Source organism: Actinophytocola sp. NPDC049390, assembly GCF_044466355.1.
In the GTDB taxonomy this organism is placed as follows: domain Bacteria; phylum Actinomycetota; class Actinomycetes; order Mycobacteriales; family Pseudonocardiaceae; genus Actinophytocola.
On record NZ_JBITMQ010000007.1, the window covers coordinates 5,081 to 60,983 of the forward strand.

The 55,903-nt window shown below is 70.9% G+C and carries 58 protein-coding genes and 2 riboswitches; of the genes, 27 read left to right on the plus strand and 31 right to left on the minus strand.

Features of this window, described 5'->3' with window-relative positions; translation table 11 throughout:
* Positions 1 to 117 precede the first annotated feature (117 nt).
* The 3 genes from ACIBVP_RS20395 to ACIBVP_RS20405 are packed head-to-tail and all read right to left on the minus strand — an operon-like array spanning position 118 to position 2,573.
* Positions 118 to 1,071, minus strand: coding sequence for an N-acetylglucosamine kinase (locus ACIBVP_RS20395; protein WP_396107746.1), 954 nt, complete (start codon positions 1,069 to 1,071; stop codon positions 118 to 120).
* Positions 1,068 to 1,523 carry a winged helix-turn-helix transcriptional regulator gene (locus ACIBVP_RS20400; RefSeq protein WP_396107747.1) on the minus strand — a complete coding sequence of 152 codons (456 nt, stop codon included), beginning with the start codon at positions 1,521 to 1,523 and terminating at the stop codon, positions 1,068 to 1,070. The genes ACIBVP_RS20395 and ACIBVP_RS20400 overlap by 4 nt, the downstream gene beginning before the upstream one ends.
* Positions 1,524 to 1,544: 21 nt before the next feature.
* Positions 1,545 to 2,573: an SIS domain-containing protein gene (locus tag ACIBVP_RS20405; protein WP_396107748.1), complete on the minus strand. Its 1,029-nt coding sequence runs from the start codon at positions 2,571 to 2,573 to the stop codon at positions 1,545 to 1,547.
* Positions 2,574 to 2,733: 160 nt separating this feature from the next.
* On the opposite strand from ACIBVP_RS20405, the gene ACIBVP_RS20410 reads away from it, so the two are divergent.
* Entirely contained in the window at positions 2,734 to 3,489 is a 756-nt protein-coding gene (locus ACIBVP_RS20410) for a GntR family transcriptional regulator (RefSeq protein WP_396107749.1), read from the plus strand.
* Positions 3,486 to 4,982 (plus strand): MFS transporter, encoded by a 1,497-nt coding sequence (locus ACIBVP_RS20415; RefSeq protein WP_396107750.1) that lies wholly within the window; start codon positions 3,486 to 3,488, stop codon positions 4,980 to 4,982. The genes ACIBVP_RS20410 and ACIBVP_RS20415 overlap by 4 nt, the downstream gene beginning before the upstream one ends.
* Here ACIBVP_RS20415 and ACIBVP_RS20420 read toward each other — a convergent pair.
* Positions 4,966 to 5,919 (minus strand): threonine/serine dehydratase, encoded by a 954-nt coding sequence (locus tag ACIBVP_RS20420; protein ID WP_396107751.1) that lies wholly within the window; start codon positions 5,917 to 5,919, stop codon positions 4,966 to 4,968. The genes ACIBVP_RS20415 and ACIBVP_RS20420 overlap by 17 nt on opposite strands.
* A gap of 121 nt (positions 5,920 to 6,040) precedes the next feature.
* On the opposite strand from ACIBVP_RS20420, the gene ACIBVP_RS20425 reads away from it, so the two are divergent.
* Together ACIBVP_RS20425 and ACIBVP_RS20430 are read left to right on the plus strand one after the other, a co-directional pair.
* Positions 6,041 to 6,778: a hypothetical protein gene (locus tag ACIBVP_RS20425; RefSeq protein ID WP_396107752.1), complete on the plus strand. Its 738-nt coding sequence runs from the start codon at positions 6,041 to 6,043 to the stop codon at positions 6,776 to 6,778.
* Between the two features lie 214 nt (positions 6,779 to 6,992).
* Positions 6,993 to 8,129: a S1 family peptidase gene (locus ACIBVP_RS20430; RefSeq protein WP_396108152.1), complete on the plus strand. Its 1,137-nt coding sequence runs from the start codon at positions 6,993 to 6,995 to the stop codon at positions 8,127 to 8,129.
* A gap of 74 nt (positions 8,130 to 8,203) precedes the next feature.
* On the opposite strand, the gene thiE is transcribed toward ACIBVP_RS20430, so the two are convergent.
* On the minus strand, positions 8,204 to 8,857 hold the full coding sequence (gene thiE / locus ACIBVP_RS20435; RefSeq protein ID WP_396107753.1) for a thiamine phosphate synthase: 654 nt from the start codon (positions 8,855 to 8,857) through the stop codon (positions 8,204 to 8,206).
* A 21-nt stretch (positions 8,858 to 8,878) separates the two neighbouring features.
* A riboswitch (TPP riboswitch) is annotated at positions 8,879 to 8,987 on the plus strand.
* Between thiE and thiO the strand changes: the two genes are divergently transcribed.
* The 3 genes from thiO (at position 8,984) to ACIBVP_RS20450 (ending at position 11,025) form a co-directional block, all read left to right on the plus strand.
* Positions 8,984 to 10,063, plus strand: a complete 1,080-nt coding sequence (thiO, locus tag ACIBVP_RS20440) for a glycine oxidase ThiO (RefSeq protein ID WP_396107754.1) — start codon at positions 8,984 to 8,986, stop codon at positions 10,061 to 10,063. It overlaps the preceding riboswitch by 4 nt.
* A gap of 4 nt (positions 10,064 to 10,067) precedes the next feature.
* A complete protein-coding gene (gene thiS / locus ACIBVP_RS20445; protein WP_396107755.1) occupies positions 10,068 to 10,268 on the plus strand; it encodes a sulfur carrier protein ThiS in 201 nt (66 codons plus the stop codon).
* A gap of 1 nt (position 10,269) precedes the next feature.
* The gene (locus ACIBVP_RS20450) at positions 10,270 to 11,025 is read left to right on the plus strand and encodes a thiazole synthase (RefSeq protein ID WP_396107756.1); all 756 of its coding nucleotides are present in this window, start codon (positions 10,270 to 10,272) and stop codon (positions 11,023 to 11,025) included.
* Between the two features lie 140 nt (positions 11,026 to 11,165).
* Here the strand turns inward: ACIBVP_RS20450 and ACIBVP_RS20455 are convergent, their stop codons facing one another.
* The 3 genes from ACIBVP_RS20455 to thiC all read right to left on the minus strand — a co-directional run bounded on the left by ACIBVP_RS20455 (position 11,166) and on the right by thiC (position 14,468).
* Positions 11,166 to 11,972 (minus strand): ion transporter, encoded by an 807-nt coding sequence (locus tag ACIBVP_RS20455; protein ID WP_396107757.1) that lies wholly within the window; start codon positions 11,970 to 11,972, stop codon positions 11,166 to 11,168.
* A gap of 1 nt (position 11,973) precedes the next feature.
* Entirely contained in the window at positions 11,974 to 12,813 is an 840-nt protein-coding gene (gene thiD, locus ACIBVP_RS20460; protein WP_396107759.1) for a bifunctional hydroxymethylpyrimidine kinase/phosphomethylpyrimidine kinase, read from the minus strand.
* Positions 12,810 to 14,468: a phosphomethylpyrimidine synthase ThiC gene (gene thiC, locus ACIBVP_RS20465; RefSeq protein WP_396107760.1), complete on the minus strand. Its 1,659-nt coding sequence runs from the start codon at positions 14,466 to 14,468 to the stop codon at positions 12,810 to 12,812. The genes thiD and thiC overlap by 4 nt, the downstream gene beginning before the upstream one ends.
* Positions 14,460 to 14,589: riboswitch (TPP riboswitch) on the minus strand. (Overlaps the previous gene by 9 nt.)
* A gap of 84 nt (positions 14,590 to 14,673) precedes the next feature.
* Here thiC and ACIBVP_RS20470 point away from each other — a divergent pair.
* Positions 14,674 to 15,228, plus strand: coding sequence for a hypothetical protein (locus ACIBVP_RS20470; protein WP_396107761.1), 555 nt, complete (start codon positions 14,674 to 14,676; stop codon positions 15,226 to 15,228).
* Here the strand turns inward: ACIBVP_RS20470 and ACIBVP_RS20475 are convergent.
* The 4 genes from ACIBVP_RS20475 to ACIBVP_RS20490 all read right to left on the minus strand — a co-directional run bounded on the left by ACIBVP_RS20475 (position 15,217) and on the right by ACIBVP_RS20490 (position 18,405).
* Entirely contained in the window at positions 15,217 to 15,720 is a 504-nt protein-coding gene (locus tag ACIBVP_RS20475) for a LysE family translocator (protein ID WP_396107763.1), read from the minus strand. The two genes, ACIBVP_RS20470 and ACIBVP_RS20475, sit on opposite strands and share 12 nt — an antisense overlap.
* Positions 15,721 to 15,950: 230 nt before the next feature.
* Complete coding sequence (locus ACIBVP_RS20480) at positions 15,951 to 16,862, minus strand: S1C family serine protease (protein WP_396107764.1); 912 nt, start codon at positions 16,860 to 16,862, stop codon at positions 15,951 to 15,953.
* 73 nt (positions 16,863 to 16,935) lie between these two features.
* Positions 16,936 to 17,832, minus strand: a complete 897-nt coding sequence (locus tag ACIBVP_RS20485; RefSeq protein ID WP_396107765.1) for a threonine/serine dehydratase — start codon at positions 17,830 to 17,832, stop codon at positions 16,936 to 16,938.
* A gap of 3 nt (positions 17,833 to 17,835) precedes the next feature.
* Positions 17,836 to 18,405, minus strand: a complete 570-nt coding sequence (locus ACIBVP_RS20490; RefSeq protein WP_396107766.1) for a peptide deformylase — start codon at positions 18,403 to 18,405, stop codon at positions 17,836 to 17,838.
* A gap of 123 nt (positions 18,406 to 18,528) precedes the next feature.
* On the opposite strand from ACIBVP_RS20490, the gene ACIBVP_RS20495 reads away from it, so the two are divergent.
* A complete protein-coding gene (locus ACIBVP_RS20495; protein ID WP_396107767.1) occupies positions 18,529 to 18,834 on the plus strand; it encodes a DUF3263 domain-containing protein in 306 nt (101 codons plus the stop codon).
* On the plus strand, positions 18,831 to 19,460 hold the full coding sequence (locus ACIBVP_RS20500; RefSeq protein ID WP_396107768.1) for a LytR C-terminal domain-containing protein: 630 nt from the start codon (positions 18,831 to 18,833) through the stop codon (positions 19,458 to 19,460). The genes ACIBVP_RS20495 and ACIBVP_RS20500 overlap by 4 nt, the downstream gene beginning before the upstream one ends.
* Positions 19,461 to 19,602: 142 nt before the next feature.
* Here the strand turns inward: ACIBVP_RS20500 and ACIBVP_RS20505 are convergent, their stop codons facing one another.
* From ACIBVP_RS20505 to glp, 5 genes are all read right to left on the minus strand, one after another.
* Positions 19,603 to 21,819: an AAA family ATPase gene (locus ACIBVP_RS20505; RefSeq protein ID WP_396107769.1), complete on the minus strand. Its 2,217-nt coding sequence runs from the start codon at positions 21,817 to 21,819 to the stop codon at positions 19,603 to 19,605.
* Between the two features lie 10 nt (positions 21,820 to 21,829).
* A complete protein-coding gene (gene pssA, locus ACIBVP_RS20510; protein ID WP_396108153.1) occupies positions 21,830 to 22,774 on the minus strand; it encodes a CDP-diacylglycerol--serine O-phosphatidyltransferase in 945 nt (314 codons plus the stop codon).
* 74 nt (positions 22,775 to 22,848) lie between these two features.
* Entirely contained in the window at positions 22,849 to 23,562 is a 714-nt protein-coding gene (locus tag ACIBVP_RS20515; RefSeq protein WP_396107770.1) for a phosphatidylserine decarboxylase, read from the minus strand.
* 214 nt (positions 23,563 to 23,776) lie between these two features.
* The gene (locus tag ACIBVP_RS20520; protein WP_396107771.1) at positions 23,777 to 24,064 is read right to left on the minus strand and encodes a GlsB/YeaQ/YmgE family stress response membrane protein; all 288 of its coding nucleotides are present in this window, start codon (positions 24,062 to 24,064) and stop codon (positions 23,777 to 23,779) included.
* Between the two features lie 9 nt (positions 24,065 to 24,073).
* A complete protein-coding gene (glp, locus tag ACIBVP_RS20525) occupies positions 24,074 to 25,318 on the minus strand; it encodes a gephyrin-like molybdotransferase Glp (RefSeq protein ID WP_396107772.1) in 1,245 nt (414 codons plus the stop codon).
* Between the two features lie 66 nt (positions 25,319 to 25,384).
* Between glp and ACIBVP_RS20530 the strand changes: the two genes are divergently transcribed.
* The 4 genes from ACIBVP_RS20530 to ACIBVP_RS20545 all read left to right on the plus strand — a co-directional run bounded on the left by ACIBVP_RS20530 (position 25,385) and on the right by ACIBVP_RS20545 (position 29,991).
* A complete protein-coding gene (locus tag ACIBVP_RS20530; protein ID WP_396108154.1) occupies positions 25,385 to 26,032 on the plus strand; it encodes an AIM24 family protein in 648 nt (215 codons plus the stop codon).
* A gap of 77 nt (positions 26,033 to 26,109) precedes the next feature.
* On the plus strand, positions 26,110 to 27,369 hold the full coding sequence (locus ACIBVP_RS20535) for a protein kinase (RefSeq protein WP_396107773.1): 1,260 nt from the start codon (positions 26,110 to 26,112) through the stop codon (positions 27,367 to 27,369).
* 173 nt (positions 27,370 to 27,542) lie between these two features.
* Positions 27,543 to 29,168: a chaperonin GroEL gene (groL, locus tag ACIBVP_RS20540; RefSeq protein ID WP_396107774.1), complete on the plus strand. Its 1,626-nt coding sequence runs from the start codon at positions 27,543 to 27,545 to the stop codon at positions 29,166 to 29,168.
* Positions 29,169 to 29,331: 163 nt separating this feature from the next.
* A complete protein-coding gene (locus ACIBVP_RS20545) occupies positions 29,332 to 29,991 on the plus strand; it encodes a glycoside hydrolase family 25 protein (protein WP_396107775.1) in 660 nt (219 codons plus the stop codon).
* A 159-nt stretch (positions 29,992 to 30,150) separates the two neighbouring features.
* On the opposite strand, the gene ACIBVP_RS20550 is transcribed toward ACIBVP_RS20545, so the two are convergent.
* The 8 genes from ACIBVP_RS20550 to ACIBVP_RS20585 all read right to left on the minus strand — a co-directional run bounded on the left by ACIBVP_RS20550 (position 30,151) and on the right by ACIBVP_RS20585 (position 37,022).
* Positions 30,151 to 30,852, minus strand: coding sequence for an Abi-alpha family protein (locus ACIBVP_RS20550; protein ID WP_396107776.1), 702 nt, complete (start codon positions 30,850 to 30,852; stop codon positions 30,151 to 30,153).
* Between the two features lies 1 nt (position 30,853).
* The gene (locus ACIBVP_RS20555) at positions 30,854 to 32,149 is read right to left on the minus strand and encodes a hypothetical protein (RefSeq protein WP_396107777.1); all 1,296 of its coding nucleotides are present in this window, start codon (positions 32,147 to 32,149) and stop codon (positions 30,854 to 30,856) included.
* Positions 32,150 to 32,195: 46 nt separating this feature from the next.
* On the minus strand, positions 32,196 to 34,880 hold the full coding sequence (locus tag ACIBVP_RS20560; RefSeq protein WP_396107778.1) for a CHAT domain-containing protein: 2,685 nt from the start codon (positions 34,878 to 34,880) through the stop codon (positions 32,196 to 32,198).
* 143 nt (positions 34,881 to 35,023) lie between these two features.
* Positions 35,024 to 35,176, minus strand: coding sequence for a hypothetical protein (locus ACIBVP_RS20565; RefSeq protein WP_396107780.1), 153 nt, complete (start codon positions 35,174 to 35,176; stop codon positions 35,024 to 35,026).
* A gap of 110 nt (positions 35,177 to 35,286) precedes the next feature.
* Positions 35,287 to 35,751: a carboxypeptidase regulatory-like domain-containing protein gene (locus ACIBVP_RS20570; RefSeq protein WP_396107781.1), complete on the minus strand. Its 465-nt coding sequence runs from the start codon at positions 35,749 to 35,751 to the stop codon at positions 35,287 to 35,289.
* Complete coding sequence (locus tag ACIBVP_RS20575) at positions 35,748 to 36,350, minus strand: RNA polymerase sigma factor (protein WP_396107782.1); 603 nt, start codon at positions 36,348 to 36,350, stop codon at positions 35,748 to 35,750. Before ACIBVP_RS20575 ends, ACIBVP_RS20570 begins: the two co-directional genes overlap by 4 nt.
* A 141-nt stretch (positions 36,351 to 36,491) precedes the next feature.
* Positions 36,492 to 36,818: a hypothetical protein gene (locus ACIBVP_RS20580; RefSeq protein ID WP_396107783.1), complete on the minus strand. Its 327-nt coding sequence runs from the start codon at positions 36,816 to 36,818 to the stop codon at positions 36,492 to 36,494.
* 9 nt (positions 36,819 to 36,827) lie between these two features.
* Complete coding sequence (locus tag ACIBVP_RS20585) at positions 36,828 to 37,022, minus strand: PspC domain-containing protein (protein ID WP_396107784.1); 195 nt, start codon at positions 37,020 to 37,022, stop codon at positions 36,828 to 36,830.
* A gap of 79 nt (positions 37,023 to 37,101) precedes the next feature.
* Between ACIBVP_RS20585 and ACIBVP_RS20590 the strand changes: the two genes are divergently transcribed.
* The 3 genes from ACIBVP_RS20590 to ACIBVP_RS20600 all read left to right on the plus strand — a co-directional run bounded on the left by ACIBVP_RS20590 (position 37,102) and on the right by ACIBVP_RS20600 (position 40,690).
* Complete coding sequence (locus ACIBVP_RS20590) at positions 37,102 to 37,977, plus strand: AAA family ATPase (protein ID WP_396107785.1); 876 nt, start codon at positions 37,102 to 37,104, stop codon at positions 37,975 to 37,977.
* Positions 37,978 to 38,469: 492 nt separating this feature from the next.
* Entirely contained in the window at positions 38,470 to 39,579 is a 1,110-nt protein-coding gene (locus ACIBVP_RS20595; RefSeq protein WP_396107786.1) for a VWA domain-containing protein, read from the plus strand.
* Positions 39,572 to 40,690 (plus strand): XdhC family protein, encoded by a 1,119-nt coding sequence (locus ACIBVP_RS20600; protein WP_396107787.1) that lies wholly within the window; start codon positions 39,572 to 39,574, stop codon positions 40,688 to 40,690. The genes ACIBVP_RS20595 and ACIBVP_RS20600 overlap by 8 nt, the downstream gene beginning before the upstream one ends.
* A gap of 82 nt (positions 40,691 to 40,772) precedes the next feature.
* On the opposite strand, the gene ACIBVP_RS20605 is transcribed toward ACIBVP_RS20600, so the two are convergent.
* Positions 40,773 to 41,288 carry a hypothetical protein gene (locus tag ACIBVP_RS20605; RefSeq protein ID WP_396107788.1) on the minus strand — a complete coding sequence of 172 codons (516 nt, stop codon included), beginning with the start codon at positions 41,286 to 41,288 and terminating at the stop codon, positions 40,773 to 40,775.
* A 10-nt stretch (positions 41,289 to 41,298) separates the two neighbouring features.
* Positions 41,299 to 42,240 carry an EamA family transporter RarD gene (rarD, locus tag ACIBVP_RS20610; protein WP_396107789.1) on the minus strand — a complete coding sequence of 314 codons (942 nt, stop codon included), beginning with the start codon at positions 42,238 to 42,240 and terminating at the stop codon, positions 41,299 to 41,301.
* A gap of 188 nt (positions 42,241 to 42,428) precedes the next feature.
* On the opposite strand from rarD, the gene ACIBVP_RS20615 reads away from it, so the two are divergent.
* From ACIBVP_RS20615 to ACIBVP_RS20630, 4 genes are all read left to right on the plus strand, one after another.
* Complete coding sequence (locus ACIBVP_RS20615; RefSeq protein ID WP_396107790.1) at positions 42,429 to 42,953, plus strand: (2Fe-2S)-binding protein; 525 nt, start codon at positions 42,429 to 42,431, stop codon at positions 42,951 to 42,953.
* Complete coding sequence (locus ACIBVP_RS20620) at positions 42,950 to 45,394, plus strand: xanthine dehydrogenase family protein molybdopterin-binding subunit (RefSeq protein WP_396107791.1); 2,445 nt, start codon at positions 42,950 to 42,952, stop codon at positions 45,392 to 45,394. The genes ACIBVP_RS20615 and ACIBVP_RS20620 overlap by 4 nt, the downstream gene beginning before the upstream one ends.
* Positions 45,391 to 46,245 carry an FAD binding domain-containing protein gene (locus ACIBVP_RS20625; RefSeq protein WP_396107792.1) on the plus strand — a complete coding sequence of 285 codons (855 nt, stop codon included), beginning with the start codon at positions 45,391 to 45,393 and terminating at the stop codon, positions 46,243 to 46,245. Before ACIBVP_RS20620 ends, ACIBVP_RS20625 begins: the two co-directional genes overlap by 4 nt.
* A gap of 62 nt (positions 46,246 to 46,307) precedes the next feature.
* A complete protein-coding gene (locus ACIBVP_RS20630) occupies positions 46,308 to 47,117 on the plus strand; it encodes an SRPBCC family protein (RefSeq protein WP_396107793.1) in 810 nt (269 codons plus the stop codon).
* A 13-nt stretch (positions 47,118 to 47,130) separates the two neighbouring features.
* Here the strand turns inward: ACIBVP_RS20630 and ACIBVP_RS20635 are convergent, their stop codons facing one another.
* A complete protein-coding gene (locus tag ACIBVP_RS20635; RefSeq protein ID WP_396107794.1) occupies positions 47,131 to 47,676 on the minus strand; it encodes a ClpP family protease in 546 nt (181 codons plus the stop codon).
* Positions 47,677 to 47,750: 74 nt separating this feature from the next.
* On the opposite strand from ACIBVP_RS20635, the gene ACIBVP_RS20640 reads away from it, so the two are divergent.
* Positions 47,751 to 48,884, plus strand: a complete 1,134-nt coding sequence (locus ACIBVP_RS20640; RefSeq protein ID WP_396108155.1) for a CapA family protein — start codon at positions 47,751 to 47,753, stop codon at positions 48,882 to 48,884.
* A gap of 19 nt (positions 48,885 to 48,903) precedes the next feature.
* The gene (locus ACIBVP_RS20645) at positions 48,904 to 49,713 is read left to right on the plus strand and encodes a serine hydrolase domain-containing protein (RefSeq protein WP_396107796.1); all 810 of its coding nucleotides are present in this window, start codon (positions 48,904 to 48,906) and stop codon (positions 49,711 to 49,713) included.
* Here ACIBVP_RS20645 and ACIBVP_RS20650 read toward each other — a convergent pair.
* Complete coding sequence (locus tag ACIBVP_RS20650; protein ID WP_396107797.1) at positions 49,685 to 49,927, minus strand: DUF397 domain-containing protein; 243 nt, start codon at positions 49,925 to 49,927, stop codon at positions 49,685 to 49,687. The genes ACIBVP_RS20645 and ACIBVP_RS20650 overlap by 29 nt on opposite strands.
* Entirely contained in the window at positions 49,839 to 50,708 is an 870-nt protein-coding gene (locus ACIBVP_RS20655) for a helix-turn-helix domain-containing protein (protein WP_396107798.1), read from the minus strand. Before ACIBVP_RS20655 ends, ACIBVP_RS20650 begins: the two co-directional genes overlap by 89 nt.
* Before the next feature lie 100 nt (positions 50,709 to 50,808).
* Between ACIBVP_RS20655 and ACIBVP_RS20660 the strand changes: the two genes are divergently transcribed.
* Entirely contained in the window at positions 50,809 to 51,246 is a 438-nt protein-coding gene (locus tag ACIBVP_RS20660) for a PPOX class F420-dependent oxidoreductase (RefSeq protein WP_396107799.1), read from the plus strand.
* Between the two features lie 133 nt (positions 51,247 to 51,379).
* Positions 51,380 to 52,266, plus strand: a protein-coding gene (locus ACIBVP_RS20665) for an IS5 family transposase (RefSeq protein ID WP_396108156.1) whose coding sequence is annotated in 2 segments (ribosomal slippage) — positions 51,380 to 51,770 and positions 51,770 to 52,266 — 888 coding nt in all. Because the reading frame shifts where the segments join, the coding sequence is not laid out codon by codon here.
* Positions 52,267 to 52,281: 15 nt separating this feature from the next.
* On the opposite strand, the gene ACIBVP_RS20670 is transcribed toward ACIBVP_RS20665, so the two are convergent.
* Positions 52,282 to 53,943, minus strand: a complete 1,662-nt coding sequence (locus ACIBVP_RS20670) for a DNA repair helicase XPB (RefSeq protein WP_396107800.1) — start codon at positions 53,941 to 53,943, stop codon at positions 52,282 to 52,284.
* An 88-nt stretch (positions 53,944 to 54,031) separates the two neighbouring features.
* Between ACIBVP_RS20670 and ACIBVP_RS20675 the strand changes: the two genes are divergently transcribed.
* Together ACIBVP_RS20675 and ACIBVP_RS20680 are read left to right on the plus strand one after the other, a co-directional pair.
* Positions 54,032 to 54,907 (plus strand): hypothetical protein, encoded by an 876-nt coding sequence (locus ACIBVP_RS20675; protein ID WP_396107801.1) that lies wholly within the window; start codon positions 54,032 to 54,034, stop codon positions 54,905 to 54,907.
* A 156-nt stretch (positions 54,908 to 55,063) separates the two neighbouring features.
* Complete coding sequence (locus tag ACIBVP_RS20680) at positions 55,064 to 55,864, plus strand: hypothetical protein (protein ID WP_396107802.1); 801 nt, start codon at positions 55,064 to 55,066, stop codon at positions 55,862 to 55,864.
* Positions 55,865 to 55,903: the final 39 nt, after the last annotated feature.

Here is a 55,903-nt window from a genome sequence, read left to right on the forward strand (position 1 = left end):
GACCCCCACCGCCCTCTCACCCGGGAATCCCCCTAAACATCCTCTAGTTTGCGCGTTTTCGCCCCCCCCCCCCCCCCCCCCCCCCCCACAACTCGGTGTGTTCGCGCGCGCGACTCGCTATGTCTGGGGGCGCGACTCGCGGGGGGTGGGGTGGGGGGTGGTTGGGCCCCACGCTTCCAGGGCTGCCAGCCACGCCGCGCCTGCCGCGCCGTCGCTGGCGTACCGGACCTCCGCCTCGGCTGACAGGCGTTCCCGTAGCGCTACGCCTACCGGGCTTGACGGGCCGATCACGCTGCCCGCCAGCACGACCGGGGTCGTCTCGTCCGGGGTGCGGGCCATCGCCGCCTGCTCGGCCAGCAGCCGGGCCGCGTCCGCGACGATGTCCGCCGCGGCCGGGTCGGCCGCCGCCAGGTCGCTCACCAGCGACGCGAACCGGGCCAGCCGGATCGGCGGCTCCGCGTTCGCCGACGTGATCAACCTGCTCAGGGCGAGCCGCCGGTCGCCGACGTCGCCCACCGTCTCCTTCAGCACCGCCTCCGCCAGCAGGCCGAGCGGCGCCGTGCTCTGCAGCACCGACAGCGTCGACCGGACCGCCTGCCTGCCGATCCAGAACGCCGAGCCCTCGTCGCCGAGCAGCCAGCCCCAGCCGCCGCGCCAGGACTCCTTGCGCCTGCCGACGATCCGCGCCGCGACCGAGCCCGTGCCACCGATGAGCACGGTCCCGTCCGGTGCCGACGTCGCCGACGCGAACGCGACCTCCGCGTCCGACACGACGTCGATCCGGCACGTCACGCCCACCTCGCGCAGCGCGGCCTCGAAGATCGCCAGGATCGCGGGGTCGGAGAACTTGCTCTCCCCGGCCAGCCCGAGCAGGCAGCTCACCACGTCCGCGCCCGTGGGCACGGCCGCCGCCACCGCCTCCGCCACGCGGCCGGCCGCCACCTCGGGTGGGTGCGAGTTCGGGTTGCCGCCGCCCGACGCGCCGCGCCCGGCCACGCGCCCGTCGGCGTGCACGGCCAGCGCACGGCTCGACGTGCCACCGATGTCCACGCCGACCGCCACGTCCGTCATGAGATCAACCCCGGTCCCGGTTCCATGGTCACGCGTTCGGCCGTCATCGGGCCGCCGCAGTCCGCGCAGTTCACGGTCGCCGTCGTGGCGGTGCCGCAGTCGTGGTGGCGTAGCAGCCGCGGCGGGCCCTCCGGGTCGGCGAGCCAGTGGTCGCCCCAGCGGATGATCGCCGCCAGCACGGGGAAGAAGTCCTGGCCCATGGTGGTCAGCGGGTACTCGTACCTGGCGGGCCGGTCCTGGTAGCGGACGCGTGCCAGCAGCCCGGCGCCGGTGAGCCGGTCGAGCCGCTCGGTCAGCGTGTTCCGCGCGATGCCGAGCTCGGCCTGGAAGCGGTCGAACCTGCGGACGCCGTTGAACGCCTCACGCAGCACCAGCAGTGTCCACTGATCCCCCAGCAGGTCCATGGTTCTCGCGATAGAACACTGCCACCGGGCGAACGACGTCCTTCGCACACAGGAAGTCTAGGGTAACGGCTACAGCGTGCGAGTGACCTTGTTCAGACCGCGAGGGTTGTCGGGGTCGCCGCCGCGCGCCAGCGCCAACGCGAGCGCGAGGCGCTGCAGCGGCAGGATCTCCAGGATCGGCGCGACCTCCTCGAACGTGTCCGGCACCGCGATCCGCAGATCGGCCGCCACGTCCGGTGCCGAGGAGCCGACCGCGAGCACGGACGCGCCGCGGTCGCGCACGGTGCCGACCACGTCACGCATCGCGGTGGCGCCGAGCCCCTTGCTGGTGACCGCGACCACGCCGGTGCGGTCGTCGATCGCCGCGACCGGGCCGTGCAGCAGGTCCGCGCCGCTGTAGGAGCGGGCGCCGAGGTAGCTGGTCTCCGCGAGTTTCAGCGCGGCCTCCGCCGCGGTCGCCGAGGAGTAACCGCGGCCGGTCGTCACCACCCGTTCGATGTCGCGGAACCGGTCGACCGCGTCGTCGATCGGGGCGGCGAGGGCGGTCGCGGACAGCTCCCCGATGTCCGCGACCGCCGCACCCGTACCCCCTCGGATGGCATCCACCAGCAGGTACAGCGACAGCAGGGTCGCCGTGTACGTCTTCGTGGCCGCGACGGCCAGTTCCTCGCCCGCCCTGATGTCGACCGAGAGCTCCGCCGCGTCCGACAGCGGCGACGACGGCGTGTTGGTCACGGCGACCGTCAGCGCGCCCTGTGCCCTGGCCGCCTCGGTCGCCGCCACCAGATCGGGTGAACCGCCGCTCTGGCTGACCGACAGGTACAGGACGTCCGTGAAGTCCGGGCGCGCGCCGTAGAGGGTGGTGGTCGACGGCGACACCAGCCCGGCGGGCAGCTCCAGCAGCACCTCGATCAGGTACTTCGCGTACAGGGCCGCGTGGTCGCTGGACCCACGGGCCGCGAGCAGCGCGAACCTCGGCCTGCGCGCCGCGACCAGCCTCGCGACGGCCGCGATCTCCTCGCGCCGTGCGACCAGCGAGGAGAACACCGCCGGCTGCTCGGCGACCTCCGCGGTCATCCGGGCACCTGCTGCCGCCATCGTCCCCTCCTGGTTCATTAAGGTCTAGACCAATGATGGTAGCGCTGTAGGGTGTGCGTTCGCCACGGGTGTCACGGTATTCCCAAAAACCGAGCGGCGTGATCGCGTCGACGGCTTCGGGAAGGCATGCTGTAGCAGGGAAGTCGTTGGAGGAGGAGCCATGCTCGAAACGTCGGCCGCGCAGGAGCCCGACGCCGGTACCCGCGCCATGCGCGAACCCAAGTACTGGGGTCTGAAAAGGCATCTGCTCGACCTGCTCGCCTCCCTGCCGCCGGGGTCGCCCATCCCCACTGAACGTTCGCTCGCCGCCGAGTTCGACGTGTCCCGCACGACCGTGCGCCAGGCTCTTGCTGACCTGACAGTGGAAGGCCGACTACTGCGCGTGCAGGGCAAGGGCACGTTCGCGGCGGAACCCAAGGTGGCACAGCGGTTGCAGCTGTCTTCGTACACAGAGGACATGCGTGCGCAGGGCCGTGAGCCATCGTCGCAGCTGATCGACATCGCGGAGATCCCCGCGGAGGGCGAGTTGACCACCCTGCTCGGCATCCGTTCCGGCGCGAAGGTGCTCCGCATGCAGCGGCTGCGGCTCGCCGACAACGAGCCGATGGCGATCGAGACCACGCACCTGCCGCTCGGCAGGTTCCGCGGGCTCCGCAAGTACCTGACCCCGGGGGGCTCGCTGTACCAGGTGCTGCGGGACCGGTTCGACGTCGAGATGGGGCACGCGGAGGAGACCATAGAGACCGCGCTCGCCGGCCCCCACGAGGCCGAACTGCTCGGCGCGGACGTCGGCATGCCGATGCTGCTGCTGTCGCGGCACTCGTTCGACACCACCGAACGGCCCGTGGAGTGGGTGCGGTCGGTCTACCGCGGCGACCGGTACAAGTTCGTCGCGGAACTGAACCGGCCGTCATGACGCTCGGTGAGGTCCGCTGGGGGAGCGCCACCGCGCGCGGGATCCTCGCCGCGACCATCCTCGGCTCCGGGATGGCGTTCCTGGACGGCACCGTCGTCAACATCGCGCTGCCGCACATCGGCGCCGAGTTCGACGCCGGGGTCGTCGGCCTGCAGTGGATCATCAACGGCTACCTGCTGACCCTCGCCGCGCTGATCCTGGTGGCCGGTTCGCTCGGCGACCGGTACGGACGGCGCCGCGTCTACCTCGTCGGGGTGGCCTGGTTCGCCGTGTCGTCCCTGCTGTGCGGGGTCGCGGTGAACACGGAGATGCTGGTCGCCGCGCGCATCCTGCAGGGCATCGGCGGCGCGCTGCTCACCCCGGGTGCGCTCGCGATCATCCAGTCGTCGTTCCACCGGTCGGACCGGGCACGCGCGATCGGCGCGTGGTCGGGGCTCGGCGGCATCGCGGGCGCGGTCGGGCCGCTGGTCGGCGGGCTGCTCGTGCAGGCGTGGTCGTGGCGGCTCGCGTTCCTGATCAACCTGCCGCTGGGCATCGCGGTGATCTGGCTGACCAGGAAGTTCGTGCCCGAGTCCGAGGACACGTCGATGACCGGGCACCCGGACGTGTGGGGTTCGGTGCTCGGTGCGCTGGGCCTCGCCGGGGTCACCACCGCGTTGGTCGAGGGGCCGGAGCGGGGCGCGTCGGACCCGTTCGTGCTCGTCGGGGCCGTGGTCGGGGTGGCCGCGCTCGTCGGGTTCGTCGTGCTGCAGGTGCGGCAGCGCAACCCGCTCGTGCCGCCGGACATCTTCGCGAACCGGACGTTCGTCGTCGCGAACCTGCTGACGTTCGTGGTCTACGCGGCGCTCGGCGGCGTGATGATGCTGTTCGTCCTGCAGTTGCAGGTCTCGCTGCACTACTCGCCGACGGCCGCCGGGCTGGCCAGCGTGCCGATCTCGATCATCATGCTGGTGCTGTCGGCGCGGTCCGGGAAGCTCGCGCAACGGTTCGGGCCGCGGCCGTTCCTCGTGGCAGGGCCGCTGGTGATCGCGGTGGCCATGATCATGTACACGTGGGTCACGCCGGGTGCGTCGTACCTGCTCACGGTGCTGCCCGCGGTGGTCGTGTTCGGGCTCGGGCTCACCGCGGTGGTGGCGCCGGTGACGGCGACCGTGCTGGCGGCGGCCGAGGACCGGCACGCCGGGGTGGCGTCCGGGGTGAACAACGCGATCGCGCGGACCGGCGGCCTGCTCGCGGTGGCGATCCTGCCGGCGGCGGCCGGGCTGTCCGGTGAGTCGTACGCCGACCCGGACGCGATGACGTCGGGCTGGCAGACGGCGATGTGGCTGTGCGCCGGGTTGTGCGTGGTCGGCGGCGTCCTGGCGCTGTGGGTGCGCAACGACGTCCTCGCCCCGGTCCCGGAGCCCGAACCCGAGCTGCCGGACCCGGGGGAGTGCTTCAGCTGCGGTGTGACGGGCCCGCCCACCCACCTGGGGGCTACACGCGCGTCGTGAGGATCTCCGCGAACAGCGCCGGATCGATGTTGCCGCCGGACACGACCGCGACGGTCTTACCCTTCGGCAGGTCCGCGTGCACGTAGGCCGCCGTGGTCACCGCGCCGCTCGGCTCCGCCACCACCTGTGACCTGGTGGCGAGCAGTCCGATCGCGTCCTTGATCTGGTCCTCGGTCACGGTGATCACGTCGTCGACGAACTTGCGGACGTGCGCGAACGTCAGCTCGGACGGCGTGGAGCGCAGCCCGTCGGCGATCGTGCGGGCGCGGTCGTCGGTCGACCAGTTCGGGCGCTGACCGGTGCGGAAGCCCTCCGCGGTGTCGCCGGCCAGCTCCGGTTCGACGCCGATGACCTGCGCGTGCGGCGCCTTCGCCTTGATCGCGGCGGCCACGCCGGAGATCAGACCGGCACCGCTCACCGGCACCAGGACGACCTCGACGTCCGGCAGGTCGGCGGCGATCTCCAGGCCGATCGTGCCCTGACCGGCGATGACGTCCGGGTGGTCGAACGGCGGGATCAGCGTGCCGCCGTTGCGCGCGACCACTTCCTCAGCGGCCGACTCGCGGTCCGCGGGCGGGACGATCAGGACCTCGGCGCCGTGCCGCCGGGTGGCCTCCACCTTGATCCGCGGCGTGTTGGTGGTCACCACGATGGTCGCCGGGACGCCGTAGAGCTTCGCCACGTAGGCGACGGCCTGCGCGTGGTTGCCGCTCGAATAGGCGACCACTCCTCGGGTACGCACGTCGTCGGGCAGCCGCCCGATCGCGTTCGCCGCACCGCGCATCTTGAACGCGCCGATCGGTTGCAGCTGTTCGGGTTTGAGCCACAGGGGACGGTCGCGCTCCGCCCAAAGGCAGGGCAGCAAAGGAGTACGCACGATCCGGTCGCCGATGCGCGCGGCGGCCGCCTCGATGTCGTCGATGGTGGTCAGTTGCACGTCACCAAGTATGCACTGTCCACAATGGACTGTGGTGGTGCTCACCATCGGTCAACCACGGGAGTGGTGTGCCCGTCCCAGCCGTTGCGGAAGTGGAACGGTCGTGAACAGACGAAGGATCATGAGCGACAAGGAAGCGACGGAAAGAGTAAGAATCAGCCAGGTGCTCGCCGGTGCGCTGGCAGCGGTCACCGCGGCGCTGATCGGCTCCACCATGGGGGTCGCGGGCACGGTCATCGGCGCCGGGCTCGCGAGCATCGTGTCGACCGTCGGCGGCGTGCTGTACCAGCGGTCCATCGACCGGACCACGGAGAGCGTGCGCACGGTTCGCGCCAAGGTCGTCGGCCGGTCCGGCGGCACGACGGTGCTGGTGTCCGAGGAGGACCCGGAGAAGGAGCCGGACGAGGAGGTCCGGGCGGAGCCGGTCAGCGACGACGAACCGGACGACCGGCCACCGGCGGAGCGCGGGCGTCGGCGCTGGCCGATGGTGGTCGTGGGCAGCCTCGCGGCGTTCGTGCTGGGCGTGCTGGCCGTCACCGGGGTCGAGTGGCTTCGTGGCGAACCGCTGTCCGGGGGCACCGGCACGACGTTCGGCAGCATCGTCGAGCCGCACCGCGACAGCGGCGGCCGGCCGGAACAGCCGCCGGACCCGACGACGTCCACGACGACACCGACGTCGAGCGAGTCGGAGCGGCCGCCCGCCACGACGACCGCGCCGACCAGCGGCACCGCCACGACGACCCCGCCGAGCGACTCGTCGTCGACGACGACCACCACCACGACCACCACGACGACACCGCCCGAGACCACGACCACCGAGGTCGAGCCCCCGGGTGGCAGCGTCATCCCCACAAACTGACCCTGGGTAGCAAAACGGACGCGCACCTGGCAACTGTTGTCCCCGATCGGCCGATCGCCGGACGCTGCGTTAGCAAATAGTTTCAAAAAGGCCATCCATCCCGGATGGTGAGAACCCGCTCCGTAGTTGCCCGGGAGTCTTCTCAATCCCCTGCTCGCTCCCGGGTCCCCCTGCAAAGACGAGGGAGCAAAACCTGATGAAACGCACAACCCTTGTGCGCTTGGGCAGCACCGCACTGCTCGCCGTGGGCCTGGCGTTGACCGTCGCCATGCCCGCGAACGGCGTGCCGGTGACGTCGGACTCCAGCGCGATCCAGGCGGCGCTGCAGCGTGACCTCGGCCTGACCCCGCAACAGGCTGAGGCCCGCTACCAGCAGGAACAGGTGGCGTGGTCGAAGGAGAAGACCCTGCGGATCGCCCTCGATCGCGACTTCGCGGGCAGCCACTTCGACACCGCCAGCGGCAAACTGGTGGTCAACGTCGCCGACGCGTCCCGCGTCGCCGAGGTCGAGGACGCCGGTGTCATCGCCCGTGTCGTCGAGGACAGCGCCGCGGAACTGAACGCCACCAAGGCGAAGCTGGACGGCAGCGCGGCGACCATGCCGAGCTCGGTCACCGGCTGGCACGTCGACGAGGCGACCAACGACGTCGTCGTGTCGGTGTACGGCAGCCAGGCCGCGGCCGCGACCTGGGCGAAGAGCCTCGGCGCCGACGTGCGGTTCGAACACGTCACCGCGCGTCCCCAGACGTACTGGAACCTGATCGGTGGCCAGGCGATCCGGACCAGCAGTGGTTCGCGGTGCTCGCTCGGCTTCAACGCCCGCAGCTCGAGCGGCGCCCGGTACGTCATCACCGCCGGTCACTGCACCAACCTCGGCGGCACGTGGTCCGGCTCCGGCGGCACCATCGGCGGCGTCGCGGCAACCTCGTTCCCGACCAACGACTACGGTCTCATCCGCGTCAGCTCCAGCTCCGCGGTGTCGACCCCGTACGTCGACCGCTACAGCTCCGGCAGCGACGTGATCGTCTCCGGTTCGCAGCTCGTCGGCACCGGCGCCACGGTGTGCCGTTCCGGCTCCACCACCGGCTGGCACTGCGGTTCCGTGTCGTCCACCAGCGCGACGGTGTGCTACTCGCAGGGTTGTGTCTACGACACGATCCGCACCAGCGTGTGCGCCGAGCCCGGTGACTCCGGCGGCTCGCTCGTGTCCAGCCCGGGCTCCGGCACGCGCGTCCAGGCCCAGGGCATGACCTCGGGTGGTTCCGGCAACTGCTGGTCCGGCGGCACCACGTACTACCAGAAGGTCAATGAACCCCTGAGCAGGTACGGCCTGTCGCTTTACCGGGGCTGACCTTCAGCCTGCCAGCGGACGGGCCGAACCCTGCCGGCCCGTCCGCTGGTCCCGTGCACCGGCCGAATGTTCTTTCAGGACATTCGGCGGGTTGCTTCGGCCAGGCGGGATGCCGCCGCTCTCGGGTCCTCCGCCTCCGTGATCGCGCGGACCACCACCACCCGGGACGCGCCCGCTGCCAGCACCTCCGGCAGACGCGCCTCGTCGATGCCGCCGATCGCGAACCACGGCCGTGCCGGGTTCGCCGCCGCGGTCGCCCGCACCAGGTCCAGGCCCGGCGCGGGCCGCCCCGGCTTCGTCGGTGTCGGCCAGCACGGGCCGGTGCAGACGTAGTCCACGCCCGGCTCTTCGAACGCGGCCTTCGCCTGCGCCTCGTCGTGGGTCGAGCGGCCGACCACCACGTCGTCGCCCGCGATCTTCCTCGCCCACGAGACGGGCAGGTCGTCCTGCCCGAGGTGCAGTACGTCCGCGCCGGAGGCCAGCGCCACGTCCGCGCGGTCGTTCACGGACAGCAACGCCCCGTGCCGGGCGCACGCCTCCGCCAGCACCGCCAGCGCGGCCAGTTCCTCCCGGGCCTCGATGCCCTTTTCCCGCAGCTGGATCACGTCGACCCCGCCCGCCAGTGCGGCGTCCGCGAACTCCGCCAGGTCCGGGCGGTTGCCCGTGCACAGGTACAGCCGCGCGTCCGCCAGCCGCCGTCGAATCCCGTCTCCGTCTAGTCCAGGCACCCGTTCACGCTATACGGTGGGGGTGGTCCGCACGGGAGTCCAGAGGACTGGGCTGAGAGGGGATCTGCCGATCCCGACCGTCGAACCTGATCCGGATCATGCCGGCGCAGGGAGCGTGAGTGTGCTGTGAGTCACAATGTGGTCGTCGTCGGTGGTGGCGTCGTCGGGCTGTCCGTCGCGTGGCGGCTCGCCGCCGAGAACGACGTGACGCTCGTCGATCCGGCGCCCGCACGCGGGGCGTCGTGGGTCGCCGGCGGGATGCTCGCGCCGGTCACCGAGGCCTGGCCCGGTGAGGAGGACCTCCTCGACGTCGGGGGTGCCTCGCTCGCGTCGTGGCCCGGGTTCGCGGCCGACCTGGGCGTCGAGCTGTACACCGAGGGCACGGTCGTCGCCGGGTTCGACGCCGCCGACGCCGCCCAGCTCGACATCGTCGCCGACTTCCTCGCCCGGCAGGGGCGGTCCGTCGAGCGGCTCACCGGGCGCGAGCTGCGCAGGGTCGAGCCCACCGTCGGACCCAGTGTCCGCAGTGGACTCAAGGTGTCCGGGGACCTCGCGGTCGACAACCGGGAGTTGCTGCGGTGCCTGACCTCCCGCGCCTACGAGGCCGGGGTCGAGTTCATCCGGGAGCCCGCCCGTGCGGTGCGGGCCGGCGCCGTCGAGCTGGCGGGGTCCGTCCTGCGCTGCGACATCGCCGTGGTCGCCGCGGGTGCGTGGAGCGGTGCGCTGCACCCGGCGCTCGCGTCCGCGGTGCGGCCCGTGAAGGGGGAGATCCTGCGGTTGCGCGCCCGGGACGGGACGTTGCCGCCGCCGCGCCACACCGTGCGTGCGCTCGTCGAGTCGCGGCCGGTCTACCTGGTGCCCAGGGCCGACGGTGAGTTGGTGCTCGGCGCGACCCAGTACGAGGCCGGTTTCGACACCGCGGTGACCGCCGGCGGGGTGCGTGACCTGTTGATGTACGCCGAACGCGTGGTGCCCGCGATCGCGGAGTACGAGCTGACGGAAACCGCGGCCGGGCTGCGTGCCGGTAGCCGGGACAACCTCCCGCTGGTCGGTGCGCTCGAACCGGGGGTGCTGGTCGCGGCGGGCCACCACCGCAACGGCCTGCTGCTCGCCCCGATCACGGCGGACGCGATCCGCGCCATGGTCGCCGGTGTCGAGCCGCCCGCCGAGATCAAGTCCGCGGACCCCGCCCGACTGGAGAGGTGACGTGATGTACGTACAGGTCAACGGCACGGAACGCGAGGTGCCCGACGGCGCGACGGTGACGGAGATGCTCGCCGCCCTCGGGGTGCCTGCCAAGGGCGTCGCGGTCGCGGTCGACGGGCAGGTCGTCGCGCGGACCGAGCACGACACGAAGGTGGTGCCGGACGGCGCCGACGTCGAGGTCCTGACCGCGGTGCAGGGAGGCTGACATGGACGACCCACTGGTCATCGGCGACCGGCAGTACTCGTCACGCCTGATCATGGGCACCGGCGGGGCCGCGAACCTCGCGGTGCTGGAGCGTGCGCTGAAGGCGTCGGGCACCGAGTTGACGACGGTGTCCATCCGCCGCGTCGACGTCCAGGGCGGCACCGGTGTGCTGGACGTGCTGGAGCGGTTGGGCATCGACCCGCTGCCGAACACGGCGGGCTGCCGCACCGCGGCCGACGCCGTGCTCACCGCACGGATGGCCCGAGAGGCGCTGGGCACGTCGTGGGTGAAGCTGGAGGTCGTCGCCGACGACCGCACGCTGCTCCCGGACCCGGTCGAACTGCTGGACGCCGCGGCGACACTCGTCGACGACGGCTTCACGGTCCTGCCGTACACGAACGACGACCCGGTGCTCGCGCTGCGGCTGGAGGAACTGGGCTGCGTCGCCGTGATGCCCCTGGGCTCGCCGATCGGCACCGGCCTCGGCATCCGCAACCCGCACAACATCGAGCTGATCGTGAAACGCGCGGGCGTCCCGGTGATCCTGGACGCCGGCATCGGCACCGCCTCCGACGCGGCCCTCGCCATGGAACTGGGCTGCTCAGCGGTACTGCTGGCCACCGCGGTCACCAGGGCGACCGACCCGGAGGCCATGGCGTCGGCCATGCGCCACGGCGTCCTGGCAGGCCGCCTGGCCCACAACGCAGGCCGAGTCCCCCAACGCTTCTGGGCCCAGGCCTCAAGCCCCCCACGCTAACCCCCCACCCCGCGAGTCGCGCGCCAAAACACCGCGAGTCGCGCGCTGGCACATACCGAGTTGTACGTTTCGTGCAGGTCGGGGACCTGCACGAAACGTACAACTCGATGTGTTCGAGGACGCGACTCGCGTGCTGGCCCTCACCTCGGCTCCCGCTGCCGCAGTTCGGCGATTTCCCGCCGCAACTCTCTCAGCTCCGCCAGGATCAGCGCGTCCGACGCCGCCTGGTCGGCCGCGTGCCGGTCCTCTGCCTCGACGAGGTCGTCCGTCACGGTCTTCTCCATCCCGCTCACGATCACCGCGATGAACAGGTTCAGCACGGCGAAGCTGGAGATCAGGATGTAGATGACGAAGAAGATCCACGCGAGCGGCGCGGCCGCCATCACCTCGCGTGCGATGTCCGGCCACGCCTCGCCGGTCATCGTCTGGAACAGCGTGAACAACGTGGTGCCCAGGTCACCGAAGTACTGCGGCGAGATCGTGCCGAACAGCTTCGTGGCCATCACCGCCGCCACGTAGATGATCAGGCCCAGCAGCGCGCCGATCGACGCCATGCCCGGCACGGCCGCGAGCAGCCCCGACACCACCCGTCGCATCGCGGGCACCGCCGAGATCAGCCGCAGCGCACGCAGGATCCGCAGCGCGCGCAACACGGAGAACGGGCCGGACGCCGGGATCAGCGAGATCGCGACGATCACGAAGTCGAAGACGTTCCACGAGTCGCGGAAGAACCGCCAGCCGTGCGCGTACAGGCGCAGCACCAGCTCGACGGTGAAGATGTAGAGCATCGCGTGGTCGGCGACGTGCAGCAGGCCGCCGACCTCGCGCAGCACCACAGGAGAGGTTTCGAGGCCCAGTGTGATCGCGTTCACGACGATCACCCAGATGATGAACTGCTGGAAGCGCTTGTGTTCGACGAGAGCCCGGACGCGGTCCCTGGGTTTCACGTCAAGAGACTGTAAACGTCCCGTCCTCGGGCAGTCGCCAGAACGCCGAGACTGGCCCCACCCCGCCACCCAGCGGATACGCGTGCTTCACCGCGTTGGTGACGAACCACTTGCCGAACCGCACCGCGTCCGGGACCGACATGCCGCGCGCGAGCGCCGAGGAGATCGAGGACGCCATGGTGTCGCCGCCGCCGTGTGTGTGGATGGTGTCGATCCTGGTCGCGGGCAGTTCGAGGAACGTCTCGCCGTCGTACAGCACGTCGACGCACTGCGGGTCGTCGTGCATGTGGCCGCCCTTGACGAGTGCCCACTGTGGACCCAGCGCGTGCAGTGCCCTGGCGGCCTCGCGTGCGTCCTCATGCGTGCGCACGTCGTGGCCGATCAGCAGGCGCACCTCGTCGAGGTTGGGTGTGACCAGCGTCGCACGTGGGAACAGCTCGCTGCGCAGCGCGGCCATCGCGTCGTCCCGCAGCAGTGGGTCGCCGTGCATGGAGGCCGCGACCGGGTCGACGACGAACGGGATGGTGCCGTCCCGTCCGATGTGGACCCGGTCGCACGCCTTGGCCACCGCCTCGATGATCTCGGCGGTCGCGAGCATGCCGGTCTTCGCGGCCAGCACCCCGATGTCGTCGGCGACGGTCTCGATCTGCGCGGCGACGACGTCGGGCGGGATCACCGACACACCGCTGACGCCCAGCGAGTTCTGCACGGTGACCGCGGTGACCGCGGTCATGCCGTGGACCCCGCACGCGAAGAACGTGCGGAGGTCGGCCTGCAGCCCCGCACCACCGCCGGAGTCGGATCCGGCGATGGTGAGGACGCGGGGCGGAGTGCTGGTCACTTGTCGACCACCGGCAGGTACACGTGGCGGCCGTGCTCGTGGAAGCGGTCGGACATCTCCTCCATGCCCGCGTCGATCGCGGCCATGTCGGTGAGCCCGTGCTCCTCGGCGTACTTGCGCACGTCCTGCGTGATGCGCATGGAACAGAACTTGGGACCGCACATGGAACAGAAGTGTGCCGTCTTCGCCGGTTCCGCGGGAAGCGTCTCGTCGTGGAACGACCGGGCCGTGTCCGGGTCGAGCGACAGGTTGAACTGGTCGGTCCACCGGAACTCGAAGCGCGCCTTGGACAGCGCGTCATCCCACTCCTGCGCGCGCGGGTGGCCCTTGGCGAGGTCGGCGGAGTGCGCGGCGATCTTGTACGTGATCACGCCGGTCTTCACGTCGTCGCGGTTGGGCAGGCCGAGGTGCTCCTTCGGTGTGACGTAGCAGAGCATCGCGGTGCCCAGCCAGCCGATCTGCGCGGCACCGATCGCGGACGTGATGTGGTCGTACGCGGGCGCGATGTCCGTCGCGAGTGGACCGAGCGTGTAGAACGGCGCCTCACCGCACAGTTCCTCCTCCAGGCGGACGTTCTCGGCGATCTTGTGCATGGGCACGTGGCCGGGACCCTCGATCATCACCTGCACGTCGTGCTCGCGGGCGATGTGGGTCAGTTCGCCGAGCGTGCGCAGCTCCGCGAACTGGGCATCGTCGTTGGCGTCGGCGATGGAACCGGGGCGCAGGCCGTCGCCGAGCGAGAACGTCACGTCGTAGGCGCGGAGGATCTCGCACAGCTCGACGAAGTTGGTGTAGAGGAAGGACTCCCGGTGGTGCGCGAGGCACCAGGCGGCCATGATCGACCCGCCGCGCGACACGATCCCGGTGACGCGCCTGGCGGTCAGCGGCACGTACCGCAGCAACACTCCCGCGTGGACGGTCATGTAGTCGACGCCCTGCTCGCACTGCTCGATCACGGTGTCGCGGTAGACCTCCCACGACAGCTGCGTCGGGTCGCCGCCGACCTTTTCGAGGGCCTGGTAGATCGGCACCGTGCCGATGGGCACGGGCGAGTTGCGGATGATCCACTCGCGGGTCTCGTGGATGCGTTTGCCGGTCGACAGGTCCATCACGGTGTCGGCGCCCCAGCGGGTCGCCCACACCATCTTGTCGACCTCGTCCTCGATGGACGACGACACGGCCGAGTTGCCGATGTTCGCGTTGATCTTGACGAGGAACTTCTTGCCGATGATCGCGGGCTCGACCTCGGGGTGTTTCCTGTTGACCGGGATCACCGCGCGCCCGATCGCCACCTCGTCGCGGACGAACTCGGGATCGACCCCCTCGCGTGCGGCGACGAACCGCATCTCCTTGGTGATGATCCCGGCTTTCGCGTACGCCAGCTGGGAAACGGCGCCGTGCACCGGTTCCCGTTCGGCGATCCAGTCGGCCCGCAGCGGTGCCAGTCCACTGTGGATGTCGATGGTCGCGTCGTCGTCGGTGTACGGCCCCGAGGTGTCGTACAGCTCGACGTGCTCGCCGTTGGTCAGGTCCACGCGCCGGAACGGGACCCGCAGGCCGTCAGTGCCGTCGACGTCGCGGTAGACCTTCCGCGATCCGGTGATCGGCCCGGTGGTCACGCTGGGGCGCACGGAACGGTCGTCAAGAGCAGTCATGGTGGATCTCCCTACGCCGGCATTACCCGGTCAGGTTCGAGCGGTCGGCAGAACCGGGTCCGTGACTGGACACCATCTGCCCTCTCAGCCCGCCAAGGCGCGAGCTCCCGCGTTGATTGAGTTGTCGTTCTCGCCTCCCGACCATAACCAGCCATTCGGGGCACTGCCAAGGGCGAGATCGGCCGGACGGCGATAGCGTGCACGCGTGCACGCCAACCCGGTGGCAGCCAAACCCTGTGCGACCTGCGGCGATCTGACGGGCCGCGGCTACCCGTCGTGCGCCGGTTGCGTGGCGGAGGTCGACCGTCCGTGGCTGACGGCGTGGGCCGAGCTCCCCGACGCGGACCCCGAACGGGTGGCCGACGCCCCGGCAGGTGACTACCCGTGGGCGTGCGTCGACTGGGCACTGCGCCAGCTGCGGTGCGCGGGCTGCGGCGGCGAACTCGCCGCGGGCGCCCCCGACTGCGTCGGCTGCGCGACCGCGGACGCGGCACGCTGGGAGCTGGTGCCGCCGACCGCGCACGACGTCGTCCTGCGGGCGGCGGTCGTGGCGTTGCGCGCGCCGACCTGGCGCAGGCAGGCCGTGGCGTCGACGTGGCGGCTGCTGCTGCCGTTCGTGGTGGCGGGCGCGGTGCCGACCGGGTCCGAGGTGCGCGAGGTCAGGACGCAGGTGGTGGCGGGCCGGTACGAGGAGCTGGCCTCGGTGGAGGTGCTGCCGCTCGAGGTGCCGCTGCTGCCGTGGCGCCGGTCAACGGTCTAGGGCGAGCTTCACGCCGAGGCCGATCAGCACCGCGCCGGACCACCGTTCGACCGTGCTCTGGTGCCGCCGCAGCCGGTCGACGACCGTGGTGATCAGCCCGGCGATGACCAGATACCAGAGCGTGTCGATCACGACCCACGCCACCGCGAGCGCGATCAGCGCCCACCGCCCGGCGTCCGGGGAGACGAACTGCGGCAGGAACGAGATCGCGAACACGGGGAGCTTCGGGTTGGCGAGGTTGACCAGCAGCCCGGCCCGGAAGCCGCCGCCCGATGGTGCGCCGGTCTCGCGGTGCTTGCCGAACAGCGCCCGGGCGCCGAACCAGAGCAGCACGGCGACGCCCGCCACCCGGAGGGTTTGGTAGGCCACTTCGGACGCGACGAGCAGCACGGACAACCCGAGGCCCGCGGCCAGCGCCCAGAACGCGACGCCGGTCTCCAGCCCGACCCGGCCCACCGACAACGCCCAACCGATTTTGGCGGGGTTGTCCACAGGTCGGTCGGTTGTCCACAGGCAAGATCGAGATCGGCCCGTCTGTCGGTGGGTACAGGTAGGCTGGCAAGGCGGGTGGCCCCCGGGAACGGGTGGGGCTTGAGGTTACGTACTTTGCGGGCCGTGTCGTTCTTTGGTCGCGTACGGGGTGGCAGCGCGGACCAGTACGGCGATGTTCCTGCTGTCCCGGTCGGCGTCCGCAACGCGTACACGTGGTGCGCGCGTGCCGGTCAGCCGACCGTCAGCTCGGTCGGGCGCGCGTACACGTCGACCATCGCGCCGTTGCGCAGCACGGTGATCGCCAGGTCTGTGCCGATGACCTCCGCGAACAGCCTGCGCTGGATGCCCTGCGCGTCCTGGACCTGTTCCCGGGCGACGGTCAGCACCAGGTCGCCCTTCCGCAGCCCTGCCCGGTCGGCGGGACCGCCCGCCACCACCTCGATCACCCGCAGGCCCGCCTTCTGGCCATGCCGCTCCGCGACGTCGTCCGGCAGCGGTGCGGGCACGCCGACCACGCCGAGGTACGCCCGTCGCACGCGGCCTTCCACCATCAGCGTGTCGACGATCCGGCGGGTCGTCGCGTTGATCGGGACCGCCAGGCCCAGACCGAATCCCGCGACCGCGGTGTTGATGCCGACCACCCGGGCCCGCGAGTCCGCCAGCGCGCCGCCCGAGTTGCCCGGGTTCAGCGCCGCGTCGGTCTGGATCACGTCCTCGATCACGCGGGCCGCCTGGCCCTGCCGCACGGGGAGCGACCGGCCCAGCGCGCTCACGACGCCGGCCGTCACCGAACCGGCCAGGCCGAGCGGGGAGCCGACCGCGACGACCAGTTGGCCGACCACCAGGTCGTCGGCGTCGCCGAGGTCGGCGGGGGCCGGGGCGGTGCGGGCCTTCAGCACCGCCAGGTCCGACAGCGGGTCCGCGCCGACGACGTCGAAGGGGGACTCCTCGCCGTCCGCGTACGTCGCCTCGCCTCGCGACGAGCCGCCGACGACATGGGCGTTCGTCAGCAGGTGGCCCTCGTCGGTGAACACCACCGCGGAGCCGCCGCCGCGGCGCAGCGTCACGCTCGCCACGTGCGGTGTCAGTGTTCTCGCCACCTCGCTCACCGTGCGCGAGTAGGCGTCCAGCTCGTCGGACATCGCACTCACCGCCAATTACACCGTTGCACCCAGTACAAATGTGCGCCGGTGAGTGTTTGTTCCGCGTTCGCCGTCAGCGGACGTCGGCGTTGGCGCCGGTGAGCACGGTTGCGACCGACTCGGTGCCGAGCTTGGGGATCGCCGCGAGGCCCGCCGCGCCCGCTGGTTCCAGCAGCACGCCGAGCGTCTCGGCCGCCAGGGCCATGGCGGCCCGGAGTTCGTCATCGGTCACGAGGACCATGTCGTCCACGAGTGCGCGGAGGCGTGTCACCGCGACGGGTTCCGGGCGGCTGATCGTGATGCCCGCGGCGAACGCGTTCTCCTGCGGGACCGTCACCACCGCGCCCTGCCGCCAGCTCTCCACCAGTGCGGGCGCGGCCGCCGCCGCGACGCCGACGACCCGTACGCCCGGCCGCTTTTCCTTGACCCAGCACGCGATTCCGCTGATCAACGCGCCGTCGCCGACCGGGACGACCACCGTGTCGAACGACTCGGTGGCCAGCTCGACACCGATCGAGCCCGCGCCCTCGGCGATCGCCGGGTGCAGGCCGTCGCTCAGGTAGACGCGGCCGGGGCCCGTCACCGCCTTCGCGGCTTCCTTCGCGTCTCCGTCGACCTCGTGCACGACCGCGCCGGTCGCGGTCATGCGCGCCAGCTTCACCGGCGACGTGCCCGCGGGCACGAACACCTCCGCCCGCAGCCCGCGGCGCCGTGCCGCGTAACCCACGGCCTGCCCGAAGTTGCCGCCGGTGGACGAGCACACGACCGTCGAACCCGCCGGCAGGGCGGCGATCGCGAAGTCCGCGCCACGGCCCTTGAAGCTGCGCAACGGGTTCAGCGTCTCGACCTTCGTCAGCACCCGCGTGCCCAGCCGGGTGCACAGCTGGTCGTCGACGTACTGCGGGGTGTGCAGGAAGACCGGGTCGATCTCCCGCGCCGCCCGGGCGATCCGGTCGAGGTCGAGGTCCACGTGCTAGACCTCCGGCTCGTCCTCCACGGCCGGGTTCCACGACAGGCCCGGCTGGCCCCAGCCGTTGCGCTTGAGCATGCGCTTCGACTCCTTGTTGTAGCGGCCGACGAGACGGCTCAGGTACAGGAACCCGTCGAGGTGGTCGGTCTCGTGCTGCAGGCAGCGCGCGAAGTAGCCGGTGCCCTCGACCTCGACCGGCTCGCCGTCGAGGTCCTGCCCGGTGACCTTCGCCCACCGCGCGCGGCCGGTCGGGAACGACTCGCCGGGCACCGACAGGCAACCCTCGAGGTCGTCGTCGGGGTCGGGCATGGTCTCGGGCCGCTCGGACGTCTCGAGCACCGGGTTGACGACCACGCCGCGGTGCCGCACGCCCTCGTCGTCGGGGCAGTCGTAGACGAACACGCGCAGGTCGACGCCGATCTGGTTGGCCGCGAGGCCGACGCCACGGGCAGCCGCCATGGTCTCGAACATGTCGTCGACCAGCGTCCGCAGCTCGTCGTCGAACGTGTCGACCTTGCGCACGGGGTTGTGCAGGACAGGGTCGCCTGCGATCCGGATCGGGTGAACTGCCATGGCGCGAACTGTAGTCAACCGGGTGCGTTGTCCCGGCGGGGACGGCGGTAGCGTGATGTAATGGCACCCGGAATCACACGCGTGTGATTCCGGTTCGGACCCGACCTGGTGGCGAGGAGCCAGATGGACGCCGCGGAGTTGCCGGCAGAGCCCGACGGTGGCCTGCCCGCGACCGGTGAGCTGACGCAGCGCGAACGCGAGATCCTGGCGTTCGAGCGCCAGTGGTGGAAGTACGCGGGCGCCAAGGAACAGGCGATCCGCGAGCTCTTCGACATGTCGCCGACGCGGTACTACCAGCTGGTCAACCGGCTGATCGACAAGAGCGACGCGCTCGTGGCCGACCCGATGCTGGTCAAGCGGTTGCGCAGGTTGCGGACCACTCGTCAGCGCGCCCGGATGGCGCCGAGGCTGGGTGCCGAGCGGCAATGACCTCGCCCGACTCCGGTTCGACGCGGCCACTGCGGGTCGCGGGTGTCGCGCTGCTCGGCGTGGCGGTGGTGGCCCTCGTCATCGGCCTGATCACGATGTTCGGCGGCAACGGCGACGGCCGCGCCGACGGCAACGGCGAGGAACGCCCGCCCGAGTCGACGTCGACCTCCGAGGCCTCGTCCCTGCCGGGCAACCCGCCGTCGTCGAGGACGACGTCGAAGTCCGTGCCGCCGACGACCACCACCCAGCCCAGCGCCCCGACTACGACGACCACCACCGGCGCCGCCCCGCCTGGCGACGGCAACGGTGAGCCGGAGAAGTCCGTTCCGGTGCGGGTGCTGAACAACAGCAAGATCAAAGGCCTGGCCGCGACCGCCGGCGAGGACCTGAAGGCCGACGGCTGGCAGGTGGTCGGAATCGGCAACTACTCGGCGACGAACCTGCCCGAGACGACGGTCTTCTTCCGGCCGGGCACGTCGGAGGAGGCCGCGGCACGCGCGCTGGCGGCCGCGTTCGGGTTGGCCGTCGAGCCACGGATCGACACCCTCGCCGACCAGCCGGCAGGCGTACTCGTCGTGGTGACGAACGACTACGCCGACACAGGCGGCGGCAAAAACGAAGGCTGACACAAACACCGCGAGTCGCGTTCTCACGCATACCGAGTTGTGTGTTTCGTGCAGGTGTCGCCACGGCGGCATGTGCACGAAACGTACAACTCGGTGTGTGCGGGCGCGCGACTCGCGGTGTTTTGGCGCGTGACTCGCGGGGTTAGCGGGATTTGGCGTAGGTTTCCAGTGCTGCCAGTTGGGCTGGGTCCAGGCTGGCCTTGACCGACTCGCGGGCCCTCGTGACGTGGTCCAGCGTGACCTCTGTGGCTTCCAGTGACTCGCGCATCGCCGTCAGGGCTGCTTCCCGGACCAGTGCCGCGCAGTCCGCCGCCGAGTAGCCCTCCAGGGTCGCCGCCACTTCCGCCAGGTCCACATCCGCCGCGAGCGGGGTGTTGCGGGCCGCCGCCTTCAGGATCTCCGTGCGGGCGTCGGCGTCCGGCGGCGGGACGTAGATCAGGCGCTCGAGGCGGCCTGGTCGCAACAGCGCCGGGTCGATCAGCTCGGGACGGTTCGTCGCGCCCAGGACCACCACGTCCCGCAGCGGTTCCACGCCGTCCAGTTCCGTCAGCAGCGCGGCGACCACGCGGTCCGCCACACCCGAGTCCGACGACTGGCCACGGCGCGGCGCCAGCGCGTCCACCTCGTCCAGGAACACCATCGCCGGGGCCGCCTCCGCGGCGCGGCGGAACAGCTCACGCACCGCGCGCTCGGACTCGCCGACCCACTTGTCCATCAACTCGGCGCCCTTGACCGCGATCACGTTCAGCCGCCCAGTGCCCGCCAGCGCACGCACCAGGAACGTCTTCCCACAGCCGGGTGGCCCGTACAGCAGGACGCCGCGGGGCGGCTCGACCCCCAGGCGCGCGAACGAGTCCGGGTACCGCAGCGGCCACAGCACGGTCTCCGTCAGCGACTGCTTGACCTCCTTCATGTCGCCGACCTGGTCGAGCGTGAGCCCGCCCGTCTGCAGGTTGTCCGAAGTGGACAACGCGGTCGGCCGGACCGTCGACAGCGCGTCGGTCAGGTCGCCCGCGGTGATCGCCGACGCCGAGCGGACCGCGGCGCGCACCGCAGCCTCCCTGCGCAACGCGACCAGGTCCGCCGCCACGAAGCCGGGGGTGCGCTCCGCCAGCGCCCCGAAGTCCACATCGGACTCGACGGGCACGTCCCGCAGCAGCACGCGCAGCAGTTCGGTCCGCGTCCGCGCGTCCGGCAGCGGCACCGACACCGACCGGTCGAGCAGGTCCACGGAACGCGCACGGGGGTCGACGGCCTCGGGATGGGCGGACGTCGCCACCACCGCGAAACCCGGGTTCCGCACCGCCGCGCGCAGCGTCTCGATCACGACCGTCGCCATCGGCGGCGGGCTGGTCGCGGGAAGCAGTGCGTCGAGGTCGGTGATCAGAAGCACCGACGGGGTGTGCGAGGTCGCCGACTCGATCGCCGCCGACAGCTTCGCCGCGCCCGCGTTCGGCTCCAGCGCGGCGAGCGTCGGGGCGGCCAGTTCGACGACCTCCGCCTCGGCCGCGTGCGCCACCGACCGCACGACCGTCGCCTTGCCGACCCCCTCCGGGCCCGTCAGCAGCACGCCCAGCTGTGCGGTCGCACCCAGCGCGGTCAGCAGCTCCGGCCGTTTGAACGCCAGGTCGAACCACTCGGTGAGCCGGTCCGCCGCCTCCTGCGCGCCGATGAGGTCGGTCACCGGCGGCGGTGGCGCGGACGGCACCACCACCGGCTCGACGTCCATCTGCCGCGGCTCCGCCGTCACCACCGAGCCGCCAGGACCGGCCAGCACCGCGGCCGCGGCGCGCTCGCCCGTGCGGGCACCGTCCCGCCAGCCGACCACAGTGGACGGATGGACGGCGACCGCACCCGCCGGCTCGGTCGCGGTGACGGTCAGCAGCTCGTTCGTCCACGTCGTGCCGACCGCGCGGGACAGCTTGCCGCGCACCGCGTTCACGTCGGAACCGGGCGCGGGCGCGAGGTCCTGGGGCAGCAGCGACACGGCGTCGCCGACGGTGAGGATCTTGCCGATCAACGCCAGCCGCACGGTCTCGGGCGTCAGCGACGCGGCCGCCAGCCGTGACCCGGCGAGCGTCAGCGTCCTGGCGGGCCGCACGTCGGCCGGGGACACGACGACCTCGCCGCCCTCCGTCACGCCGACGTTCGACATCGTGATGTCGTCCAGCAGCACGACGCCGGGCGGGCCCTCGCCCTCGGCGGCCAGCGCCGCGCTGATGCGGGCGCCGGTCAGCTTGACCCCGTCCCACGGCTCGAGGCCCAGCGCGTCGAGCACCTCCGGGTGCAGTCGCACCAGGCCGCGCCGCGAGTCGAGCGCGGACGGGGACAGCCGGACGGTCAGCGTGATCTCTGGCATGGGCCAGACATTACTGGTCGTCGCCTCGCGAAGTGGTTGGTCGGGACTGGTTGCGCCGCAGGCCGATGCGCCGCCAGTTGCGACCGCGTACCGCGCCGCGGCGCATGCGGGTCGCGTCGGCGGGCAGGGCCACCGCACGCACGTGGTCGCCGCCGCGTCGCGACAACGCGGCGCGGGCGGCGCCCGCGACCCGCCGCATCGGTGGCCGTAGGCCGAGCCGCCTGCCCGCCCCGTGCGCACGGCGGATGGCGCGCCGCTCCTTGGGCGGCACGTCCCACGCCTCGGGGTGGTTGGCGAGCCAGTGGTTGCGGCGCACCGCGTACGGGATGTGGGCCAGGTAGACCGCCAGCGCGGTGGCCAGCGCCAGCAGCGGGTAGGTGATCACGGCCGCCGCGAGCAGGCCGGTCAGGACGAGCAGCGGCGCGACCGCCCTCGCGGGCACCTTGATCGTCTTGAACGACAGCGTCGGGATGCGGCTGATCAGCAGCGCGGCGATCGCGACCGTCCACACCATCACCACGCCGTCGGCGTTCCACCAGCCGTCGCGACCGATCTGCAGTGTCAGGATCAGCGGCAGCAGCGCCGACAGGCCACCCGCGGGCGCGGGCACGCCGACGAAGAACTCCTTGGCGTACGGCGGTTGCTCGGTGTCGTCGAGCAGCGTGTTGAACCGCGCGAGCCGCAGGATGATGCACACCGCGAACACCAGCGCGACGACCCAGCCGACTCTGTTGCCCTGGAACTGCCACACGTACAGCACGAGCGCGGGCGCGACGCCGAACGAGATGGCGTCGGCGAGCGAGTCCAGCTCGGCGCCCATCTTGCTGGTGGCGTCGAGCAGCCGCGCGATGCGGCCGTCGAGGCTGTCCAGCACCGCGGCGACCGCGATCGCCGCGATCGCCGCCTGGAACTGCTTGGCCAGCGCGAACTGCACCGCGGACAGGCCGGCACACATGGCCAGCACGGTGATGGCGTTCGGCAGCACCCGAACACCCGCGGACGCGCGACCGGCGACCCGGCCTGCCACCGTCAGCCCTCCGGCAGTTCGGCGAGCACGGTCTCGCCGCCGATGGTGCGCTGGCCCGGCTCGACCAGCACCTTCGAGTCGACCGGCACGTAGATGTCCACCCGGGAACCGAAGCGGATCAGCCCGTAGGTGTCGCCGACGGTGACCTTGTCACCCTCCGCGACCTGGCACACGATCCGCCGCGCGATCAGGCCCGCGATCTGCACGACCACGATGTCCGTGCCGTTCTCCGTGGTCAGCAGCAGCGAGTTGCGCTCGTTGTCCTCGCTCGCCTTGTCCAGGTCGGCCGACAGGAACTTGCCCGGCTTGTACACCGCACGGGTGACCACGCCGGACACCGGCGCGCGCTGCACGTGGACGTCGAACACGGACAGGAACACCGAGATCCGCAGGCGCTCGCCCGCGGGCAGGCCCAGCTCGGCGGGCGGTTCGGCCAGCACGACGTGCGACACCGCGCCGTCGGCCGCGGAGACGACCAGGCCGGTGCGGGTCGGGGCGACGCGCTTGGGCTCGCGGAAGAACCAGGCGACCGCGCCCGCCAGCAGGAAGCCGACGACGCCGAGGCGGCGGGACACGCGGCGCAGCAACAGCGCGACCCCCGCGGCACCGAGCGCGAACGGACGCCCCGCCGGGTGCATGGGTGGCACGACGCTCCTGGTCAGGGCGATGAGATGGGCGAGACGGCCCGAGTCTGGGGCCTTCTGGGATTCGGTCATCAACCGGACATTCCTCGCAAACGGGTGCGGCTCTCTACGCACCACGCTACGCCGGTCGCGGAAAGTGATCTCAGGGGAGACCCGCACCGGCCGACCGTGCACCCCCCGACGACGTGCACGTGCCGGCCGGCTGGGCCGGGAATCTCAGCAATGCTGAGCGCACAGTGTATGTGTGCGCACGACTCGTGAGCAATAGCCTAAAGTGCGTCGTCGACTACTGACGGTTGCTGGGTGGCCTCCGCGCGAGCGCCTGGACGACCTGCAGAACGGCCAGCAGCACGATGGCGCCGAGCCCCGCCACGCCGAGGCTCGGGAAGTCGAACTCCCACGTCTTCTCCTCGCCCGTGAAGGCCCGGTAGAGCAGGCCGCCGAGGGCCGCCCCGACCACCCCGACGAGGATGCTGACCAGGCAACCCTGTCGCCTGCGGTACTTCCCGCCCACGACGGCGTTCGCCACCCAGCCGACGATCGCCCCGAACACGACCCACGCGAAGAACCCCACGCGCGCAGCCTACGTGGCGCCGCCGATCAGCAGCACGTCCACGACGTCACCCTCCGCGACCACCTCGGTGTCCTCCGGCACCTCGATGAGGCAGTCCGACGCCGCGAACGACGCGAGCAGATGAGAACCGGGTCCGCCGACCGGAGTAACGACGTCCCCCTCGATGCGCCCACGCCGGTACTGCCGTCGCGCGGACGGCGACCGCAGCTCCGCCGCCGACCGGGCCCGCACCCGCGGCCGCTGGATCACCGTGTGGCCCATCGCCGCGAGCAACGCCGGCCGCAGGAACAGTTCGAACGACAGCGCCGAGCTCACCGGGTTGCCCGGCAGCGTCACGACCGGCAGGCCCTTGAACGTCCCGGAACCCTGCGGCCCGCCCGGCTGCACGGCGACCCGCAGGAACTCCACGCCCTGCCCGGTCAGCGCGTCCTTGACCACCTCGTACGCGCCCGCGCTGACCCCGCCCGAGGTGACCAGCAGGTCCACGTCGCCGAGGTGCTCGGCGACGGCCGCGTGGAACGCCGCGACGTCGTCGGGCACGAACCGCAGCACGGTCGCCTCGCCGCCGATCTCCCGCACGGCAGCGGCCAGCAGCACGCTGTTCGACTCGTAGATCTGCCCGTGGAGCAGCGGATTCCCGGGCGCGACCAGCTCCGACCCGGTCGACAGGACCAGCACCCGCACCGGCCGGTGCACCGGCAGCTCGGCCAGCCCGATCGCGGCGGCGAGACCCAGCTGCGGCGACCCGAGCACGGTGCCCGCGCGCAGCACCGCGTCACCGGCCGTGACGTCCTCGCCCGCCCGCCGGATGTGGGTGCCCGGCGCGACCGGCGCGCGCACCGCCACCCGCTGCACGCCGCCGTCGGTGTCCTCGACCTTCACGACCGCGTCCGCGCCCGGCGGGATCGGTGCGCCCGTCATGATCCGGTGCGCGGTGCCGGGCAGCAACGGCACGATGTCCGTCCTGCCCGCCGGGATGTCGACCGGCACCGGTAGTGCGACCGCCGCGAGCCGCTCCGCGTCCGCCACGTCTTCCGACCGGACCGCGTAGCCGTCCATGGCCGAGTTGTCGAAGGGCGGCAGCGACACCCCGGACACCAGGTCCTCCGCGAGCACCAGGCCGACGCAGTCCAGGGTCGGGCGGAGGGTCACCGGGGTCGGCCGGATGAGCGCGGTGATCCGTGCGCGGTAGTCGGCCACGGAGATCGGAGCGGAGTTCGGCGCGGAGATCGGAGAGTTGGCCACGTACCGCATCCTGCCGGTTCACGGATCGTGCGTGCCAGACTGCACCTCGACCGGAACACGACCACGGAGGGCACGGTGCAGGTCCGCACGCGGCACACCCCGGCGTTCGGCGTCGCTCGGCTGTTGCTGGCGCCAGGAGAGGCGGTCCAGGCCGACTACGCCGCGATGCTCGCCACGAGCTACGGCGTCGTGGTGGACGTCAGAGGCAAGGCGAGCTCGCGGGGCAGATCGGTGAAAGCCGTGTTCACCGCGCCCGCAGAGGGCGGCTGGGTGGACGTCGCGCCCGCGCTCCCCGGCGACGTCTACACGCTCGAACTGGACGGCGTGAACGGCTGGTGCGTGTCGCGCGGCGGCTGGCTCGCCACGCCCGCGACCGTGCGCACCGACCCGAACTGGGCGGGGTTCCGCAACCTGTTCGGCGCCGAGGCGGGGTTCGTCGAGCACGTGTCCGGCGTCGGCACGCTGGTGCTCGCCGCGTGCGGCGCGCTCGACATGGTCACCCTCGACCAGGGCGAGCTGATCACCGTGGACCCCGCCTACCTGCTGGCCTATTCGGAGATGACACAGTCACGGCTGCGTGCGGTGAGCCAGTCGATGCACCAGTCGGTGCGCACCGGGGAGGGGCTGCTGCTGGACTTCGCCGGACCTGGTCAGTTGCTGATTCAGACGCGCAACCCGCGGGCGATGGCGGCACACCTGCCCGGGCCGGGTAACGGTCGATGACGGATAGGCCCAACCCTGCGCGAGCCACACGAGCCGGACGTTAGGCTTTGTCACGACGACGAATGAATGGATGAGTGGTGGCGGAGGACCTCACCGGGCGTCGCCTGGGGCATTACCGGATCGACGGTGTGCTCGGCAAGGGCGGCATGAGCGTGATGTACCGCGCCACGGACATCCGCCTGGGCCGCAAGGTGGCGCTGAAGGTCATCGCGGAACACCTCACCGAGGACCCGGAGTTCCGGGAGCGGTTCGTCGACGAGGCTCGCAACACCTCGGCCATCGACCACGCGAACGTGGTGCCGCTGTACGACTTCGGTGAGGTCGACGGCCTGCTCTACATCGCGATGCGGCTCGTCGACGGGTCCGACCTCGCGTCGCTGGTCAAGGGCGGCCCGCTCACGCCGGAACGGGCGCTCGCCCTGCTCTCGCAGGTCGCCGAGGCGCTCGACAACCTGCACGAGCGCGGCCTCGTCCACCTCGACGTCAAGCCGGCCAACGTGCTGGTCACCAGCCGTGAGTCGACCGCGGAACACGTCTACGTCGCCGACTTCGGCCTGACCAGGCGTGGCGCGACCGGTCACCGCACACGTGGCGGGGACTTCCTCGGCTCGCCCACCTACGCGGCGCCGGAACACCTGCGCGGCGAGCCCGTGGACGCGCGCACCGACGCGTACTCGCTCGCCTGTGTGCTGTTCGCGTGCCTCGCCGGGCGGCCGCCGTTCCAGGGTGCGGTGCCCGAGGTCATCCAGGGGCACCTGAACCGCGAGCCGCCGTCGCTGACCGAGGTGGTGCCGTCGCTGCCGCCCGCGATCGACGAGGTCATCCGCCGCGGCATGGCGAAGAGCCCGACGAACCGGTACGCGTCCTGCCGCGAGTTGATCGCCGCGGCGAAGCAGGCGCTGTCGCAGCCGGTGCGCAGGCCGCCCGCGGTGCCGGTGGGCCAGCGGCCCGGCCCGCAGCAGACGGTAACGCCCACGCAGCCCTTCCGCCCGCAGCAGCCGCAGTCCACGCCGCCGAGCGGCTACCAGCGGCCGCCCATGTCGTCGGCCGAGCCGGTGCGGCTGCGCCCGCCCGTGCCCGCCGGCGCGAGTACGGCGTTCACGTCGTCGGACTCCTCGGACGGGAACCGGTGGATCGCGCCGGTGCTCGTCGGCGTCGTCGCCATCGGCCTGATCGTGGCGGCGATCTTCTTCTTCAACTCCGGTGACCAGCCTTCCGGTCCGGGTGGCGACGAGCAGACGACCACCACGACGAAGAGCGTGCCGTCCATCAAGGTGGGCGACGGCGACTCCGGCGACAACACCGACGAGGACTCGTCCGATTCGTCCGGTCGCTGACCTGCTCTTCTTGCACTCCTGCGGGGAGAGTGCTAAACACGGGGTTGGCACTCGATACGTCGGAGTGCCAAGTCGAGGTCGGGACGGTGAGGCCGGGAGTCCCCGGTCGTCCGTCGCGGGCACCGAGCCTGGCCACGCAACGTGAACTTCCAAACCGGAGGACTTACACCGCAATGGCCAAGTTGATCGCGTTCGACGAGGACGCGCGCCGCGGTCTCGAGCGGGGCCTGAACACCCTCGCCGACGCCGTCAAGGTGACGCTCGGCCCCCGTGGCCGCAACGTCGTGCTCGAGAAGAAGTGGGGCGCGCCCACCATCACCAACGATGGTGTCTCCATCGCCAAGGAGATCGAGCTCGAGGACCCGTGGGAGAAGATCGGGGCCGAGCTCGTCAAGGAAGTTGCCAAGAAGACCGACGACGTCGCTGGTGACGGCACCACCACCGCGACCGTGCTCGCCCAGGCGCTCGTGCGCGAGGGCCTGCGCAACGTCGCGGCCGGCGCCGACCCGCTGTCGCTGAAGCGCGGCATCGAGCAGGCCGTCGAGGCCATCACCGAGCAGCTCCACAAGGCCTCCCGCGAGGTCGAGACCAAGGAGCAGATCGCCGCGACCGCGTCGATCTCCGCCGCTGACACCACGATCGGCGAGCTCATCGCCGAGGCGCTGGACAAGGTCGGCAAGGAGGGCGTCGTCACCGTCGAGGAGAGCAACGCGCTCGGCATGGAGCTGGAGCTCACCGAGGGCATGCGCTTCGACAAGGGCTACCTGGCCGGTTACTTCGTGACCGACCCGGAGCGCCAGGAGGCCGTCCTCGAGGACCCGTACATCCTCCTGTTCGGCTCGAAGATCTCCGCCGTCAAGGACCTGCTCCCCGTGCTGGAGAAGGTCATGCAGGCGTCGAAGCCGCTGCTGATCATCGCCGAGGACGTCGAGGGCGAGGCCCTGGCGACCCTGGTGGTCAACAAGATCCGCGGCACCTTCAAGTCCGTCGCCGTCAAGGCGCCGGGCTTCGGCGACCGCCGCAAGGCGATCCTGCAGGACATCGCCACCCTGACCGGTGGCCAGGTCATCTCCGAGGACGTGGGCCTCAAGCTGGAGAACGCCGACATCTCGCTGCTGGGCCGCGCCCGCAAGGTCGTCGTGACCAAGGACGAGACCACGATCGTCGAGGGTGCCGGTGACGCGGAGCAGATCCAGGGCCGCGTGAACCAGATCCGCAACGACATCGCGAACTCCGACTCGGACTACGACCGCGAGAAGCTGCAGGAGCGCCTGGCCAAGCTGGCCGGTGGCGTCGCCGTCATCAAGGCGGGTGCCGCGACCGAGGTCGAGCTGAAGGAGCGCAAGCACCGCATCGAGGACGCGGTGCGCAACGCCAAGGCCGCCGTCGAGGAGGGCATCGTCGCCGGTGGTGGCGTCGCGCTGCTCCAGGCCGCCGAGGAGGCCTTCGCCGGCCTGAAGCTGACCGGCGACGAGGCCACCGGTGCCGCGATCGTCAAGGTCGCGGTCGAGGCTCCGCTCAAGCAGATCGCCGTCAACGCGGGCCACGAGGGTGGCGTCGTGGTGGAGAAGGTCAAGGGCCTGCCGCAGGGCCACGGCCTGAACGCCGCCACGGGCGAGTACGAGGACCTGCTCGCGGCCGGCGTGCCGGACCCGACCAAGGTCACCCGCTCGGCGCTGCAGAACGCCGCGTCGATCGCCGCGCTGTTCCTGACGACCGAGGCCGTCGTCGCGGACAAGCCGGAGAAGGCCGCCGCCCCCGCGGGCGGTGGCGACCCGACCGGCGGCATGGACTTCTGATCCAGCCAACGGCACAGCTCCAAGGAACGGCCCCGGAAGCCCAGCTTCCGGGGCCGTTTTCTGTGCACGCACCGGGTTTCGCCGCCGAGGGCAACGTCTCGGCGATCTTCCGCGTCCTGTGCGTGTGAGCGACGGTGGTTCCAGACGGCGGCGGTGGCCGCTGGTGCTCGGTGTGGTCCTCGTGGTCGCGGGCTTCGGGACAGGGGGCTACCTCTTCCTCGCCCACTGGCGGCCGTCGCTCGAACCCGGTGAGCGGTACGGGATCGACGTGTCCAACCACCAGGGCCTCGTCGACTGGGACGTGGTCGCCGGGGACGGGATCTCCTTCGCCTACGTCAAGGCGACCGAGGGCGAGGACTGGGTCGACAGGCGGTTCGTCGCCAACTGGACCGGGGCCGCCGACGCCGGGATCGACCGCGGTGCCTACCACTTCTTCTCGCTCTGCACCGACGGCCGTGCGCAGGCCGAGCACTTCCTCGCCGTCGCGGAACCCGATCCGCAAGCGCTTGCGCCCGCCCTGGACCTTGAGGAACTCGTCGGCAGGTGCCCGCAGCCGCCGTCCCGGGAGGCCGTCGCCGGGGAGGTGGCGGAGTTCGTCAAGCTGGTCGAGGACGCGTGGGACCGGCCGATGGTGCTGTACGTCGGCGCGGACTGGGAGGACGTCTACCCGGTGAAGCTCGACCGGCCGCGCTGGCACCGCGACTTCCTGTTCCGGCCCGACTTCGGCTGGCACATCTGGCAGCTGCACGGGTTCGCCGACGTCGACGGCGTGCCCACCCGCGTGGACATCAACGTCATGCGCCCATACACAAGCGCCGCATGACCGCGCCGCGCGCTCTCAAACACCGCGAGTCGCGCTCTCGCGCATACCGAGTTGGTCGATTCGTGCAGGGCTCTCGCCGGTCCGGCGTGTGCACGAAACCGACAACTCGCTATGCCTGGGGACGCGACTCGCGGTGTTCTGGAGCGCGACTCGCGGGGATCAGGAGTCCAGGGGGAGGCACGTGGTGCAGAAGTCCTCGCCGAACGGGGTCAGGTGGATGCTGCGGCGGATGGTTTTCGGGGCGCGGCCCGCCTTCGCCATCGCGGCCTGGACCTCCGGTTGGACCTCCACCACCTGGTAGCGCGACGGCTCGACCTCCTCGCGGGAGAACCACACCAGGCCGAGGCGGAACAGGTTGTTCAGGTAGGCGTTGGTGCGGTCCATGTTCCGCACACCCGCCTGCCGCCCGATCATCGACAACCCCGCCTCGATCAGCTCCGAGCCGATCCCCAGTGGACGGTTGGTCCGCACGTCGACCGTCGGCTGCGGGCCCTCGCGGCACAGGAACCGCACGATGCGTGCCTCGTCCGGGGTCAGTTCGTCCAGGATGCGTTCGAACGCCGGGTGGGTGTCCTCCACGAAGTGCACGTCCGACGACCGGCGCAGCAGCTCCGCGCCCCGTGCCCGCAGCTCGTCCGTCGACGCGTGGTGCTCCGGTGGTACGGGCTGCACGCCGAGCACCGACTGGGCGGCCGATCGCAACTCGGCGCCGAGGTCCTGGGCGATCTTCACCGGGGGCTCGCCCGCCGCGAGCCCGCGCACGACCCGCTGTCCGGTCTGGACGGTCGTGTGCACCATCCACTGCGCCGTCGACAGCCCCGCGTTCGCCGCGATGCGCACCAGTCCCCACGAAGACGCCATCTCACACCCCGAAGATCGCCAGATGGATGAGCCCGGCGCCGACGCCGAGCACCCCGCCGTGCACGAACAACAACCACTCGTCCTGCTTGATGGCCGACCGCAGCAGCTCGTTGAACTCGTCGGAACGCAGCTGCCGCATCTGCCGCGCCACGAACGTCCTGATCTTGCCCGCCTGCTGCCTGCCGAACTCCGTGTCACCGAACACCGACGCGAACTCGACCGCCTCGTGCGCCACCGCGTCGCGGATCCGGTCGTACCGCTCGGTGCCGATGCCGACCCGCACCGCCGACCGTGCGAACCCGACCGCGTCGTCCACGGCTGGCCGCAGCGACGCTTCCAGCATCTGCCGCGTGCGGTCGGATCGCGGCCCGAACAGCAGCTCGTCGCCGATGTTCTTCATGTTGATGACGTCGTCGGAGATGATCTTCGCCATCACGTCGCTCACCTCCGGCTGCCGCTTCAGGAACAGCCCGTGGAACGTGAACGGGCCGACCCGCCGAGGGAACACCGGCTCGAAGATCAGCTTGATGCCGATCCAGTTCGCGACCCAGCCGATCACCGCGCCGCCGACCGGCAGCACCCACCAGTACGGGAACGCCTCCAGCAGGAACACCAGCCCGATGCCCGCCGGGAAACCGAAGTAGAAGCCGAAGTTCTGCATGAACCGCAGCTCCTTGCGGCCCACCTCGCGGAGCATGTCGTTCATCAGCTCCGGGTGCTCCTCGAAGTGCCGGATGACCAGCAGCTTCGCGTCGATGAGCTGCTCGATGTGCTCGCCGAGCTGGTCGGTCAGCCCGCGCACGATCACGGGCAGCCGCTGCTGGATCCGCGCGTGCACGGCCGACTTGATCAGCGGCGGCAGGTCGGCCCACAGCCGAGGGTGTTCGCGCTGCATGATCCGTTCGACCACCGCGCGGATCTCGCCGCGGGCGGTCGTCGCGATGTGGTCGGCGATCTTGTCCGGTTCGAACTCCCGGTAGAAGTCACCGATGCTGCCCACTTTGAGCAGTGCCTTGTCGACGGAGATCGAGGCCATCTTGGACACCCGCGACGGGATGATGCCCTGCCAGCCGAACCGGCCGTCGTGCGTGATCGCGGGGATGACCTGCACGCGGCGCGGCAGGTAGGAGTACAGGAACCGCAGTCCGGGCAGCCGCAGGCCGTGGAACCGCATGGGCTGGAACAGCATGATCACGCCGGTCCAGTTGGTGACGTAGCCGATGATCCCGGTGAACAGCGGGACGGAGATCAGGTGCGTGAGGAAGCGCGAGTCCGCCCAGTCGATCGCCAGGATCATCGTCGCCCCCTAACGAGCACATGATCCGCGATCATCGCTCACTGAATCAACCGGCGCCAAGCAGGATAAACGGCCGTCGCAGGGGGTCGACGACGGTCGCCTCGGCGAGCGCGCGGGCCGGACTCACGCCGGACGCGACCCGCCGGTGGTAGTCGGCCATGGTCTCGGCGAGGTCGGCGGCGAGGTCCGCCACCGCCTGGTTGGCGAGGCGCCGGTGGTAGTCGGTCATCGTCAGCGCGGCCGACCGGTGCCCGACCCGGTTCACGGCCGCGACCACGGTCCGCGACCCGCTCGCGAGCATCGCGCCCGCGAACCCGAGCGGCTCGTCACCGGGCCGGATGTGCGAGAGCGCCAGCTCACACGCGGCGAGCACGATGTGGGTCGGCGGCCTGCGCAGCCGCGCCACCTCGTGCGCGAGCAGGCCGCCGTCGTGCAGTTCGAGACGCGAGAACATGGCGTTGGCGGCCTCGTGCGTGCCGTGCGCGGCGATGTGGACGAGCTTCGCACCGTCCATCGCCGACAGCACCGCGTCGGTCGTCGCGTCGGCACCCTGCAGCACGATCGCGTCCGGGTACACCTCGCACAGCTGGTCCAGTTCGGTCGCCGCCGACGGCAGGTCCGGCCCGCGCACCAGCACGACCGGCCCGTCCTCCGGCGCGACCTCGTCGGCACTGACCCACGCGGTCGCCGACGGCGCCACCGACACCGCCCGGCCCCGCAGCGACGGCAGCGACTCCCACGGCACCGAGTACAACCCACCGAACGGCACGACAACCAGCTCGCGGTCCCCGAGCAGCTCCCCGGGAATCCCGTCCGGCCCGAACAGCAGGTCGTCGAGCCGCTTGATCCGCCGCTCCGCCGACTGCGACACCGCCGCGACGAGCGGTGCCACCAGCTCGTCCGGCGCGAGCGCGTCCAGGTCGGCGTGCAGCTGACGGGCGGTCTCGAGGATGTTCTCCTTGGGACCCAGCCGGACCAGCCGCGTCCGCCCGCCGGCCACCACCACGGCGGCGAGGTCGTCCACCGGCCCGGAGAAGCTGATCAGCGCCCGGTCCCCGAGCCGCTCGACCACCTCGGTGGGCGACGACACCGGCCGCGGCCTGCCCCACTGGGACGTGTGCCAGCCGAGCCGGTTGACCTCGCGCTGCAGCGTCCCGGCCCGCTGCTCGAGCTGCGCCACGGACCGGCCGCCGAGACGCGCCTGCTGCACCATGCGCAGCACCGTCCGCAGCTCGGCTACCCGGTCGGCCAGCTCGGGGTCCTCGATCGCGGGCATCGGCTCGTAGCGGTACACCTGCGCGCGGGTCCGCTCCTGCCACGCGAGGACCCGGCGGGCGTCGGCGTCGTTGCCGGGGCCACGCAGCACCAGCCCGAGCGCGAGCCTGCCGAGTTCCAGGCCGTGCACGGCCGTGCCGCAGACCAGGTCGAGCCCGCCCATCCGGTCGCGCGCGGCGCCCAGCTCGTCGAACCCGGACTTGGCCTGGGCGAGCGCGCTGCGCGTCTGTCCACGTGCGATGGCGAGTTCGGCGCGGCAGAGCCGCAGCATCATCCGGTGGTCGATCGGCGCGGTCCTGCCCGGGGCGGGGACCTGTTCCAGCAGCTTCTCGGCAAGGTCGACGTCGCCGCGGTGCAGCGCGAGCCGCACACCCAGCATCCTGGCCATCGCGGCCTCGTCGGTCAGCCCCGCGCTCGCGAGCCGTTCGGCCAGCGCCACCGCCTTCGCGGGCGTTGCCGTGGCCGAGGCCCCGGCGAGCGTCGCGTCGGCCTCCGTGCGCAGCCGAGTCAACGCGGCGACCTCGGCCCACGCCATGTTGCCGCGCCGGACGAACCGCCGGTGCGCCGAGCCCGCAGACTTGCGGGCCTGCTCGCGGTCGCCCTCCAGCAGAGCGGCGGCGGCCCGCGCGACCTCGGCTTCGGCGAGGTCCTGGCTGATCCGCTGTTCCCGCAGCACGGGCAGCGCCTCGTCGAGCAACTGCGCGGCCTCCTCGGACAACCCGGCCGTGAGCAGCGCGCGTGCCTGGTCGAGCTGCGTTCGCGCGACGAGCCCAGGCGCCAGCTCACGGAAGAGCCGGACCGCCTCCGCGTAGTGCGCGAGCGCGCCGGGGACGTCACCGACCAGCAGCCTGATGTCACCGAGGTTGCTGATGGCCTTGGCCTTCATGATCGGCAAGTCGTGCGCGGTGGAGAGTTCGATGCAGCGGACCATGTCCGCTTCGGCCGCGCCGGGCCGGCCCAGCGTCGTGTAGGCGACGCCGCGGTTGAGCAGCGCCCTGGCGAGCATCTCGGAGTCGCCTGCCGGGCTGTCGAGCGCCTGCTCGAGCTGCCGGATCGCCCGGTCGAACAGCTCGATGGCCTCCGGCACCCGTCCGGCGCGGGTCTGCACGGCGGCGTACTGCTGGTCGGCGAAACCCAGGAGCGCCAGGCGCTCCGGGCCCTCGGCGAGACCGCTGACGAGATCGCGTGCGGTGCCGAGGTGGACAAGCCCGTCGGCGAAGGACACGGTCTCGGCCTGGACCCAGCCGAGCGACAGGAGCACCCGCGCCCGGATCGCGACGACGTCGGCCGAACCGGAATCGACCGGGAGCAGTCGCAGTGCGCGCTGCAGGATCTTGATCGCCTCGGCCGGGCGCCCGGCCGAGGCGGCGGCGACCGCGCGCCGACGTTGCTCAGCGGCCGCCGCGACAGTCGTCCGCAGCACGTCCTCGCGTTCGGCGGTTTTACCGGACGTCACGACCACGGCTGCCGTACGCGATCTGAATTCGAATCACTGACAGCGCACAAGGTAATCATCACGATCCGCGAGGGCTGGAGGTGCTTTCCGTAATGCACAGTACCAACCCCCACGGATCGACCGTGACACTTGCAGGCTGAGTGTCAGTCTTTCGGAGGCGCGCCGCCGTCCATGTGGCCGTTGGTCGTGAACGGCGTCGGCGAACCGCCGTCCATGTGGCCCAGGGTGGTGTGCTCGGTCGAGTCACACTTCTCGCACGGGTCGGTCTTCGGGTCGATCTTGGTGGTGTCAGTCACTTGCTTCTCCCCTCAGCAGGCTTCCTGGTTGCTCGTTAACAAAGAGTCGAGCCGCCACTGTGAGATACAGCAGAATATCTGCCATTTGGGGGAGATGGGGTCTATTCGGGTTACAAATCAACCGTGGGTGTGACTACCGTGCGTGATTGCTCGGCGTTCATGCGTACAAGTAGCTGGGTAGTGCCCCTGGGGACCTCGGTGAGCACGAAGCGGCCGCCCTCGTCGGCGGTCGTGACCGACGAGCCGTGGTCGGCGACGCGGACCTCGACGCCGTGCGCGCCCGCCGGCACGAGCCAGCCGTCGATGCGCTGACGCTCGCCGGTGCGGGTGACGTTGACCATGACGGTCAGGTCGCCGACGAAGAACGTGATGGTGCCCGGCAGACCGCCGCGCACGCCGGCCAGTGGCCGGTCGTCGGCCCACTGCGCGACCTCGAGCTGGACGTGGTGGTCGATGTCGTCGAGTGCCACGGCGAACTGGGAGCGCTCGACGAGGCCCGGCGGTGGCGGGTCCAGCTCGTTCACGAGCCGCGCCACTTCGGCCATCAGGTCGTCGTCAGTGTGGTTCGTTCTCATGATCCACTGTCCCCGTTGTACAGCGAGCGCAGGTTGTTCAGGCAGCGCCCTCGTGTCGGTCCGATACTCCCGTGCGGCATGTGCAGGGCCTCCGCTACCGCGCGGTACTCGGCTCGGCCTGCGATCACGGTCAGCCGCAGCAGCTCCTGGCAGCGCTGCGAAAGCTTGTGGAACGCGGACCACAGCTGGCGGTCCCGCTCGGTCCGGAGCACCTCGTGCTCCGGAGACGGATCGGACGTCGGCGTGCGCTCGGCCATCTCCTGGGACAGCTCCACCGTCCCGCCGGACCGGTGCTGTGTCCGGTTGGCCTCGCGGCGGGTGGTGGTGATCAACCAGCCGGCGAGCGCACGAGGCTCGGTCAGCCGGTCGAGGTGCCTGAGCAGGGCGAGCCACACCGTCTGGACCACGTCCTCCGCGGTCGTGCGGTCTAGGCCGCTGCCGCGGGCGACGTGCCACACCAACGGCGACAGGTCGGCGATGAGCGCGTCGAACGCCTCCTTGTCGCCGTCCCGTGCGGCCAGCATGCATGCCGCGTGCCGGTCCCGTCCCTCGAGCTCAGCCCAAGGTTTGACCATGCTTGCGGTCTGCAGTTCCGTCACCGCTTCCCACCCCGCTTCGAGGGTCGCTTTGCTCGTGGCACCCGCTTATGGTGCCAATCCGTCCCGATCCACGTCACCCCGTGTGGGGTCTTACGTTCAAGAGCGCCGGTAGGTGTCGTAGATACCGACCATTCGGGTGGTTCAGGCAGCTCTCGAGATCAGCAACAGACACGCTCCGAGACCGACGACGAACCCGGCGAGCAGCGTGCCGCACCCGACGCCGACGATACCCCGAAGTGACGTGGAGCGAATGGCGAGCAGGTTCGCCACGATCGCGCTGACCAGCACGAACCCGGCGAAGACGGCGGTCGCGGCGAGGACGGTGCCGGTCAGGCGGCCGACCAGCGCCTCGCCGAAGACCAGCACGAGGAGGAAGACCAGCACGGCACCCGCCAGCGCGAGCGCGGAGGCGAGCAGCACGAGCGCCCGTGCCGTGCCCGGCTGGGAGAACGTTCGCTTGTCCGCCACGCTCGCCGATTATTCCTCCGGCACGACCGCCCAGGCGACCAGGTAGAGGATGGCGCCGGTGCCGAAGCCGAGCAGCGTCGCGGCGACCAGCAGGATGCGGACCAGCGCCGCGTCCATCCCGAACATCTTCGCGATGCCGCCGCACACCCCGGCGACCATGCGGTCGGTGCGGCTGCGGCGGAGCTTGACGGTGGTGGTGTTCATGACTCCAGGGTGTCCGCGGCGGGCTCCTCCGCCATCAGGGATCGCCCCTGAGCGGACCCTGGCGTTTACGCTCGGGGACGTGGTGACTTCCCCTGACGAGCTGTCCTCGGCGCTGGAGTCGGTCGGCTACCTGCCGGACGAGGGCATCGCGACGGCCGCCTTCCTCGCCCAGCGGCTCGGCCGCCCGCTGTTCTGCGAAGGCGAGCCGGGCACCGGCAAGACGTCGCTCGCGGTGGCGCTGTCGCAGGCGCTCGACGTGCCGTTGATCAAGCTGCAGTGCCACGAGGGGATCGACTTCACCCAGGCGCTGTACGACTGGGACTTCCCCCGGCAGTTGCTGCACCTTCGTGCGCTGGAGGCGGCGTCGGGCGGATCGCTCGACTCCGACGTCGCGGAGAAGTCGCTCTACTCGCGACGGTTCCTGCTGGCGAGGCCGTTGCTGCGCGCGCTGGAGGAGTCACCGTGCGTGCTGCTCGTCGACGAGGTCGACCGTGCGGACGACGAGTTCGAGGCGTTCCTCCTGGAGATCCTCGGCGAGAACGCGGTGACCGTGCCGGAGCTGGGCGAGGTGCGGGCCGCGGTGCCGCCGCTGGTGATCCTGACGTCGAACCGGACGCGCGAGGTGCACGACGCGCTGAAGCGGCGGTGCCTCTACCACTGGCTGGAGCACCCGGCGCTGGGCCGCGAGGTCGCCATCCTGCGGCGACGACTGCCGGGGCTGTCGGAGCGGTTGGCCACACAGGTGGCGTCCGCGGTGCGGCGGTTGCGGGAGCTGGAGCTGCTCAAGCCGCCCGGGGTGGCGGAGTCGCTGGACTGGGCGTCCGCCCTGACCGCGTTGGGGAGGACCGAGCTGGACGCCGCCTCGGCCGCCGCCACGCTCGGCGCGGTGCTGAAGTACCGGGAGGACTCGCAGCGCGTGGTCGCGGTGGGACTGGACGCGATCCTGGCCGGGTGACGAAGGACCCCTTCGGAGCCACCCGCGTCGTGACGGGCCGCGGAATATTCGGTCGCGTTTCCCGTTGTGGTGGGCGATAGTTGTTCCGGCATGCCACACCGGAGGAGGACGACATGAGTACTGAGCGCAGGGGGAGCGAGCAGTAGTCGTCGTTCCGACTCCCGGCAGTTGCCCGCGCGGTGGACCGAGTCGCGGTGTCCACCCTGTCGCGGCCACTGCGGCGGCCGTCCCTTCCGTCCTCACAGTCCGATGTGGACGGCCGCCCTCCGACCATCCACCGGTTCCCCGCGCCCGGCCCGCTACCTGGCCATGGTCGCGGCGGGGGACCCACCCTGGTGCCGGCCGACCATCACACGGCCGGCGCCAGGTCGTCCACGTGGCGGCCGCACCCGGGCCCGCCGTGCCCTACGCCAGCACCGCCGCTCCGGCGTGCGGTCGCCGCGTGGACCTGCGCGAACGAGCCACGCGCCCACATGGGTACACAATGGCTGTGTGGACACCGCGGATCCCCTCACCGGGCTGGCCGGCTTCGCCGCCGCCCTGCGGGTGGCCGGGTTGCCCGCGGACGCCCAGCGCGTGCAGGCCTACCTCGCGGCCGTGGGGAAGGTCGACATCGCGGATCCCGGTCAGCTGTACTGGGCGGGCCGGTTGACGCTCTGTGCCGAGCCGGACGACCTGCCCCGCTACGACGAGGCCTTCGCCGCCTGGTTCACCGCCGACCGGCCGCGGCGGCGCAAGCCCGGCGCGACGAAGCCCAGGGTGGTGACCATGGCCGCGCTCACCGACGCCACCACCGGCGACGGGCAGAGCGAGCGGGACACCGAGGAGCTGAAGGTCGCCGCGAGTGACGCGGAAGTGTTGCGGCACAGGGACATCTCCGAACTCACCGCCGTCGAGCGGGAGCACCTGCGGGAGCTGATGGCGGCACTCCACCTCGCCCCGCCGCTGCGCCGGTCCATGCGGTTGCGTCCACACCGCACCGGCAGGCTCGACTCCGCGCGCATCCTGCGTGCCATGCGGGCGGCCGGCGGCGAGACCATCCGGCTCGCCTACAAGGACCGCACACGACGGCCGCGCCGCGTGGTCCTGCTGCTCGACGTCTCCGGGTCCATGGCGCCCTACGCCGACGCGCTGATGCGGTTCGCGCACGCCGTCGTCCGGGCCGCGCCCACCACGACCGAGGTGTTCACGGTCGGTACGCGGCTGACCAGGTTGTCGCGTCAGCTGCGCAAGCGGGATCCGCGGGAGGCGCTGTCCGCGGCGTCGCGGGCGGTGCCGGACTTCGCCGGTGGCACCCGGCTGGGTGAGACCGTTCGGGTGTTTCTTGATCGCTGGGGGCAGCGAGGGCTCGCGCGGCGGGCGGTGGTCGTGGTGTTCTCCGACGGCTGGGAACGCGGTGACGCGGCCCTGCTCGGCGAGCAGCTCGCCCGGCTGCGGCGGCTCGCGCACAAGGTGCTGTGGGTCAACCCGCACGCGGGCCGGGACGGGTACGCGCCCGTCCAGTCCGGCATCGCGGTCGCCATGCCGCACCTCGACCGGCTGCTCGCCGGCCACAGCCTTGCCACGCTCGAGGAACTACTTGTGGAGGTACGCCGTGCGTGACGTGCTCGACGAACTGTTGCGTCGCTACTCGGCGGGGGAGAAGGTCGCACTCGGCACCGTGGTCGCGACGTTCTCCTCGGCGCCGCGCGCGCCGGGGGCGGCGATGCTCGTCGCGCAGGACGGGACCGTGTCGGGCAGCGTGTCCGGCGGGTGCGTCGAGGGCGCGGTGTACGAGCTGGGCACGCAGGTGCTGCAGGACGGCACGCCGGTGCTGCAGCGCTACGGCGTCAGCGACGACGACGCCTTCGCGGTCGGCCTGACCTGCGGAGGGATCATCGACATCTACGTCGAGTCGATCTCCGCGACCGACTTCCCGGAGTTCGCCGAGCTGGCCAAGTCGATCCAGACCGAGGAGCCGGTGGCGCTCGCGACGATCGTTGCGCACCCGGACCCGTCCCGGATCGGGCGTCGCCTGGTCGTGTGGCCGGACCGGACCGCGGGTGATCTCGGGTCGGCGCGTGCCGAGGCGGCGGTGGCCGACGACGCACGCGGCATGCTCGGCACCGGCCGCACCGGCACCCTCCACTACGGCGCGGAGGGGCAGCGCCGCGGCGAGGGCATGTCGGTGTTCGTGAACTCGTTCGAGCCGCCGCCGCGCATGCTGGTGTTCGGCGCGATCGACTTCGCGACCGCCATGGCCCGCCTCGGTTCCTACCTGGGTTACCGGGTCACGGTGTGCGACGCGCGGCCGATCTTCGCGACGAAGAGCCGTTTCCCGGACGCCGACGACGTGGTCGTGAACTGGCCGCACCGGTACCTGGCCGCGGAGGTCGAGGCCGGGCGGATCGACCAGCGGACCGTGATCGCCGTCCTGACCCACGACCCGAAGTTCGACGTGCCGGTGCTGGAGGTCGCGCTGCGGTGCGATGCCGGGTACATCGGTGCGATGGGCTCCCGCCGCACCCACGACGACCGCATGCAGCGGTTGCGCGAGGCGGGCGTGACCGAGGAGGAGCTGGCGCGGCTGTCGTCGCCGATCGGTCTCGACCTCGGCGCCCGCACGCCGGAGGAGACGGCGGTGTCGATCGCGGCGGAGATCATCTCGCTGCGGTGGGGCGGCGAGGGCAGGCGGCTGACCGAGGTGTCGGGCCGCATCCACCGCGAACCGTGACCTGGCCTCCGGCCCCCTCGAACCACGCTACCCGCGGCCACCGACGGTTCCGGGCCGTCGGGGACGGGTTGTCCACAGGTGGTCAGGCGCGGCGGTAGGTCAGGCGGATGCGGCTCGGGTACAGCTCGTCGGTGATCATCGACATGACCCGCCTCAGCTCGTCGTCCTCGATGGTGACGATGTCGGTGATGCCGGTGTCGCCGTCGTCGACGCGCAGGCGCAGGTCTGTCGCGTCGGCGAAGACCGCGGCCTGGACGTCTTCCTCACCCAGCAGGAACACCCCGGCGGGCGAGGTCGCGAGGGTGCCGTCGAACGGGCGGGCCGAGGGCTCCAGCACACCCTCGTCGTCGAACCACGCGACGTCCGCGGCGCCTGTCTCCGTGAACGTGCCGTCCTCGGCGATGGTCAGCGTGAGGCCGGTCAGCGGCGCGAGCGGCGGCTCCGCCGTGAACACCTCGCCGGCCAGCCACCGGCGGTTGAACTCGTCCAGCGGTACGCGGTGGTCGCCGATGACCAGGTCGCCGTCGTCGTACTCGGTCTCGACGAACTCCTGCGCGGCGGCCGAGGCCAGCTCCCAGCGTCCTGCGAACTCGATCATGCGCGGAACACTAGGGCACGGGCTCCGGATCGATGGCGGGCCGGCCGCGGCGGCGCAGGCCGTCGAACGTCAGGACGATCAGCGCGAGCCACACGATCGCGAAGCCGAGCCAGCGTTCCGGTGGCATGTGCTCGTGGAACACCAGCACGCCGAACGCGAACTGCATACTCGGCGTCATGTACTGCAGCAGCCCGATCACCGACAGCGGGATGCGCACGGCCGCGGCCCCGAACGCCAGCAGCGGCACGATCGTCACGAAGCCGCCGCCGATCAGCAGGAGGGTGTGGCCCGCGCCGAGCGTGGTGAACGTGCCGTCGCCGGTCGTCTCCAGCACCACCACGTACGCCAGCGCGGGCAGCAGTGTCACGGTCGTCTCGACGGCCATCGACTCGACCGCGCCCGCCCCCGCCAGCTTCTTGACCAGGCCGTACGTGGAGAAGCTGAACGCGAGCACCAGCGCGATCCACGGCACCTGCCCGTATCCGACGGCCAGCACGACGACCGCCGTGACGCCCAGGCCGACCGCGGTCCACTGCGCCTTCCGCAGCTGCTCCTTGAGCAGCACCACGCCGAGCAGCACCGACACGAGCGGCCCGATGAAGTACCCCAGCGCGGTCTCCACGACGTGCCCGTTGGTGACGCCCCAGATGTACGCGCCCCAGTTCGCCGAGATCAGCACCGCCGCCGCGGTGAGCAGGAGCAGTTGCCGCCGGTCACGCACGACCGCGCGGAACGACCCGAACCGCCGGGTCCACAGCAGCACGACGGTGATCGCCGCGAGCGACCAGATCATCCGGTGCGCGAGCGTCTCCAGGGCACCGGCCGACGCCAGGAGCGACCAGTAGAGCGGGAAGAGCCCCCACAGTCCGTACGCGGTGACGCCGAACGCGACGCCACGGCGGTGCTCGATCTCCTGGTCGGTGCGCTGACCAGCGACGGAAGGGGAGGACACGCCGAGATCCTAAGCTATGCGAACGATCGACTTCGAACGATAAAACGAGGATCACACGGCCCGTTTTTGCCCCCTGGTCCACTTTGGCGTTCCCGGACTTGTCCTTCCGTCCCGACGGGGTGAGGATCTGTTGGATGTGAGCCCGCTCACTCGACCCGAGCTGACCACCACCCCGGCAGGGAGGCCGTATGCGCATCACCGTGACCGTTGACGGAACGAAGTTCACCGACGATGTTGAACCTCGCCAGTTGCTCGTGCACTACCTCCGAGAGCGGCTCGGGAAGGTCGGCACGGTGGTGGGGTGCGACACGAGCAACTGCGGTGCGTGCACCGTCCATCTCGACGGGCACAGCGTGAAGTCCTGTTCCGTGCTCGCGGTACAGGCCGACGGTTGTGAGGTCACCACCATCGAGGGCCTCGCCCGCGACGGCAAACTCCACCCGGTGCAGCAGGCGTTCCACGACAACCACGCCCTCCAGTGCGGTTTCTGCACCCCCGGCATGATCATGCAGTCGATCGACCTGCTCGCCGACAACCCCGACCCCGACGAGAAGGCCGTGCGGGAGGGCCTGGAGGGCAACCTCTGCCGCTGCACCGGCTACCAGAACATCGTCCGCGCCGTGCGCGACGCGGCCGCGCACATGTCCGGCGGCGCCGGTCCCGAGGCCGAGCAGGTCGCGGGCGCGCCCGCCACCGCTGGAGGCGCACAGTGACCGCCACGATGGAACCGGAGGTGGGCAAGTCCCGCCGCCGGAAGGAAGACGCGCGCCTGATCACCGGGCGCACCCGCTGGACCGACAACCTGACGCTGCCCGGCCTGCTGCACATGGCGGTGCTGCGCAGCCCCATGGCGCACGCGCGCATCACGAACGTCGACGCGTCGGCGGCGAAGGAGATGCCGGGCGTGGTCGGCGTGTTCACCGGTCAGGACCTGGCCGACGAACAAGGCAGCCTGCCGTGCGCGTGGCCGATCACCGACGACATGAAAGCCCCGGCGGCGCCGTCCATCGCCGTCGACAAGGTCAACTTCGCGGGCGAGGTCGTGGCCGTCGTGGTCGCGCGCAGCGCCTACGAGGCCGCCGACGCGCTCGAGTCGATCGACATCGACTACGAGGACCTGCCGGTCGTGCTCGACATGGCCGCCGCCGTCGAGGACGGCGCCGACCTCGTCCACGAGGATCTGGGGACCAACAAGAGCGCCACGTGGATCTTCGACTCGAACGAGGCGGGCACCGGCGGTGACGTCGAGGCCGCGATCGCCGACGGTGAGGTCGTCATCGAGCGCACCTACCGCCAGCAGCGGCTGATCCCGGCGTTCATGGAGCCGCGGTCGGTCGTGTGCGACCCGACGGGCGAGCAGTTCACGCTCTGGTCCGCCACGCAGGTCCCGCACATCCTGCGGGTCATGCTCGCCATGACGTTGTCCGTGCCCGAGCACAAGGTCCGCGTGATCGCACCGGACGTCGGCGGCGGGTTCGGCGGCAAGCTGCAGGTCACGCCGGAGGAGATCCTGACCTTCCTGGTGGCGCGTCGGCTCGGCAAGCCCGTCAAGTGGACCGAGTCCCGCAGCGAGAGCCTGCTGTCCGGGCACCACGGCCGCGACCAGATTCAGAAGCTGACGCTCTCGGCCCGCCGCGACGGCACGGTCACGGGGCTCAAGGTCGAGCTGCTCGCCGACATGGGCGCCTACCTGCGGCTCGTCACGCCCGGCGTGCCGATCCTGGGCGCGTTCATGTTCAACGCGATCTACAAGTTCCCGGCCTACCGGTTCGTGTGCACCAACGTGTTCACGAACAAGACGCCCACCGACGCCTACCGCGGCGCGGGCCGGCCCGAGGCGACCTTCGCCATCGAGCGGCTCATGGACGAGCTGGCCGCCGAACTCGGCATGGACCCGCTCGAGGTCCGCGAGAGGAACTGGATCAAGCACGAGGAGTTCCCGTTCACGACGGTCTGCGGGCTGACCTACGACTCCGGCAACTACGAGGCCGCCACCGACAAGGCCAAGGAACTGTTCGGGTACGACGCCCTGCGGGCAGAGCAGGCCGAACGCCGCGACCGCGGTGACACCGTGCAGCTCGGCATCGGCATCTCCACGTTCACGGAGATGTGCGGCCTCGCGCCGTCCCGCGTGCTGGGCTCGCTGTCCTACGGGGCGGGGGGCTGGGAGCACGCGGCGATCCGCATGCTGCCCACCGGCAAGGTCGAGGTCGTCACCGGTTCGTCGCCGCACGGCCAGGGCCACGAGACGGCGTGGAGCCAGATCGTCGCCGACCAGCTCGGGGTGCCGTTCGAGGACGTCGAGGTGCTGCACGGCGACACGCAGTCCTCGCACAAGGGCATGGACACCTACGGGTCGCGGTCGTTGACCGTCGGCGCCATGGCGGTCGTGCAGGCCGCGGACAAGGTGAAGGCCAAGGCCGCGAAGATCGCCGCGCACATGCTGGAGGCGAGCGAGGACGACGTCGAGTTCGCCACGGGCAGCTTCCGGGTCCGGGGCACCGGCGCGGAGTCGAAGGGCGTGTCCATCCAGGACGTCGCGCTCGCCGTGTTCGCCGCGCACGACCTGCCCGACGGCGTGGAGCCCAACCTCGACTCGGAGGCCACGTTCGACCCGGAGAACTTCTCGTTCCCGCACGGCACGCACCTGTGCGCGGTCGAGGTCGACACCGAGACCGGTGGCACCAAGATCCGCAAGTACGTGTGCGTCGACGACATCGGCAAGGTGGTCAACCCGCTGATCGTCGAGGGCCAGGTGCACGGCGGGCTCGCGCAGGGCATCGCGCAGGCGCTGTTCGAGGAGGCCGTGCACGACGAGTCGGGCACGCTCACCACGGGCACGCTCGCCGACTACCTCGTGCCGTCGGCGGCGGACCTGCCGTCGTTCGTCACCGACCGCACCGAGACCCCGGCGACGTCGAACGTGCTGGGTGTCAAGGGTGTCGGCGAGGCGGGCACGATCGCGTCCACCCCGGCCGTGGTGAACGCGGTGGTCGACGCCATCCGGCACCGCGGCGTGGACGACGTGCAGATGCCGTGCACGCCGATGCGGGTCTGGCAGGCGATCCACACCGGGCGCACGGACGCGGGTGGGCTCGGGAGTGAGGCCGGCGGCGGCCTCGGTTCGATCGACACCACGGGAGGTGCGCAGTGATTCCGGCCGCGTTCGACTACGTCGCACCGACCACGGTGGACGACGCGGTGCGCGCGTTGTCCGAGGCGGGCGAGGACGCGAAGGTCATCGCGGGCGGGCAGAGCCTGTTGCCCGTGCTGCGGATGCGCCTCGCGACGCCGTCGAAGCTGATCGACCTCGGCCGCGTGCCCGAACTGCGGGGCGTGCGCGAGGACGGCGACAAGCTGGTGATCGGCGCGATGACCACGCACTACGACGTGCAGCGCGACGCGCTCATCGCCGAGCACGCGCCGCTGCTGGCGTTGACGACGAACATGATCGCGGACCCGCAGGTGCGGCACCGCGGCACGTTCGGCGGCTCGCTGGCGCACGCGGACCCGGCAGGTGACCTGCCCGCGCCCGTGCTCGCGCTGGACGCCGAGATGGTGGTGCGCGGCATGGACGGCACCCGGACCGTGCCCGCGGCGGAGTTCTTCACCGACTTCTTCACCACCGCGCTGCGGCCGGGCGAGATCCTGGTCGAGGTGCGCGTGCCGAAGACGACGGGGTGGAACGCGCACTACGAGAAGTTCAACCGCGTGGCACAGGCGTGGTCGATCGTCGCGGTGGCGGCGACCGTGCGGGTCGACGGCGGCGCGATCGCGCAGGCCCGCGTCGCGCTGACGAACATGGGCGCGACGCCGGTGCGTGCCACGTCGGTGGAACAGGCGCTGGTCGGCCAGCCCGCGACGGCCGAGACGATCCGTTCGGCGGCGGAGCACGCCGCGGAGGGCACGTCACCGCCCACGGACGGCAACGCGGACGCCGAGTACCGGCAGCACCTGGCCCGCGTGCTCACGTCTCGAGCGGTGAGCGCGGCCGTCGGCGCATAGGGTGGAACAAGGGCGGCGCCTCCGTCCCGGGGGCGCCGCCCGTCGTCGTTCTTGGAGGAGCAGTGAAGCTGGAGCACTCGTTCACCGTGCCCGCCGACATCGACACCGTCTGGGAGGCGGTGCTCGACCCGGAGCGCGTGGCGCCGTGCATGCCGGGGGCGACCCTCACGGAAGTGGACGGCGACAACTTCAAGGGTTCGGTCAAGGTCAAGATGGGGCCGATCTCCTTGCTGTACAAGGGAACCGGTGAGTTCCTGTCGAAGGACGCCGACACGCGGACGGTGGTCATCAAGGCGTCGGGCAAGGACGCCCGGGGCAACGGCACCGCCACCGCGACGGTGACCGTGTCCCTGTCGCCCGACGGCGCCGCGACCGTGGGTTCCGTGCAGACCGACCTGTCGATCACCGGCAAGCCCGCCCAGTTCGGCCGCGGACTGATCTCCGAGGTCGGCGGCAAGATCCTGGACTCGTTCGCCACGTGCCTGGCCTCGAAACTGGCCCCCTCGACCACCCCGGCGGAGGCGGCCGAGACCCCGAAGCTGTCGGTCGTGGAGAAGGAGCGCCCGGAGGCCCCGTCCGCGGCGGAATCGGCGCCGACCGCTCAGCTCCCGGTGGCCGAGGGCGGTGCCGCTGCCCCGATCCCGGCGCACACCGACCGGGCCGAGGCGGTCGCCACGGGCAGGGAAGCCGGAGAGGCGGCGGCCGAGCACGCCCCGCCCGCCCGCGCCAAGCTGGCCGCGGTCCCGGAACCGGAGAACGAGCCGATCGACCTGCTCGCGTTCGCGGGCCCGTCGGTGCTGAAGCGAGTGGTGCCCCTGGTCGCGGTCCTCGCGGTGGTGCTGATCGTGCTCGGCCTGCGCCGCCGCCGTTGACGACCGTTCGGGTTCACCATGTCACGCGGCCGCCACCGTCGACGACATGGTCGACCAGGCCGTAGGCGACGGCTTCGTGCGCGGTGAACACCCGGTGTCGCTCGGCGTCGAGGTTGACCTGCTCGACCGGCTGGCCGGTCGCCTCGGCGGTCAGCATCGTCATCTCCCAGTGCCACCTGGTGAGGATCAGGTCCTGCTCGGCCGGGTCGACAGGTGCCGTGCGTTCGCCCGCGGTGATCCGCACCAGATGGATTCGCACGTGCGGCAGCGCGTACCGGCGCCCCGGTGTGCCGGCCGTGAGCAGCACCTGCGCCGTCCCGCCGACCGTGCCCACCGCGTAGGTGGCGACGGGCGGTTCGATCAGCGCCATCGTGTCGTGGATCGCCATGCCGGCGGTCACCATGCCGCCCGGGGACGCGATGTGCAGCGTGATCTCCGCGGCGGGATCGGCGTCGGCGAGGAGCAGCAGCTCCGCCGTGACCCGGTTGGCCATGTCGTCGTCGATCTCGCCGCGCACCATGATGATCCGGTTCCGCGTGCGCTCCTCGTACGGTTCCACCGCGCCATCCTCCACGAGCCGGGTGGGGACCAGTCCCGGTTCCAGGGTTGAGCCGCGCTGCCGGGCCCGGCACTATGGCCCGGGTGCGGCGGATGGTCGGGATCTGCGGGGTGGCGCTCGTCGTCGCCGGGTGTGCCGGGGGGCCTGCCCAGGTGGGGGAGCCCGTGCCGCCTTTCCATCCCGCGACCGTCACGCCACGCGACGAGCGGGCCGCCGCACCGGCGAACACCTTCACCGTCGTCGCGACCGGGGACGTGCTGATCCACCCGGCGCTCACCGAGCAGGCCGAGGAGGACGGCGGCGGCGGACGCGACTTCAAGCCGCTGTTCGCGGGCATCAAGCCCGTCATCGAGGCCGCCGACCTCGCGATCTGCCACATGGAGGTGCCGCTCGCGCCCGCCGACGGGACCTTCGAGGGGTATCCGCTGTTCTACGCGCCGCCCGAGGTCGCCGAGGCCGTGGCCGCCACCGGGTACGACACCTGCTCCACGGCCTCCAACCACACCTTCGACCACGGCGCCGAGGGTGCGCGCACCACGCTCGACGCGCTCGACGCCGCCGAGATCGGGCACACCGGGTCCGCGCGGAACGAGCAGGAGGCGAACACGCCGCTGGTCACCGAGGTCAACGGGGTCAAGGTCGGACAGGTCTCGTTCACCTTCGCCTACAACCAGGGCACCGAGGAACCCACGCCGTGGGCGGGCAACGACGACCTGACGGTCGACGCCGTGCTCGACGCCGCGCGGAAGGCACGGGCCGCGGGCGCCGAGGTGGTGATCGCGAGCCTGCACTGGGGCATCGAGGACCAGCACGAACCCACCGACGAGCAGCGGTCGACGGCCGAGCAGATCCTCGCCGACCCGGCCGTCGACCTGATCGTCGGCCACCACGCGCACGTGGTGCAGCCGTTCGAGAAGTTCGGGGACAAGTGGGTCGCCTACGGCCTCGGCAACTCCGTCGCCAAGCACGAGGAACCGCGCGGCACCACCGAGGAGGGCCTGATCGCGCGGTTCCGGTTCACGAAGTCCGACGTCGGGTGGCGTGTCGACAAGGCCGAGTACATCCCGACGCTCGTCGACCTCGGGCCGCCGATCCGCCTCGTCGACCTGACCACCGCGAACGTGGACGCCGCACGCAGGCAGGAGGCGCTCGAGCGCACCGACGGCGTGGTGATGTCGCTCGACCCGCCGGGACTCACGCGGCCCTGAGGTCGTAACGTCGATGCCCATGGAGAGTGTGCGTGCGGTCGACGGCTGGCCGGTCGACAACGCGGCGGTCGCGGTGGTGTCCGCGTCGGGTGCCGTGCTGGGTTCCGCGGGCCCGCAGGAACGCGAGTTCAGACTGGCGTCGGTGACGAAGCTGCTGACGGCGTACGCGACGCTGGTCGCCGTCGAGGAGGGCGCGGTCGAGTGGGACCAGCCCGCCGGGCCGGACGGTTCGACGGTCCGGCACCTCATCGCGCACACCTCGGGCCTCGCGTTCGACGAGCACAAGGTGATGGCCCAGCCCGGCACCAGGCGCATGTACTCGAACTCGGGCTTCGAGGTGCTGGCCGACACCATCCACGAGGCGTCCGGCATCCCGTTCGCCGAATACCTGACGGAGGCGGTGCTGGCCCCGCTCGGCATGGAGTCGTCCCGGCTCGCGGGCGGCGCGGGCGCGGGTGCGGTGGCCACGTGCGCGGACCTGGCCCGGTTCGCCGCTGAGCTCCAGTCCCCGACCCTGGTGTCCCGGTCCACTGTGGACGAGGCGACGTCGGTCGCGTTCCCCGGGCTGTCCGGTGTGCTGCCGGGCTACGGCTACCAGAAGAACAACGACTGGGGCCTCGGCTTCGAGATCCGTGACCACAAGGACCCGCACTGGACGGGGAAGAACAGCTCCCCGGCCACGTTCGGCCACTTCGGACAGACCGGCACGTTCCTGTGGGTCGACCCGGACGCCGGAGCCGCCTGCGTGGCTCTGGCGGACCGCGACTTCGGTCAGTGGGCCGTCGACGCGTGGCCGGACTTCACGGACGCGGTGCTCGCCGAGCTGTGAACGCCCGCCACTGAGCGGGGGAGAACCTGAGCACGGGCCCGTCGGTGTCCTTCGAGTCCCGGACATCGACGACCCGGGCGGTGAAGGCCACCTCGACGCAGCCGCCGTTGTCGGCGCCGCTGTAGCTACTCTTCCGCCACTCCATCTGGGGCCTCTCCTGGAATGTCGTAGTCGTTTGCCAAGCTGGCAAGCAACTCCCTGGACTGTCCCTCATCCAGCGTAACCGCCTTGAGCTTGCGCAGGACGGCGCGATAGGTGCGGATGTCTCCAGGGTCTTCCAGGAAGAGGCTGTGGGTCTGGTTCTCCACGTAGGCGACCGGATGGTGGTTGCGGTAGTCCATCAACTGGAACGGGCTGCCGAGGACCCCGAGGGGGAAGGTGGACGGCACGATTCGCACTCTGCACCAGGGCCGGGAGGACACCAGCACGATGTGCAGCAACTGCTCGTTCATCACGCGTGGACTGCCCACAGGCGCGCGAAAAACCTGCTCCGGGATGAAGAAGTTGATTTCGACGCCGAACTCGCGGCGGAGAAGGTTCTGCCGCTCGAGCCGGGCTCGCACGCGGGGTTCGATGCCGTCTTCCGCTATCCGGCCCGCCAGGCGGAACAGCGCCTTCGCGTAGCTCTCGGTCTGCAGCAGACCGGGAACCACGAGTGGCTCGTACTGATTGATCAGCGAGGCGGTCGTCTCGTGAGTCGTCAGTGTGCGTAGTTCCTGTGGGAGGTTGGGCTGGAGCCAGTCCTTGGCCCAGATGTCCTGGCACATCGCGAGCAGCCGGTCCATCTCCTGGCCGACGACGTGGAAGTACGCGAGGTAGGTGGCGACCGCGACCTCGGAGGCGCCGCGTTCGCCGTTCTCCATCCTCGCGACCTTGCTCTCCGACCAACCCAGGGCACGCGCCAGGTCCCGGGCGCTGTAGCCCGTCTGCTCGCGCACGCGCTTCAGCTCGGCGCCCAGCTGGCGGCTTCTCGTGGTGGTGTGCCGACCGGTCATGCTGTCAACGTAAGGCGATCCGGCATCGGCGCCGTGGCACGACAAGCGATGTTCACCCACCCGGCGAGCGGCCGACCAACGGTCCGGGCACGATGGCGGCATGTACCACATGGAACGAGACGAATGGATCGCCTTCGTCATGCACGGCACGCGTACCGGCAAGCTCGCCACCGTGCGCAAGGACGGCTCGCCGCACGTCGCGCCGATCTGGTTCCTGATCGACACCGCTGAGGACGGTGACCACATCGTGTTCACCACCGGCGCCGACACCGTCAAGGGGTACGCGATCAGGCGGGACCCGCGCCTGTCGATGGTGGTGGACGTCGAGCAGGCGCCGTACTCGTTCGTGCAGCTCCAGGCGGAGGCGACGATCTCCGAGGACCTCGACGACATGCTCGGCTGGGCCACCCGCCTCGGCGGCCGCTACATGGGTGCCGACGCGGCCGAGGCGTTCGGCAAGCGCAACGCGGTGCCGGGCGAGCTGCTGGTCCGCGCCCGTATCACGAAGGTCGTCGCACTGGCCGAGATCGCCGACTGACCGGGCCGGTCACGGCAGGCCGACGTGCACCCCGACGCCGCCCTCGTGCCGCTGCCCGAAACGTGGCGGATCGCCGAGTACGTGCCGGCCGCCCTGCCTAGGCCGTGTCCTGTAAGTGGTTCTAGCTGCGGTTCTGGTTGGATCTTGGGTCGTGGTTGGTCGGGGTGAGGTCACCGATAAGGCGTGGGCTCGGATTGAGCCGTTGTTGCCGGTTTCGGGTGGTGGCAGGCGGTGGCGTGATCACCGTCAGGTGTTGAACGCGATCCTGTGGAAGCTGCGCACGGGTGCGCCGTGGCGTGATCTGCCGGAACGGTATGGGCCGTGGAAGACCGCGCATGAACGGTTGCGGTTGTGGACCAAGAACGGGCTGTGGCAGAAGATCCTCGATGAGGTGATCGTCAAAGACGACGCGGTCGGCCAGGTCGAGTGGGTGATCAGTGTCGACTCGAGTGTGGTCCGGGCGCACCAGCATGCGGCTGGAGCCCGGAAAAAGGGGGCGCCACCAGCGAAAGTCTCGAAGACCTCGCCGTCGAAGGAGAACACCTCGGTCGATCCCGAGGTGGACTGAGTACCAAGATCCACCTCGCCGTCGACGGCCGGGGACGGCCGATGCGGATCCTGCTCACCCCTGGTCAGGCCGGTGACAATCCCCAGCTCCTGCCGTTGCTCGACGGCATCAGCGTCGGCCGGGACGGGCCGGGTCGGCCGCGTTGCCGTCCGGAGGTGGTGATCTTGGACAAGGCCTACTCCCACCCGTCCACCCGAGAAGCGATGCGCCAGCGCGGGATCCGCATGGTCTGCCCCGAACGCAACGACCAACGAGCTCGCCGGGCCGAGAAAGGCTCACGGGGCGGGCGGCCACCCGCGTTTGATGCCGAGCTTTACAAGCAGCGCAACGTGGTCGAACGCTGCTTCAACCGGCTCAAACAGTTCCGCGACCTGGCCACCCGCTATGCCAAACGCACCGCCTACTACCAAGCCAGCCTTACCATCGCCGCCATCATCCTCTGGCTCCGATGACTTACAGGACAGCTCCTAGCCCACCGACGGTAGTTGCGGGCCCAGGAAGTCGTCCGCGTCGCGGATCGTGTAGGCGTAGCCCTGTTCGGCGAGGAACCTCTGCCGGTGCGCGGCGTAGTCGGTGTCCAGGGTGTCGCGGGAGACGACCGAGTAGAAGTGGGCCTGGCGGCCGTCTTCCTTGGGGCGCAGGATCCGGCCCAGCCGCTGCGCTTCCTCCTGCCGTGACCCGAACGTCCCCGACACCTGCACCGCGACCGTGGCCTCGGGCAGGTCAATCGAGAAGTTCGCGACCTTCGACACCACCAGCGTGCGCAGCTCGCCCCTGCGGAACTGGTCGAAGAGCCGTTCGCGTTCCGCGTTCCTCGTCGAGCCCTGGATGACCGGGGCGTCCAGCTCGCCGCCGAGGATCTCCAGCTGGTCCAGGTACGCGCCGATGACCAGCGTCGGCTCCTCCGGGTGCTTCTCCAGGATCTTCTTCACCACCGGGATCTTCGTGTCCACAGTGGAGCACAGCTTGTAGCGCTCTTCGGGCTCGGCGGTCGCGTACGACAGCCGTTCGGCGTCGGTGAGCGTGACGCGCACCTCGATGCACTCCGCGGGGGCGATCCAGCCCTGTGCCTCGATGTCACGCCACGGCACGTCGTAGCGCTTCGGGCCGATCAGGGAGAACACGTCGCCTTCGCGGCCGTCCTCGCGCACCAGGGTGGCCGTGAGGCCGAGGCGGCGGCGGGACTGCAGGTCGGCCGTCATGCGGAACACCGGCGCGGGCAGCAGGTGCACCTCGTCGTAGACGACCAGGCCCCAGTCGCGGGAGTCGAACAGGTCCAGGTGGCGATACTCGCCCTTCGACTTGCGCGTCATCACCTGGTACGTCGCGATCGTGACCGGGCGGATCTCCTTGCGCTCGCCGGAGTACTCGCCGATCTCCTCCTCGGTCAGCGACGTCCGCGCGATCAGCTCGCGCTTCCACTGCCTGCCCGCGACCGTGTTGGTCACCAAGATCAGCGTCGTCGCCTTCGCGTGGGCCATCGCCGCCGCGCCGACGAGCGTCTTGCCCGCGCCACACGGCAGCACGACCACACCGGAACCGCCGGCCCAGAACGCCTCCGCGGCGTTGCGCTGATAGTCCCGCAGCGCCCAGCCGTTCTCCTCCAGGTCGATGGGGTGGTGCTCACCGTCGACGTACCCGGCGAGGTCTTCCGCGGGCCAGCCGACCTTCAGCAGCATCTGCTTGAGCCGTCCGCGTTCCGACGGGTGCACGACGACCGTGTCGTCGTCGATGCGGGCACCGAGCATCGGCGCGATCTTCTTGTGCCGCAGCACTTCCTCGAGCACGGCGCGGTCGGTCGTGGTCATCACGAGACCGTGCGCGGGGTGGTTGGCGATCTGCAGCCTGCCGAACCGGCCCATCGTGTCGACGATGTCGATGAGCAGCGGCTGCGGCACCGGGTACCGCGAGTACACGGTGAGGGCGTCGACGACCTGCTCGGCGTCGTGCCCCGCGGCGCGTGCGTTCCACAGCGCGAGCGGCGTGACACGGTACGTGTGCACGTGTTCCGGTGCGCGCTCCAGCTCGGCGAACGGCGCGATCGCGATCCGCGCGTCGTCGGCCTGCGGGTGGTCGACCTCGAGCAGCAGCGTCTTGTCGGACTGGACGATCAGTGGGCCGTCGGTCACTTCTCGGAATTTCCCCTCGGCTTCGGCATCGCATACGTCACAACAACCGGTTCGTCGTATTCAATCCCGCAACGCTAGATTGCGGTGCATGACGACGCCTCCCTACCAGCCGGGGCCGTACGGGCAACCGAGCCAGAACCCCTATGGGCAGGGCGGCTACGGCCAGCAGAGACCGCCGCAGCAACCACCGTACGGGCAGCCACAGTACGGCGCACCGTACGGCGGCGCCAACGATCAGACCCAGCAGTTCGGCGGTGGTCCGCAAAACCCGTACGGGGGCCAGTACGGGGCCACCCAGCAATGGCCGGGAGCCGGTGGTTTCGGCGGGCCGACGCCACCGCAACCGCCGAAGAAGAACACCGGCATGGTCGTCGCCATCGTCGTGATCGCGCTCCTGGTCCTCGGTGGTTCCGGCGTCGGCCTGTACCTCGCCACGAAGGACGACAGCGGAAACAACAGCGCGGGCGGCGGGACGTCCACCTCGGCAACGGACAAAACGGACGCGTCCGAGGGTGGCGCCACCGAGGAGACCGCGACCGAAGAGACCGTCGAGCCGGGCGAGGCCATCGACGCCCAGCCGGGCGACTGCATCAAGGTCAACGTCGCCAGCGCGACCAACGCCGACGTGGAGACCGTCGACTGCTCGCTCCCGGAAGCGATGTACAGGGTCGCCACGCGCGAGGAGACGGACACCGAGACGTGTCCCAACGACCAGTACGTCTCGTACACGGAGGAAGGCCAACTGCTGCTCTGCCTCCAGTTGAACGTGGCCAAAGGCGACTGTCTCGCGGTGACCGACGCCGAGGACACGCGTGTGGAGTGCACCTCGCCGGACGCCACGTACGAAGTGATCGACGTGCTCGACGGTGTGGATGACGAAACCCGGTGCGCCGACACCGCCACCGACGTGTTCACCTACCCGAAGCCGCCGCTCACGATCTGTCTCGGAACGCCAAGGGGATAGGGCTTTCCACGTCCTTCCGCGACCGTTCGATGACGGACCGTGCTGTCCCGTGAGGACTTTGTCGGGGTGGCACACAGAGGCCCGTGGCGTCGCGTAGATTGCTGCTCTCGAACCAGGTCTTCCTATTTTGTTGGCACGTCGTGCGAGGGGTTGCACATGAACTCTCCGAACTACCCGCCGCCGGGTGGTCCACAGGGGCCATACGGTCCTCCGCAGGGGCAGCCGTACGGTGGCCCGCCGCCTCAGGCGCCGCCCGGTGGGCAGCCCTTCGGTGGCCCGCCCCCGCAGGGGCAGCCCTTCGGTGGCCCGCCGCCCCAGGGGCAGCCGTTCGGCGCTCCGCCGCCTGGTCCGGGTGGTCCGGGTGGTCCGGGTGGGCCCGGTGGTCCGGCAGGCCCCGGTGGCGCACCGCCTGTCGGCTACGCGACGCCGCCACCGCCGCCGCCCGCCGCGAAGCCCAAGAACAACGTCAAGTTGATCAAGATCGGCCTCGGTGTCGTGGTCATCGCCGTGGTCGCGGTGTTCGCGATCATCAACTGGGGCACGTCGGCGTCCAGCGCGGAGGTTGGTGACTGCATCACGGTGAAGGACGCGGCCGACGCCGATGTCGAGAAGATCGACTGCAACGACGCGACCGCGTCGTACAAGGTGGCCGCCAAGCTCGACGGAGGCAGCGCGACCTGCCCGGACGGTGACTACGTCACGTACAGCCAGTCCGGCCGCCGGACGAGCGACCTGACGCTGTGCCTGATGCTGAACGCCAAGGAGGGCGACTGCTTCCAGGAGTCCAGCGACTCGGACACGAAGGTCGACTGCGGCGACCCCAACGCTTCCGTCAAGGTCACGAAGGTCCTCACCGGCACCACCGAGACGGACGGCTGCCCTGAGGGCACGGAAAACGGTCGGGTGTACTCCGATCCCGCGACGGTGCAGTGCTTCGGCGCGGTGAGCGAAGCGTAGGCAGGCGAACAAAGAGCGGGGCTCCCGGATCGTCCGGGA

Coding starts and splice junctions, on each gene's coding strand:
- ACIBVP_RS20395 (WP_396107746.1), bottom strand. CDS start 1,071: ATGACGGACGTGGCGGTCGGCGTGGACATCGGTGGCACGTCGAGCCGT.
- ACIBVP_RS20405 (WP_396107748.1), bottom strand. CDS start 2,573: ATGGCGGCAGCAGGTGCCCGGATGACCGCGGAGGTCGCCGAGCAGCCG.
- ACIBVP_RS20410 (WP_396107749.1), top strand. CDS start 2,734: ATGCTCGAAACGTCGGCCGCGCAGGAGCCCGACGCCGGTACCCGCGCC.
- ACIBVP_RS20415 (WP_396107750.1), top strand. CDS start 3,486: ATGACGCTCGGTGAGGTCCGCTGGGGGAGCGCCACCGCGCGCGGGATC.
- ACIBVP_RS20425 (WP_396107752.1), top strand. CDS start 6,041: ATGAGCGACAAGGAAGCGACGGAAAGAGTAAGAATCAGCCAGGTGCTC.
- thiS (WP_396107755.1), top strand. CDS start 10,068: ATGTACGTACAGGTCAACGGCACGGAACGCGAGGTGCCCGACGGCGCG.
- ACIBVP_RS20450 (WP_396107756.1), top strand. CDS start 10,270: ATGGACGACCCACTGGTCATCGGCGACCGGCAGTACTCGTCACGCCTG.
- thiC (WP_396107760.1), bottom strand. CDS start 14,468: ATGACTGCTCTTGACGACCGTTCCGTGCGCCCCAGCGTGACCACCGGG.
- ACIBVP_RS20480 (WP_396107764.1), bottom strand. CDS start 16,862: ATGTCCGACGAGCTGGACGCCTACTCGCGCACGGTGAGCGAGGTGGCG.
- ACIBVP_RS20490 (WP_396107766.1), bottom strand. CDS start 18,405: ATGGCAGTTCACCCGATCCGGATCGCAGGCGACCCTGTCCTGCACAAC.
- ACIBVP_RS20495 (WP_396107767.1), top strand. CDS start 18,529: ATGGACGCCGCGGAGTTGCCGGCAGAGCCCGACGGTGGCCTGCCCGCG.
- ACIBVP_RS20500 (WP_396107768.1), top strand. CDS start 18,831: ATGACCTCGCCCGACTCCGGTTCGACGCGGCCACTGCGGGTCGCGGGT.
- ACIBVP_RS20505 (WP_396107769.1), bottom strand. CDS start 21,819: ATGCCAGAGATCACGCTGACCGTCCGGCTGTCCCCGTCCGCGCTCGAC.
- pssA (WP_396108153.1), bottom strand. CDS start 22,774: ATGTGTGCCGGCCTGTCCGCGGTGCAGTTCGCGCTGGCCAAGCAGTTC.
- ACIBVP_RS20515 (WP_396107770.1), bottom strand. CDS start 23,562: ATGACCGAATCCCAGAAGGCCCCAGACTCGGGCCGTCTCGCCCATCTC.
- glp (WP_396107772.1), bottom strand. CDS start 25,318: ATGCGGTACGTGGCCAACTCTCCGATCTCCGCGCCGAACTCCGCTCCG.
- groL (WP_396107774.1), top strand. CDS start 27,543: ATGGCCAAGTTGATCGCGTTCGACGAGGACGCGCGCCGCGGTCTCGAG.
- ACIBVP_RS20550 (WP_396107776.1), bottom strand. CDS start 30,852: ATGGCGTCTTCGTGGGGACTGGTGCGCATCGCGGCGAACGCGGGGCTG.
- ACIBVP_RS20555 (WP_396107777.1), bottom strand. CDS start 32,149: ATGATCCTGGCGATCGACTGGGCGGACTCGCGCTTCCTCACGCACCTG.
- ACIBVP_RS20570 (WP_396107781.1), bottom strand. CDS start 35,751: ATGAGAACGAACCACACTGACGACGACCTGATGGCCGAAGTGGCGCGG.
- ACIBVP_RS20585 (WP_396107784.1), bottom strand. CDS start 37,022: ATGAACACCACCACCGTCAAGCTCCGCCGCAGCCGCACCGACCGCATG.
- ACIBVP_RS20605 (WP_396107788.1), bottom strand. CDS start 41,288: ATGATCGAGTTCGCAGGACGCTGGGAGCTGGCCTCGGCCGCCGCGCAG.
- ACIBVP_RS20615 (WP_396107790.1), top strand. CDS start 42,429: ATGCGCATCACCGTGACCGTTGACGGAACGAAGTTCACCGACGATGTT.
- ACIBVP_RS20640 (WP_396108155.1), top strand. CDS start 47,751: ATGGCCCGGGTGCGGCGGATGGTCGGGATCTGCGGGGTGGCGCTCGTC.
- ACIBVP_RS20645 (WP_396107796.1), top strand. CDS start 48,904: ATGGAGAGTGTGCGTGCGGTCGACGGCTGGCCGGTCGACAACGCGGCG.
- ACIBVP_RS20650 (WP_396107797.1), bottom strand. CDS start 49,927: ATGAGGGACAGTCCAGGGAGTTGCTTGCCAGCTTGGCAAACGACTACG.
- ACIBVP_RS20655 (WP_396107798.1), bottom strand. CDS start 50,708: ATGACCGGTCGGCACACCACCACGAGAAGCCGCCAGCTGGGCGCCGAG.
- ACIBVP_RS20660 (WP_396107799.1), top strand. CDS start 50,809: ATGTACCACATGGAACGAGACGAATGGATCGCCTTCGTCATGCACGGC.
- ACIBVP_RS20675 (WP_396107801.1), top strand. CDS start 54,032: ATGACGACGCCTCCCTACCAGCCGGGGCCGTACGGGCAACCGAGCCAG.
- ACIBVP_RS20680 (WP_396107802.1), top strand. CDS start 55,064: ATGAACTCTCCGAACTACCCGCCGCCGGGTGGTCCACAGGGGCCATAC.